General features: G+C 55.6%; 50 protein-coding genes, 1 pseudogene and 2 CRISPR repeat arrays (1 of these 53 running past the window's edge). Of the genes and pseudogenes, 42 read left to right on the top strand and 9 right to left on the bottom strand.

The features are described 5' to 3' along the window. From NW842_RS03415 to ispD, 5 genes are all read left to right on the top strand, one after another. On the top strand, nucleotides 1-437 hold the end of the coding sequence (locus tag NW842_RS03415; RefSeq protein ID WP_414374783.1) for an IctB family putative bicarbonate transporter. The gene continues 979 nt to the left of window position 1, outside the view; 437 of the gene's 1416 nt are visible here — the last part of the coding sequence; its start codon lies beyond the left edge, outside the window; its stop codon occupies nucleotides 435-437. 150 nt (nucleotides 438-587) lie between these two features. Beyond that, a complete protein-coding gene (locus NW842_RS03410; RefSeq protein WP_011430352.1) occupies nucleotides 588-926 on the top strand; it encodes a P-II family nitrogen regulator in 339 nt (112 codons plus the stop codon). A gap of 154 nt (nucleotides 927-1080) precedes the next feature. Next, nucleotides 1081-2493 carry an ammonium transporter gene (locus NW842_RS03405; protein ID WP_414357151.1) on the top strand — a complete coding sequence of 471 codons (1413 nt, stop codon included), beginning with the start codon at nucleotides 1081-1083 and terminating at the stop codon, nucleotides 2491-2493. A 314-nt stretch (nucleotides 2494-2807) separates the two neighbouring features. Then, complete coding sequence (locus NW842_RS03400) at nucleotides 2808-4178, top strand: ammonium transporter (protein WP_240527655.1); 1371 nt, start codon at nucleotides 2808-2810, stop codon at nucleotides 4176-4178. A gap of 45 nt (nucleotides 4179-4223) precedes the next feature. After that, complete coding sequence (ispD, locus tag NW842_RS03395; protein WP_414374794.1) at nucleotides 4224-4931, top strand: 2-C-methyl-D-erythritol 4-phosphate cytidylyltransferase; 708 nt, start codon at nucleotides 4224-4226, stop codon at nucleotides 4929-4931. Nucleotides 4932-4971: 40 nt separating this feature from the next. On the opposite strand, the gene NW842_RS03390 is transcribed toward ispD, so the two are convergent. Next, complete coding sequence (locus tag NW842_RS03390) at nucleotides 4972-5331, bottom strand: DUF559 domain-containing protein (RefSeq protein WP_148202775.1); 360 nt, start codon at nucleotides 5329-5331, stop codon at nucleotides 4972-4974. 780 nt (nucleotides 5332-6111) lie between these two features. Between NW842_RS03390 and cobM the strand changes: the two genes are divergently transcribed. The 9 genes from cobM (at nucleotide 6112) to NW842_RS03345 (ending at nucleotide 13531) form a co-directional block, all read left to right on the top strand. After that, nucleotides 6112-6918, top strand: a complete 807-nt coding sequence (gene cobM, locus NW842_RS03385) for a precorrin-4 C(11)-methyltransferase (RefSeq protein ID WP_414417475.1) — start codon at nucleotides 6112-6114, stop codon at nucleotides 6916-6918. Between the two features lie 183 nt (nucleotides 6919-7101). Beyond that, complete coding sequence (locus NW842_RS03380) at nucleotides 7102-9186, top strand: tetratricopeptide repeat protein (RefSeq protein WP_414417474.1); 2085 nt, start codon at nucleotides 7102-7104, stop codon at nucleotides 9184-9186. Nucleotides 9187-9224: 38 nt separating this feature from the next. Next, nucleotides 9225-10052: a sulfurtransferase gene (locus NW842_RS03375; protein WP_414357164.1), complete on the top strand. Its 828-nt coding sequence runs from the start codon at nucleotides 9225-9227 to the stop codon at nucleotides 10050-10052. Beyond that, complete coding sequence (locus NW842_RS03370) at nucleotides 10049-11227, top strand: NAD(P)/FAD-dependent oxidoreductase (protein WP_414357166.1); 1179 nt, start codon at nucleotides 10049-10051, stop codon at nucleotides 11225-11227. Before NW842_RS03375 ends, NW842_RS03370 begins: the two co-directional genes overlap by 4 nt. 321 nt (nucleotides 11228-11548) lie before the next feature. Further along, nucleotides 11549-12031, top strand: a complete 483-nt coding sequence (gene sufU / locus NW842_RS03365) for a Fe-S cluster assembly sulfur transfer protein SufU (protein ID WP_011434254.1) — start codon at nucleotides 11549-11551, stop codon at nucleotides 12029-12031. A 98-nt stretch (nucleotides 12032-12129) separates the two neighbouring features. Continuing rightward, on the top strand, nucleotides 12130-12507 hold the full coding sequence (locus tag NW842_RS03360) for a response regulator (protein WP_414357168.1): 378 nt from the start codon (nucleotides 12130-12132) through the stop codon (nucleotides 12505-12507). After that, nucleotides 12504-12881 carry a response regulator gene (locus NW842_RS03355; protein WP_414357170.1) on the top strand — a complete coding sequence of 126 codons (378 nt, stop codon included), beginning with the start codon at nucleotides 12504-12506 and terminating at the stop codon, nucleotides 12879-12881. The genes NW842_RS03360 and NW842_RS03355 overlap by 4 nt, the downstream gene beginning before the upstream one ends. Before the next feature lie 168 nt (nucleotides 12882-13049). After that, a complete protein-coding gene (locus tag NW842_RS03350; RefSeq protein WP_414357172.1) occupies nucleotides 13050-13256 on the top strand; it encodes a hypothetical protein in 207 nt (68 codons plus the stop codon). A gap of 41 nt (nucleotides 13257-13297) precedes the next feature. Continuing rightward, nucleotides 13298-13531, top strand: coding sequence for a hypothetical protein (locus NW842_RS03345; protein WP_414374777.1), 234 nt, complete (start codon nucleotides 13298-13300; stop codon nucleotides 13529-13531). Between the two features lie 153 nt (nucleotides 13532-13684). Here NW842_RS03345 and fba read toward each other — a convergent pair whose 3' ends face one another. After that, complete coding sequence (gene fba, locus NW842_RS03340; protein ID WP_011432022.1) at nucleotides 13685-14764, bottom strand: class II fructose-bisphosphate aldolase; 1080 nt, start codon at nucleotides 14762-14764, stop codon at nucleotides 13685-13687. A 390-nt stretch (nucleotides 14765-15154) separates the two neighbouring features. On the opposite strand from fba, the gene NW842_RS03335 reads away from it, so the two are divergent. After that, nucleotides 15155-15751, top strand: coding sequence for a hypothetical protein (locus NW842_RS03335; protein WP_414374776.1), 597 nt, complete (start codon nucleotides 15155-15157; stop codon nucleotides 15749-15751). 36 nt (nucleotides 15752-15787) lie between these two features. Here the strand turns inward: NW842_RS03335 and murI are convergent, their stop codons facing one another. Next, nucleotides 15788-16666 (bottom strand): glutamate racemase, encoded by an 879-nt coding sequence (gene murI / locus NW842_RS03330; RefSeq protein WP_414374774.1) that lies wholly within the window; start codon nucleotides 16664-16666, stop codon nucleotides 15788-15790. Nucleotides 16667-16796: 130 nt separating this feature from the next. After that, nucleotides 16797-18608 carry an N-acetylmuramoyl-L-alanine amidase gene (locus NW842_RS03325; protein ID WP_414417473.1) on the bottom strand — a complete coding sequence of 604 codons (1812 nt, stop codon included), beginning with the start codon at nucleotides 18606-18608 and terminating at the stop codon, nucleotides 16797-16799. A gap of 198 nt (nucleotides 18609-18806) precedes the next feature. Between NW842_RS03325 and NW842_RS03320 the strand changes: the two genes are divergently transcribed. From NW842_RS03320 to NW842_RS03310, 3 genes are all read left to right on the top strand, one after another. Next, nucleotides 18807-19934, top strand: coding sequence for a hypothetical protein (locus NW842_RS03320; protein WP_414417472.1), 1128 nt, complete (start codon nucleotides 18807-18809; stop codon nucleotides 19932-19934). A gap of 351 nt (nucleotides 19935-20285) precedes the next feature. Continuing rightward, entirely contained in the window at nucleotides 20286-20891 is a 606-nt protein-coding gene (cbiT, locus tag NW842_RS03315) for a precorrin-6Y C5,15-methyltransferase subunit CbiT (protein ID WP_414358065.1), read from the top strand. Nucleotides 20892-21088: 197 nt separating this feature from the next. Beyond that, a complete protein-coding gene (locus tag NW842_RS03310; protein WP_011432028.1) occupies nucleotides 21089-21307 on the top strand; it encodes a hypothetical protein in 219 nt (72 codons plus the stop codon). Nucleotides 21308-21797: 490 nt separating this feature from the next. Further along, a CRISPR array of direct repeats spans nucleotides 21798-22995; the repeat unit is 36 nt; unit sequence GTCGCTTCCCTTCGGGGAAGTGGAATTAATGGAAAC. A gap of 107 nt (nucleotides 22996-23102) precedes the next feature. Beyond that, a CRISPR array of direct repeats spans nucleotides 23103-23652; the repeat unit is 36 nt; unit sequence GTCGCTTCCCTTCGGGGAAGTGGAATTAATGGAAAC. A 15-nt stretch (nucleotides 23653-23667) separates the two neighbouring features. Here NW842_RS03310 and menB read toward each other — a convergent pair. Both menB and cobA read right to left on the bottom strand, forming a co-directional pair. After that, nucleotides 23668-24492 (bottom strand): 1,4-dihydroxy-2-naphthoyl-CoA synthase, encoded by an 825-nt coding sequence (gene menB / locus NW842_RS03305; RefSeq protein WP_011432215.1) that lies wholly within the window; start codon nucleotides 24490-24492, stop codon nucleotides 23668-23670. Nucleotides 24493-24609: 117 nt separating this feature from the next. Continuing rightward, complete coding sequence (cobA, locus tag NW842_RS03300) at nucleotides 24610-26112, bottom strand: uroporphyrinogen-III C-methyltransferase (protein ID WP_414417471.1); 1503 nt, start codon at nucleotides 26110-26112, stop codon at nucleotides 24610-24612. 175 nt (nucleotides 26113-26287) lie between these two features. Between cobA and NW842_RS03295 the strand changes: the two genes are divergently transcribed. Beyond that, entirely contained in the window at nucleotides 26288-27298 is a 1011-nt protein-coding gene (locus NW842_RS03295; protein WP_414417470.1) for an ABC transporter substrate-binding protein, read from the top strand. Nucleotides 27299-27310: 12 nt separating this feature from the next. Here NW842_RS03295 and NW842_RS03290 read toward each other — a convergent pair whose 3' ends face one another. Continuing rightward, on the bottom strand, nucleotides 27311-27829 hold the full coding sequence (locus NW842_RS03290) for a phycobilisome rod-core linker polypeptide (RefSeq protein WP_414417469.1): 519 nt from the start codon (nucleotides 27827-27829) through the stop codon (nucleotides 27311-27313). A gap of 588 nt (nucleotides 27830-28417) precedes the next feature. Here NW842_RS03290 and NW842_RS03285 point away from each other — a divergent pair. The 6 genes from NW842_RS03285 (at nucleotide 28418) to NW842_RS03260 (ending at nucleotide 32185) form a co-directional block, all read left to right on the top strand. Next, entirely contained in the window at nucleotides 28418-28903 is a 486-nt protein-coding gene (locus NW842_RS03285; protein ID WP_414331883.1) for a 2Fe-2S iron-sulfur cluster-binding protein, read from the top strand. A 232-nt stretch (nucleotides 28904-29135) separates the two neighbouring features. After that, a complete protein-coding gene (locus NW842_RS03280; protein WP_011432222.1) occupies nucleotides 29136-29816 on the top strand; it encodes a V4R domain-containing protein in 681 nt (226 codons plus the stop codon). Nucleotides 29817-29875: 59 nt separating this feature from the next. Next, entirely contained in the window at nucleotides 29876-30157 is a 282-nt protein-coding gene (locus NW842_RS03275) for a hypothetical protein (RefSeq protein WP_414417468.1), read from the top strand. Between the two features lie 61 nt (nucleotides 30158-30218). Beyond that, nucleotides 30219-30812 (top strand): hypothetical protein, encoded by a 594-nt coding sequence (locus NW842_RS03270; protein WP_414417467.1) that lies wholly within the window; start codon nucleotides 30219-30221, stop codon nucleotides 30810-30812. Between the two features lie 24 nt (nucleotides 30813-30836). Then, nucleotides 30837-31307 carry a phycobilisome protein gene (locus NW842_RS03265; RefSeq protein WP_414344046.1) on the top strand — a complete coding sequence of 157 codons (471 nt, stop codon included), beginning with the start codon at nucleotides 30837-30839 and terminating at the stop codon, nucleotides 31305-31307. 188 nt (nucleotides 31308-31495) lie between these two features. Further along, complete coding sequence (locus NW842_RS03260) at nucleotides 31496-32185, top strand: V4R domain-containing protein (RefSeq protein ID WP_414417466.1); 690 nt, start codon at nucleotides 31496-31498, stop codon at nucleotides 32183-32185. Nucleotides 32186-32210: 25 nt separating this feature from the next. Here the strand turns inward: NW842_RS03260 and NW842_RS03255 are convergent, their stop codons facing one another. Further along, complete coding sequence (locus NW842_RS03255; RefSeq protein WP_414417465.1) at nucleotides 32211-32918, bottom strand: hypothetical protein; 708 nt, start codon at nucleotides 32916-32918, stop codon at nucleotides 32211-32213. Between the two features lie 279 nt (nucleotides 32919-33197). On the opposite strand from NW842_RS03255, the gene NW842_RS03250 reads away from it, so the two are divergent. The 3 genes from NW842_RS03250 to NW842_RS03240 all read left to right on the top strand — a co-directional run bounded on the left by NW842_RS03250 (nucleotide 33198) and on the right by NW842_RS03240 (nucleotide 37358). Next, nucleotides 33198-34442, top strand: a complete 1245-nt coding sequence (locus NW842_RS03250; RefSeq protein WP_414417464.1) for an HhoA/HhoB/HtrA family serine endopeptidase — start codon at nucleotides 33198-33200, stop codon at nucleotides 34440-34442. Nucleotides 34443-35057: 615 nt separating this feature from the next. Further along, on the top strand, nucleotides 35058-36374 hold the full coding sequence (locus tag NW842_RS03245; protein WP_414417463.1) for an MFS transporter: 1317 nt from the start codon (nucleotides 35058-35060) through the stop codon (nucleotides 36372-36374). A gap of 93 nt (nucleotides 36375-36467) precedes the next feature. Further along, nucleotides 36468-37358, top strand: a complete 891-nt coding sequence (locus tag NW842_RS03240; protein ID WP_414417462.1) for a SpoIID/LytB domain-containing protein — start codon at nucleotides 36468-36470, stop codon at nucleotides 37356-37358. 22 nt (nucleotides 37359-37380) lie between these two features. On the opposite strand, the gene NW842_RS03235 is transcribed toward NW842_RS03240, so the two are convergent. Beyond that, the gene (locus NW842_RS03235) at nucleotides 37381-38598 is read right to left on the bottom strand and encodes a helix-turn-helix transcriptional regulator (RefSeq protein ID WP_414398453.1); all 1218 of its coding nucleotides are present in this window, start codon (nucleotides 38596-38598) and stop codon (nucleotides 37381-37383) included. Nucleotides 38599-38779: 181 nt separating this feature from the next. Between NW842_RS03235 and cas1 the strand changes: the two genes are divergently transcribed. The 14 genes and pseudogenes from cas1 to NW842_RS03165 all read left to right on the top strand — a co-directional run bounded on the left by cas1 (nucleotide 38780) and on the right by NW842_RS03165 (nucleotide 57027). Continuing rightward, entirely contained in the window at nucleotides 38780-39517 is a 738-nt protein-coding gene (gene cas1, locus NW842_RS03230; protein ID WP_414417461.1) for a CRISPR-associated endonuclease Cas1, read from the top strand. Continuing rightward, nucleotides 39510-39794: a CRISPR-associated endonuclease Cas1 gene (locus tag NW842_RS03225; RefSeq protein WP_414417460.1), complete on the top strand. Its 285-nt coding sequence runs from the start codon at nucleotides 39510-39512 to the stop codon at nucleotides 39792-39794. The genes cas1 and NW842_RS03225 overlap by 8 nt, the downstream gene beginning before the upstream one ends. Before the next feature lie 11 nt (nucleotides 39795-39805). Then, nucleotides 39806-40084: a CRISPR-associated endonuclease Cas2 gene (gene cas2, locus NW842_RS03220; protein WP_414356002.1), complete on the top strand. Its 279-nt coding sequence runs from the start codon at nucleotides 39806-39808 to the stop codon at nucleotides 40082-40084. A gap of 109 nt (nucleotides 40085-40193) precedes the next feature. Beyond that, on the top strand, nucleotides 40194-43322 hold the full coding sequence (gene cas10 / locus NW842_RS03215) for a type III-B CRISPR-associated protein Cas10/Cmr2 (RefSeq protein ID WP_414417459.1): 3129 nt from the start codon (nucleotides 40194-40196) through the stop codon (nucleotides 43320-43322). A 5-nt stretch (nucleotides 43323-43327) separates the two neighbouring features. After that, on the top strand, nucleotides 43328-44443 hold the full coding sequence (locus NW842_RS03210; protein ID WP_414417458.1) for a type III-B CRISPR module-associated Cmr3 family protein: 1116 nt from the start codon (nucleotides 43328-43330) through the stop codon (nucleotides 44441-44443). Next, nucleotides 44440-45336 carry an RAMP superfamily CRISPR-associated protein gene (locus NW842_RS03205; RefSeq protein ID WP_414417457.1) on the top strand — a complete coding sequence of 299 codons (897 nt, stop codon included), beginning with the start codon at nucleotides 44440-44442 and terminating at the stop codon, nucleotides 45334-45336. The genes NW842_RS03210 and NW842_RS03205 overlap by 4 nt, the downstream gene beginning before the upstream one ends. 2 nt (nucleotides 45337-45338) lie before the next feature. Continuing rightward, entirely contained in the window at nucleotides 45339-45917 is a 579-nt protein-coding gene (locus tag NW842_RS03200; RefSeq protein WP_414407813.1) for a hypothetical protein, read from the top strand. After that, nucleotides 45877-47595: an RAMP superfamily CRISPR-associated protein gene (locus NW842_RS03195; protein WP_414417456.1), complete on the top strand. Its 1719-nt coding sequence runs from the start codon at nucleotides 45877-45879 to the stop codon at nucleotides 47593-47595. The genes NW842_RS03200 and NW842_RS03195 overlap by 41 nt, the downstream gene beginning before the upstream one ends. Nucleotides 47596-47636: 41 nt before the next feature. After that, nucleotides 47637-48284, top strand: coding sequence for a Uma2 family endonuclease (locus NW842_RS03190; RefSeq protein WP_414398464.1), 648 nt, complete (start codon nucleotides 47637-47639; stop codon nucleotides 48282-48284). Between the two features lie 85 nt (nucleotides 48285-48369). Then, complete coding sequence (locus NW842_RS03185) at nucleotides 48370-50073, top strand: hypothetical protein (RefSeq protein WP_414417455.1); 1704 nt, start codon at nucleotides 48370-48372, stop codon at nucleotides 50071-50073. A gap of 14 nt (nucleotides 50074-50087) precedes the next feature. Next, complete coding sequence (locus NW842_RS03180; RefSeq protein WP_414417454.1) at nucleotides 50088-52109, top strand: AAA family ATPase; 2022 nt, start codon at nucleotides 50088-50090, stop codon at nucleotides 52107-52109. Nucleotides 52110-52261: 152 nt separating this feature from the next. After that, nucleotides 52262-53605 carry an RNA polymerase sigma factor RpoD/SigA gene (locus tag NW842_RS03175; RefSeq protein WP_414417453.1) on the top strand — a complete coding sequence of 448 codons (1344 nt, stop codon included), beginning with the start codon at nucleotides 52262-52264 and terminating at the stop codon, nucleotides 53603-53605. A gap of 29 nt (nucleotides 53606-53634) precedes the next feature. After that, nucleotides 53635-54120: pseudogene (locus NW842_RS03170) on the top strand (phospholipase D-like domain-containing protein); the annotation flags it as partial. A gap of 636 nt (nucleotides 54121-54756) precedes the next feature. After that, nucleotides 54757-57027 carry a C-terminal helicase domain-containing protein gene (locus tag NW842_RS03165; RefSeq protein WP_414417484.1) on the top strand — a complete coding sequence of 757 codons (2271 nt, stop codon included), beginning with the start codon at nucleotides 54757-54759 and terminating at the stop codon, nucleotides 57025-57027. Nucleotides 57028-57671: the final 644 nt, after the last annotated feature.

The raw sequence follows: 57671 nt of genomic DNA, 5'->3' as shown, positions 1-57671 counted from the left end.
TGGAGATGATCCGCGACTTTCCCATCTTGGGGATCGGCCCCGGCAATGTCGCCTTTAACCGCGTCTACCCCCTTTACCAACGAGGCAACTTCAGCGCCCTCGGAGCCTATTCGGTGCCTCTGCAGCTCACCGTGGAGACTGGCTTCATCGGCTCCTTAACTTTCGCCTGGTTCCTCTTGGTGCTCTGGGATCACGGCTGGAGATGCTGGAAAACTTTGCTCAACTTGCGGGATCCGCAGGGTCTATGGGTGGCAGCAGGCTTGGCCGCTTGCACCGGCATGATGGCCCACGGCTTGGTGGATACCATCTGGTATCGTCCCCAGGTACAAATGCTGTGGTGGCTTGCGGTAGCGCTTATTACAGCCAGCTTGGCCTCTCTCAGCCCTCAGCCGCTTACAGATGCTGGTGAGACGCCAGTGGGGACTTCCTCCCGTTAAGGTAGCTTAAGCTTGGCCTTCCGGTCTTGACGGGAGCAAATCCAGAGTGGTAAGCATCTTCAGTAGGAGATAAAAATGTATCTGTTTTTACAATTTGCAGGTGTCAGTAGTGTTAGAAATTAGCGGAATTGTCCGGGGTGCAGGAGGCAAATGAAAAAAATCGAGGCCGTAATCCGGCCATTCAAGTTGGATGAGGTCAAAATTGCTTTGGTCAATGCCGGAATTGTCGGCATGACTGTAAGTGAAGTGCGGGGCTTTGGTCGCCAAAAGGGACAAACCGAGCGTTATCGGGGATCCGAGTACACGGTAGAGTTCCTACAAAAGCTGAAAGTGGAGATCGTGGTTGAAGATGACCTGGTGGATACGGTGGTGGAGAAGCTGATTGCAGCGGCTCGCACCGGCGAAATCGGGGATGGCAAGATTTTCATCAGCCCCGTCGAAAAAACCATCCGCATCCGAACTGGCGAGCTCAACCAAGATGCCCTATGAGAAGGGATCACGTTCAGGGTTTGGGTTGCCCGGCCTGAGCCTCGTGTGAGTTTGCTTCATGTCTCTTTTGCTGTATATCTGATGAGGTGTTCTTGCCCTACTTTTCGGGTAATGTGTTGCGAGAAGTACTGTCACTTTAGGTGAGTCGAAAAGCATGAGTACGACAATGATCCAAAAGCTCAAGAGCCAGGTGCCCCAGTGGCTTTGGCGACCGGCCAAGTGGAGTCTGACTGCCGCTCTAATGGCTGCGCTGGTTTTTCTATTCGGCCAGGGAACTGCCTTTGCTCAAGAGGCCGAGGAAGTTCAGAAACACGCTGACGTTGTTTGGACGATCGTGTCGGCGGCCTTGGTGTTCTTCATGCAGGCAGGGTTCGCCATGGTGGAGACGGGCTTTACCCGCGCCAAGAATGCCGCCAACATCATGATGAAGAACTTGATGGACTTCTGCATGGGCTGTTGCGCCTTCTGGTTCATCGGGTTTGGCCTCATGTTCGGCAAAAGTGCTGGCTTCTTCGGCACTGACTGGTTTGCTTTTGGCTGGCAGCAGGCTTACGAGGCAGATGGCTGGCCCTTTACTTTCTTTGTCTTCCAGATGGTGTTTGCCGCTACCGCCGCCACCATTGTTTCCGGAGCGATGGCAGAGCGCACCAAGTTCTTGGCCTACTTGATCTACTCCATCGTTATTTCTGGGCTAATCTACCCCATCTCTGGGGGTTGGGCCTGGAACGGGCTGTTCGGCGACTACAACGGCGGCACAGCCGGCTGGCTGGAAAATCTGGGCTACATCGACTACGCCGGGTCGGGGGTGGTGCATTTGGTAGGGGGCGCTGCGGCCTTGGCAGGTGCGATCGCGCTTGGCCCTCGCATTGGCAAGTACGGCCCCAATGGAGAGCCGCGGGCTATTCCCGGCCACAACCTGCCGCTGGGGATGTTGGGGGTGTTTATCCTCGCCTTGGGCTGGATCGGGTTTAATGCCGGTTCCACCACTGCAGCCTCTGTCGATATTGGCTGGATTGCCATGAATACGCTGCTGGCAGCTTCGGCTGGAGCAATTGGGGCGATGTTCACCTCTTGGGTTCATTTTGGCAAGCCGGATATGACCTTTGCCGCCAACGGTGTCCTGGCCGGCTTGGTGGGGATCACTGCCCCTTGCGATAGCGTCCATCCTTTGGGTGCTCTGATCATCGGCTCGGTGGCCGGGATTCTGGTGGTGATTTCGGTGGTGATCCTGGATACGGTGCTGAAAATTGATGACCCGGTGGGCGCGATTTCGGTACACGGCACCTGTGGTATCTGGGGGGTGTTGGCAGCAGGGATCCCCTTCTTTGCCAATGCCAACTATGCTGAAGAGGTCACCTGGGCCCAATTTGGGGTACAAGTGGTGGGCGCTCTGGCCTACTTCCTCTGGCCCTTTATTACCTGCTTGATCCTGTTCTTTATCCTCAAGGCTGTAACCGGCCTGCGCACCAGCGCCGAGGAAGAGATCGCCGGTTTGGATGTGGGCGAGCATGGCAACGTGGCCTACCCCGACTTCGTTACTGCTGCCACCGATTCGGAGCAATCTTGAGCCGTTGTGCTCGGTCTGACCTGGGGTTGCCGGATCGGAGCATTGCTGAACTGAGCATCAAATGAGCATCAAAAGGGAGGGTCAGGGCTGGCCCTCTCTTTTATGGCTTGCTGATGTATTTGGTGGCATTGGTGTAGGTGGTTACGGGTAGGAGGGGAGAAATAGCTCAAAATCGAGGTGTGGGACTTGGAATCGAGATGAAAAGTCAGATAGGTGAGACTGTTTTCTCTCGTCTTCGGCAGGGGATCCTTTTGGGTTTGAGGACAGAGGGGAAAGTCCTGCTGGGGGTTGGAGCTTTGCTGGGGTTGGGAAGTTTGGTTGCCCCGCCTGCTCTGGCCCAGACGGATCTCACGGCTCTGGAACAGGCTCTCCCACCCGAGGCTTGGGCTGAGCTACAAACCTTACTGAAAACTCAGCAATACCATGCCGACATCGTCTGGACAACGGTGGCCGGGGCGCTGGTGTTTTTCATGCAGGCGGGCTTTGCCATGGTGGAGGCGGGCTTCACGCGGGCTAAAAATGCTACCAACATTGTCCTGAAGAACCTGATGGACTTCTGCTTCGGGGCCTGCGCTTTTTGGTTTTTGGGGTTTGGGCTGATGTTCGGATCCCATGTGGCCGGTTTTTTGGGCACCAACTGGTTTTTTTTCAACTGGCAACAGGGAGCTGAAGCCGGCAGTCAAAACGATGCTTGGCCTTTCACGTTCTTCTGTTTCCAACTGGTGTTTGCCGCCACCGCTGCCACCATTGTCTCCGGGGCAATGGCGGAACGCACCCGCTTTTTGGCTTATTTGATTTACTCCATCGTCATCTCTGGGGCGATCTACCCGATTTCCGGGGGCTGGGCCTGGAATGGCCTGTTTGCCGACTACAACGGTGGTACAGCCGGCTGGCTGGAAAACCTGGGCTACATTGACTTTGCCGGGTCGGGGGTGGTGCACTTGGTGGGTGGGGCTGCAGCTTTTGCGGGAACTTTGGTGTTGGGGCCGCGCTTGGGCAAGTATGGTCCCAATGGGGAGCCGCGGGCTATTCCCGGGCATAGCTTACCCTTGGGCATGTTGGGGGCGTTGATCCTGTGGCTGGGCTGGATTGGCTTTAATGCCGGCTCTACAACGGCAGCGATTCCTGATATTGGCTGGATTGCTTTCAATACCTATTTGGCCGGGGCGGCAGGAGCCATCGGCGCTCTCTGTACTTCCTGGGCCATTTTTACCAAGCCGGACATGACGTTTGCAGCCAATGGGACACTGGCGGGGCTGGTGGGCATTACTGCTCCTTGCAACACTGTTCATCCTTTGGGGGCAATCCTTATCGGCTCGGTGGCCGGGGTGTTGGTGGTGTTGTCGGTGCTGTTTATCGAGGGCACCTTGAAGGTGGATGACCCGGTGGGGGCGGTGTCGGTACATGGGGTGTGCGGCGCTTGGGGGGTCATTGCTGCAGGGATCCCGTGGTTTGCCCATGCGGAAGCGGGGGTGACTTGGGCGGTGTTGCCGGTACAGATTCTGGGGGTTATTGCCCTGGGAGGATGGTCTTTTATCTGTTGTCTGGCTTTGTTTTTGATTTTGAAGGGCACCATCGGTCTGCGCGTCTCGGCAGAAGAAGAGTTGGCCGGCTTGGATATTGGCGAGCACGGCAACATTGCCTACCCTGACTTTGTCACTGCTTCGGGAGAGTTGGAAGGTTGAGTTGAGCAGTACACTGGGATCCGGTTGGATGCACTTTTGGATCCCATGCACCTTCTGATCCCGGCGGCTGGCAGCGGCAAGCGAATGGGAGCTGCGGTCAATAAGCTGTTGCTGCCGCTCTTGGGTCAGCCGATTTTGGCTTGGACGTTGCAGGCTGCGGATCGAGCCAGCTCCATCGAGTGGATCGGCATTCTCTCCCAACCCGGCGATTGGCCGGCCATCGAGCAGATCCTGGCGGCAATGGATCTGTCCACGCCGGTGCAGCTTTTACAAGGGGGGGCGACGCGGCAGGAGTCGGTTTGCAAGGGGGTTGAGTATCTCTATGGGTGGGGGACGGTGGAACGGGTGCTGATTCACGATGGGGCCCGCTGCCTGGCTACCCCTGAGTTGTTCGATCGCTGCAGTGCCGCTCTGCAGCAGGTGGATGGTCTCATCGCAGGGATCCCTGTTAAAGACACGATTAAAGTGACAGAGACCGGCCCCAACGGGATCCAAATCCAATCGACGCCGGAGCGCAGCAGGCTGTGGGCAGCGCAAACCCCGCAAGGATTTCGCCTGTCGTTGCTGTGGCAAGCCCATCAGGAGGCTCTGGCCCAAGGTTGGCAAGTGACCGATGACGCAGCTCTGTTTGAGAAGCTGGGCTGGCCGGTTTACATCGTGGAAGGGGAGGAGACCAATTTGAAGCTAACCACCCCCCTGGATGTGTTGCTGGCCGCACAAATCCTGCAGCAGCGTCTCGGACCAGCGCGTTAGCTCAATTCAATCCCGGTAGGGCCAGTCTCAACCTTGGGAATTAAAAGTAGGAAGGAGGAAATCTAGGTTCACTAAGAGCACTTTGATCACCCCATCTCTTGTGGTCCGTTGGAAATGAAAATGATAAGTCTGGCTGTTTAGAATCTAATGCACCCAAGACACCTGAAACCAAGCAAAAGATGAGATTAATGCACTTTTCACTTTCTTCATAAACTTGCCGTTCTGAGAACCGAACTACAACCCAGCCTCTATCCGCTAGATAAGCATCACGCTTACTTTGCTTAGGATCATTCACAGTATGGGCTGGCCTACACAGATTACCTTCAAGAAACCATGGCTCATCAATTTCAATGTCAATGAGTAAAACGAGTGATCTTTTTCCATCTCTAGATACCTGCATTGCGATATCAGGGGTATAGCACCGGACACTAGACTGCTCTATGCACCAGCACCAGTTGCCCATGCCGATTGCAGCTTGCCCATCAAAGGCTGGGGTAGCTCGGGTAGATTTGGCCTAACAGGGCGTTCCGGCATTCGAGGTAGTTCAGGTTCCGTTGGGCGCTCCGGCATCTGTGGCGGCTCAGGCTCCAGCGGACGGGCAGGCATCTGCGGCGGCTCAGGCTCCGGCGGGCGAGGTGGGAGATCTGGCCCCCTCAGGAGGAGAGCAATCGGCTGGGGTAAAACAACGTAGGGATAATAGTCTTTCCGAACGTACCTTAAGATCGAATACAAATGCCTACCTTGGACTTCCATGTTCTTAGCTTGAGCTTTCAGGTGAGCTTTCTAGAAGTCTCGCATTGCACTTCGTTGCGCTTTACCGAGAGATTTAGGTCTAAAGTCATTTTCTTGACCCTGACAGCTTTCAAGGCTGCCCTAGGGCTTTGCCAGAGGTTCAGAGTGATTAACCGCTTTGCTCGCGTCAGCGGGCTGTGGTCTCCAAACCCAGATGTCGGCATCGCCATTGAAGCGCAGTTCCAAAGTCTGTACTCTAAGCTGATTGATACTCTTCTTATTTGTCAAGACTTGTTTTTTGTCAAGACTTGTTTGTAAAGACTTTAGAAAAGGGATCTTCAAAAAAAGAGACCTTCGAATCCCCTCATGGACGGAGTGATTAGCTCTATCCTCTCTGAAGTGGTTCCCTGCTGCTAGGATGCACGCTGCTGGGGTAGGAAGAGACCGAATGAGCGAACAGACTGTGCCCTATTGGCCCGTCCACATTGTCGGCGCCGGCCCCGGGGATCCGGAGCTGATTACCCTGCGGGGGCAAAGACTGCTGGCGGAAGCCGATGTAGTGTTCTACACAGGTTCTTTGGTGCCAGAGGGAGTGCTGGCCCATTGTCGCCCTGGGGTTGAGGCCATTGACACCCGCTCCTTCACGCTGGAAACGCTGCTGCCGCAAATTGTGGAACGGGTCAAGGCGGGGCTGCGGGTGGTGCGGCTGCAGGATGGGGATCCCTGCCTTTACGGCGCTCTGCACGAGCTGCTGATCCGGCTGGCGGAGGCAGGGATCCCTTTTGAGATCGTGCCGGGAGTAAGCGCCTTTCAATTGGCAGCCGCCCGTTTGCAGGTGGAGTTGACCATACCCAAGTTGGTACAGACGATTATCCTCACCCGCGCCAGCGGTCGCACCCAGGTACCGGAAGCAGAAGCCCTGGCCAGTCTGGCAGCCCACCGCGCCTCTTTGTGTCTATATCTGAGCGCCCGCCACGTAGAACAAGCGCAGGCAGATCTGCTGGCTCACTACCCCGCCGATACCCCGGTTGCCGTTTGTTATCGCTTGGGTTGGCCGGACGAACAGATCTGGCTGGGATCCCTGGCCGAGATGGCCGCCCTCACCCGGCAAGCCGACTTAGAACGCACAGTGCTCTATCTCGTCAGCCCTGCCTTGAAAGGCTTGTCAAGCTCCAGATCTGCCCGCTCGCGGCTCTACAGCCCTGACCACACCCACCTTTTCCGTCGCAAAATGGGCCGGCAGCCCCGTTTGTAACAGGCTCTTTCAGTATATTGACGGACTCCGGCAGATTGAGCACAATGAGGCAGCGAGATGAAGTCAGAGGCCTTGACTTCTGGCCACAAGGTACTCAGCTTTGCCGAGAGAAGTGGAGCCCTTTTGAATTGGAGTTGTTGCAAGACTACTTTTTCACCCTTTAACTTTATGAGCTCTAACCTTATGGCTGACTCATCTGCCGCTCGCAGCGTGGAAACCCTGATCAAGGCTCTGCAGAAGGCCCTTGCCCCCCTGCCAACCCGTTCGGCCCTGAAGCAAGATGTCCTTTACCTCATGGTGGATCTCCCACGGCAGGGGATGTTTAGCCGCTCTATGGTGTTGCATCGAGTTGCCAGCCAATTGGGGGGCTTGCCTGTGCAGGGAGTTAGCCAACTGGTGGTGTACGGTCGGCTTCAGGGGGAAACACAGCCGCAGTGGAAAAAAGTCTTCTACTTGTCCTCTGGGGAAAGCAGTGCCGATGCCACGCAGATTGTATTACCGGGCACCAAGATTTCTGAGATCAAGGTGCTGGAGGCCCAAAAACCTGTTGTGGATCCCGACCACAACTCCGATTTTCGCAAAGTTAAAACTCTGGGGGCACCGGTTCCCAAAATTCAGAAAGAGCGCTGGCCAGAAGCGGCTCCAAGCCAGGCCTCGGTTGGCCATGCCCCTTCCCAAGACGGGATCCCGACCCCTCTGCCTACAACTGCTCGCCCCAGTTCTCCTATCGACGTTCTGGCCAACTTTCCGACACTTGATCAATGGTTGCACAGGCCTGCTCTAAGGCCCTTCTTGGGGGGAGCTCTGGCTTTGTCTCTCCTGCTGGGGGCTGGGTTGGTGGTGCGCTCTTTTGGGCAAGCCGATGTTCCTGCCCGAGCCAGATCGCTGGGGCTGGGGATCCCGCTGTTGATCTTGGCCGCAGGGGGGGGCTGGCTGGGGTGGAAAGGTCGGCGTGTCGATGACACCCTTGAGCGAGAAGAGGGATCCCAGGATCCCTTTACAGAAGGGCTGTCCTTTTTACAGGCCAATCCAATGCCTGAGGCGGTGGAGCGGTTTCGGGAGGCCGTGCGGCAACAGCCGAATCATGTCGAGGCCCACGTTGAGCTGGCCCATCTGTTGGCGAAAACCAACCGACTGCAGGAGGCATTGAGCCACTACCAACAGGCCAAACGCCTGAACCCGAACTTGAGCGGCATCAACACCCACCTGGTGGAAACCCTGAAGGCCCTGGCGCGGCAGTGGTTGGCCCAGCATCAGCCGGATGAAGTCTTGATCCATTTGCCCGAAGCGCTGCCCCTCACCCAGGGATCCGCTCAAGCCGAGATCTTCAGCCTGCTCGGCCAAGCCTGGGCAGAGAAGGGCAACTGGGCAGAAGCGTTAGCTCAGCAACAAAAGGCCCTGGGGCTGGATCCCCACTTCAGCGAGGCCCATCTTTGCGTTGCTCAAATTCGCCTCAAGCTGGGGCAATGGGACGAGGCCATCGATTCCTGTTGGGCTGCTTTGGAGTTGAATGATCGCCTGGGCCTGGGCCACGCCGTGATGGGACAAGCGCTGATGCGCAAAGGTCAGTTAAAAGCGGCAATAGCAGCCTTCCGAACTGCCCTCAGCCTGGATCTCAGTCCTGAGTTGGCAGCCGCTGTGCGGGTGGATCTGGGTTTGGCAATGGTACATGCAGGCCATCTGGCTCAAGCTAGCCAGGAGTTCAGCCAGGTGGTCTTCAATGGCCAGTTCAAAAGACAGCAGGCTCGCGCCTACTACGGCTTGGGCCTGGTGTTGGCAAGCCAAGAGCAATACAGCGAAGCTGTGAAGAACTACCGGCGGGCTTTGGAGCTGGCCCCCGATCTGCACGAAGCGATGGCCGCCATTGGCCTAGCCTACCTGGGCCCCAAACAACGGGATGCCTCTGGGCGCAAGTTCATCCAGCCTCAACAGTTGCAGCAGGCTATGCAGCAGTTTGAACAGGCCCTCGAAGGAGATTCAGAGTTGCCGGAAGCTTACTTTGGCCTGGGCGAAGTGGCGCGCATCAAGGGGGATCTAACCTCGGCGGAGGCCAGCTATCGACGGGCCATTCGCAGCAATGGCAGCTATGGAGCAGCTCACTATCGTCTGGGATCCATCCTTGCCCGCCAAGGCAAGCTGGAGCAGGCCATTGAACACTTTCGCTCGGCTTTGGAAATCGCTCCCAACTTCTCCGAAGCCAGAGTGAGCCTGCAACAGCTTCTCTCCAAACAGATGGAAGAGGCCCATACCGGCCTACTCGTCCCGTAAGGTGGGATAGGATCTTCCAGTTAAGGTTCTCTCAACCCATGACACCAACGCCAGGTTGGGTGGTCAGCCCTGCAACCGCCATCCAGCTCATCCAACAAGGGGCAACGCTTCTGGATGCACGCAGTGCGGAATTGCAAGCCGACGGGATCCTGAAGGGTTCAATTCCGGTGAACTGGACGGAGTTTACTCAACCAGAGGCTGCCAACAGCGGCAAGCTGTTGGCAGATGATGCCCTTCTCACCGAAAAGCTGCAGGGCCTTGGCGTGTTTCAGGGGCGTCCGGTGGTAGTTGCTGCCGATCCGCTACAGGGCTGGGGAGAAGATGGCTGGATCGTTTGGATGTTGCGCAGCTTGGGTCATCCCCAGGCAGTCATGGTGGACGGGGGCTATCCGGCCCTGGTGAAGGAGGGAGTGCTGACCACAACCCGACAAAGCGCCGACGAACCGCAACGGGGCGACTTTGTAGTGCAGCGAACCGACCGGTGGGAGATCGACCGGGACACTCTGCGGGCCAGCCTTGGCTCCGACCGTGTGGCCATCCTCGACAGTCGCGAAGCCCAAGAATACAAGGGAGCCACCCCCTATGGTGAGGCGCGCGGTGGACACATCCCCGGCGCTGTGCATCTCTACTACAAGGAGCTGATGGATGCGGCGGGATCCCTATTGCCGCCCGCTGCAATTCACGCCCGCCTGCAAAAAGCCGGGATCCCTCCAGAAGCCGAGATCATTGCCTACTGCACAGCTGGGGTTCGCTCCGCTTGGGTCACGGTGGTTTTAACCCACGTGGGCCGGCAGGCCAAAAGCTATTCCGGTTCCATCCTGGAATGGGCGGCCGGGGATCCCCAGGAGTTCCCGCTCCAGCCATGAGGGGATCCCTGCCCACCGTAATCTTGGCCGGATGTGGCTATGGGGCCATCGACACCTTGCGGGCCCTCCAAGGGCAGGCACGGGTGATCGCCATCAACCCCTATCCCTACAGTGTCAATTCGGGCATGTCCACACGGCTGCTGAGCGGTCGGTTTTCTCTAGAGCTGGTGCGGATCCCTTTGCTGGAGCATATTCAAGCCAACGGCGCCCAGTTTTTGCCGGGGCGAGTCACCCACATCCAACCCGAAGCTCGAACCCTGACCCTGGAGAGTGAAGCCGGGATCCAAACTCTGGCCTACGACTATCTGTTGGTGAATGTGGGCCGGGAGTTGCGCACCATTGATGGGATCCAACATGCCTTCACCATTCGACCGGCAGAACAATTGGTGGCCGCCCGAACTTGGATCCGGCAGTGCTGGCAACGGGCTGCCCAGGGGGATCCGACGCCGGGTCTGTTGACCTTTGTGGTGGCAGGGGGAGGCTGTACCGGCACAGAGCTGATGGGGGAACTCTACGATCTTTGCCGGGAAATGAGCGCAGAAACAGGGATCCCCTTAGCTCAAGCCCGGCTGATCCTGATCCATCGCCAGGCCCATCTGGTGGAGGGTTTCTCAGAACACTTCCGCCGGGCTGTGGAAAGAGAAATCCGCCGCTTGGGGGTGGAAATCTGGGCCGGATGTCAGGTGAAAGCCTTTGGGCCGGAGCAGGTGTGGCTCTCGGATGGCACCGAGTTGATGGCTCAGACTCGCCTGTGGGCAGGTGGCTTCCAGGCGCCGGCCTGGTTGAGCACCTGCGGCTTGCCGACAGGGCCGACGGGATCCCTGCTTGTGGATCAATACCTGCGGGTGCAAGGCTCAGAGCGCATCCTGGCGGTGGGGGACTGCGCTGACTTTGTTTGGGGATCCCGCCTCTTGCCCAAGATCGGCGTGTACGCGGTGCGCCAGGGGCCGATTGCAGCCCAAAACCTGCTGCGGCTTATCCGCGGCCAACCTCTGATCCCCTACCGACCGCAGGCCACGGTTTTTGTTTGTGTAACGGTGGGGAACCGCGTTGCTGTTGCTGAGAAAGGCGGGCTGGTCTGGCGCGGCTATGCAGCCACGGTGCTGAAGAACTTTTTTGATTGGCTGTACATGTGTAAACTCAAGCCCGTGCGCTGGCAGGAGTTTTTCTACTGACCCAACCCTGCCAAGAACGGGGTTAAGATCAAGACCGGATGGGTCGAGTTGGGCTTGCTTCCCAGAAATTCTGAATGTCTAGGTTATGGCTGTTCCCAGCAGCAAGGGGGCACAACATTCCAAATCGCAGCGAAGCAGTGCTCTAACTCCCCTCTCTCCTTGTAGGGCAAGCAGTAGCGAGGGTTGACGCAGAGCGCCAGAGAGCATGTTTCAAACTTAATTTTTGGAGTGACTGCACTACCCTTCAGCCCGCCCAAAACTCTTGATTCGTTTTACCGACCTTTGCCGACCGGCCAGAGCAGCGACCAATCAGGAGCAACAATGCCTCTCGATAACCTGCGCGGACTCTATCAGCAAGTCATTCTGGAGCGATACAAAAAGCCCCACAACTTCGGCAGAGTGGATCCCGTCCACCGCCACCAGCGCGGCCACAACCCCTCCTGCGGCGACACCATCGACCTCACCTTGCAACTGGATCCCAGCCAGGAGCGGATTGTCGATATCAAATTCGAGGGGGCAGGCTGTGCCATTGCCCTGGCTTCTGCCGATCTCATGGCGGATGCGGTGCGGGGGCGCACCATCCCCGAAGCTCTGCAGTTGGTGGAGCGCTTCCAAGCCATGATGCGCGGTGGCGAAGAGTTCCCGCGGGAGCAACGGGCTTTGAACGCCATGAAAGGGGTAGCCCAATTTCCAGTACGCATCAAATGCGCCAACCTGGCCTGGCATGCGCTCAAATACGCGCTGGAATCGCCCGAACCCCAGGCCAATGGGTCGGCCTTTGTGAGCAACGAAAACACCGACTAACTTTCCCCAGTTTTACCCTTCTCCCTCGCTACCCTGGGCAAAAGCCTTTCAAGGCTTGCGCAGATTGTTGGTTTCCCAGCTCTGCCCAGGAGCAAACGATGTCGCAGCAGGTGTTGATCGTTGAGGATGATCCCAGTCTTGCTTATGTTCTCAGCCTGTTGCTGGAGCGAGAGAATACAGAGTTTGTGGTGGTTGCTTCGGTTCCCGGTGCCATCAGTCACTGCCAAGCCTCACGACCGGATCTCATCATTCTGGATTTGGAACTGGTTGGCGACGAGGGGTTTGCCCTGCTGGATTGGCTGAACAGGAATCCTCCCGCCAAGCCCATTCCCGTCTTGATCTACACGGCCCGCGATGTGGAGCACCCAGAGCGTATCCGCTGGCAATCTCAAGTTACCGAAATCTACGTCAAAGGGCGCATCAGTCCGACAGAACTCCAAGAACGGGTACACCAACTCTTGGCTGAAACAACATGACCCATCGTCTGCTGATCATCGACGACGAACCCGATATTTGGGAAATGACCCAACTGATCCTGGAAAACTTGGTCGGCTGGCAGATCTTAACGGCGGGATCCGGCCCAGAAGGGATCCAAATCGCTATCCGAGAGCAACCCGAGGCCATCCTGCTGGATGTGACGATGCCGGGGATGGATGGCCCCACCACCTTGGCCCATTTACGAGCTTTGCCGGAAACCCAAAGGATCCCCGTGATCCTTCTAACCGCCAAAGTCCGGGATCCCCAGGATGCCTCTCTTGCTCAGCTTGGAGCCAATGGCTTCATCAGCAAACCCTTCAACGCGGCCACCCCGGCTGCGGAAATCTCCGCTCTGCTGGGCTGGGATCCCTGACTCAACCCTGAACCTGCCCCAAAGACCCCTGGGATCCCGCCGATATCCGCCAAATCGCGTAGAAGAAACGTACAAATTGCCTAGGTAAGTCTTCGGTGTTTCTCTGTATTTTCCCTGATCTCCAAGCTATGATGGGCGCGTGAGCGTTAGAAATACGGAGGAACACAGATGCAAGCCGGTGTGGATCCAACGCTGGACTACCGTACTTACCGCATAGCGGCCCTATTGAGCGAGAGCTTCTCTTTGGGAGCGCTGCTGGGAGTTTCCCTCAAGTGGCAGAAGGATGTCTCTTCTGAGAACGAGCCTCAGGCCGGAGTTCCTCCCTTCTTCCTACAGCGCATCGAGCAGTGCTACCTCATCCCTCGGCAAAAGTAATCTCTCCTCTGTCAAAAACCATCTCTCAAACAGAACCAGCCATGAATACAGATCTTGACTCTCTCCTTGTTGCTCCGCCCTCCAGCATCCAAGAAATCGTGGAACAGGTGTTCCGCAGCAGTTTTCTCAGCCTAAGTCAAGAGAACCGCATCAATGAGCTGCTCTTTCAGCGGCGCTACTCTGAGGCTGACCTGGAACTGTTGGACTGCCTAAGCTTGGCGTTGCTGAACCATCAAATTGAGACGGAAAAACGTTCTGCGGCAAAAGCTGCCTGACCCCCAAAACGCATCAAGTTCCTCCAAAGCAAAAGGGGATCCCCGCTGGATCCCCTTATTTGTCCAATCTGAGTCCAGTGACCTAGCTGATCTCCAAGGAAAACCCTGGAAGCGCCCCGGCAAGCATTCCAGAGTTCTTGCAGGATGTGGGGACTAGACCGCAACGGTCTTCTTCACCTGAGCCGCCAAAGCTCCAGAAGCATACTTGGCTGCCATCTCATCCAAGGTAACCACCGGAACTTTGGTGCCATGGCCAGCACAGCCGAAGGCAATGTAGCGCTCAGCACAGACTTTTTGCATTTCCTTGATGGAAGGCTTGAGGAAATGGCGGGGATCAAACTCTTTCGGATTCTCGGCCAGGGCGCGACGCACGGCAGCTGTGATGGCCAGGCGGTTGTCGGTGTCGATGTTTACTTTGCGCACTCCATTTTGGATGCCCCGCTGAATTTCTTCCAGCGGCACACCGTAAGTCTCGGGAATGGAGCCGCCGTATTCGTTGATGATGTCGATCAGCTCCTTGGGCACCGAGGAGGAACCGTGCATCACCAGGTGCGTGTTGGGCAGGCGGCGGTGGATCTCGGCGATGCGCTCCATGTCCAGAATGTCGCCGGTGGGCTTACGGGAGAACTTGTAGGCGCCGTGGCTGGTACCAATGGCTACGGCCAGCGCATCCACCTGAGTTCGCTCCACAAAGTCCACCGCTTGGTCGGGGTCGGTGAGGAGTTGGTCATGGCTGAGCGCCTCTTCCGCGCCGTGGCCATCTTCCGCTTCCCCACGGCCCGTTTCCAGGGATCCCAGGCAGCCCAGTTCCCCTTCCACACTCACCCCGATTGCATGAGCCACTTTCACCACCTCGGAGGTCACGGCCACGTTGTACTCGTAGCTGGCCGGGGTCTTGGCATCTTCCTTGAGGGATCCATCCATCATGACGCTGGTGAAGCCGTTGCGGATGGCGGAATAGCAAGTAGCCGGGCTATTGCCGTGGTCTTGGTGCATGGCGACGGGGATGTGGGGGTAGGTCTCCACTGCCGCCAGGATCAGGTGCCGCAGAAAGTTCTCGCCCGCATACTTGCGTGCCCCTCGAGAGGCTTGCAGGATAACGGGGCTGTTGGTTTCATGGGCTGCCTGCATGATTGCTTGGATCTGCTCCATGTTGTTGACGTTGAAGGCAGGAATGCCGTAGCCATGTTCGGCGGCATGATCCAGCAGCGTCCGCATTGCAACGAGAGCCATCGGTTACCTCCTGAGGTGCTGACCTAGTGCGTATGAGATTTGCTTACCGTTGATCTTAAGATACTTTTTACGTTTTGGCGGATAAGCCGCCGGGGATCTGCGTATCTTGCCGAGGGATCCTTACAGCTATTGGCCGTGATGCTCGCGCTCAGGCGCAACAGGCGCACCGACATCTTCAGATACAGTGGGGAAGGGCAAGACTGTTGGGCGCTTGCATCGAGGATGGATCTGCCCATGCCCGCTCAATTTATCTCTTAGTCTCTCTAATTCTACTGTGGTGTTTTTGTGTTGTTTGCCCGGAGGAATGGGAACGTGCGTTGCGATCGCTGGCCGGTCTTGGGTGCAAAGCCAACAAGGGCTCTGTCCTGCTGGGGCAAAAGGCTGCGCTGGGTGCGAGGAACCGGTTTGGCAATGGCCTGCTGGGCAGTGGCGGGCCTTCGGTCGGCAGCTTGGGGGATCCCCGGGCAATCTCCGGATCAAGCGGCAGCCTGGGTGAGGGACAATCCTGTGCTGCGGCCCCGTCCGGGCGAAACCCTGAACATCAACCGAGTGGAGCCGGATAGATCCCGTTTTACGTTCTTGGCTTCGGTGGCTCCGCCAGGACGGATCATCAACCCGCTGGATCGGGAGACGATTCGCTCGGAGCGGATGACGTTCTTTCGCCCCCAAGGACTGACGGCAGAAGACCTCTTTCAAGCCATTCGCGACGTTTATGGGCCGGAGATCGCCGCCGATCTGGATCAGGCGGTGGAGGTGATTCGCTACCCGTCCCCAGAAGCTCTGGCAAGCAGTCCGGGCTATACCTTGGCCCTTGCCATCCAAGGGGTGGTGCTGCGGGGAAACCAATTCGTGTATTGGCTGGAGCTGACGCAAAACCCCGATGGCCGCGTGCAGCAGGGGCAGGTGTGGGTGTTCCAAGAGGAATGGCTTCCCAAAGTGGAGGGGGAGCTGGCGGAGCGCTTCCCCTTGCAGGTGATGACCCGTTGAGGGGCCCCCAATCTTTATCCCCGAGGAGAAGGGCGCTCAGGGGCGGAGGGAGTTGCTGACATCCAAAGCCGGCAATTCCACCCGTTCTACCTGGGGCCGAAAGCCCAACCAAGGAGTGGCCAACTGGGCAAATCGCTCTGGATCCCCGCTCACACAGAAACGGTGGGGTTCCTCCTGGGCAGCGGTCGAGGGGCGGCGCAAGCCCCATAAGCTCAATTCGCGGGCCAGGGATCCCACCAGCGCCATCCCCGGATCCACTCGTTTGACCGAGGGGGGCAGCAAAGGCTTCAGGATCGGATCCAGCAATGGGTAGTGGGTACAGCCATAGACAAGGGTATCGATCCCTTTTTGCAACAGGGGCTGCAAGTAGTGTTCAGCCGCTTGTCGCAGGGCAGGGCTATCCAGCCATCCGGCTTCAATGAGAGGGACGAACTCAGGGCAGGCTTGCTCCCAACAGTAAACGGGGTGCGGAAAGCGTTTGGGATCCAGAGCGCTGTACTCCTGAATGGCTTTTGAGTAAGCGCGACTCTTGACCGTGGCCACCGTGGCGAGCACCCCAATGCGGGATCCCTGGGCCAGTGCTGCCTGGGCGCCGGGCAGGATTAACCCCAGAATGGGCAGGGCAAACTCCTGCCGCACCTGTTCTAGGGCCAAGGCCGAGCTGGTATTGCAGGCCATCACCACCAGCTTCACCGGCTGCGCCTGCATCCACGTCAGAATTTGCCGCACAAAGGCCAGGATCTCCTCTGGCGAGCGTTCCCCATAGGGTACCCGTGCCGTGTCGCCGAAGTAGATGAGCCGTTCGTGGGGGAGCCGACGGCGCAAAGCTCGCCAAACCGTCAGCCCGCCCAAGCCGCTGTCAAACACCCCAATTGGCCAACTGGGATCCGGATCCGATCCCCACTCCCACCGCATGCTCCATTCTCCTCAACACCTTGGCCTAAGCTGCTGTATCCTACCCTGCTTTCAAGGATCTCGGCGACGCCTTCCCTGTGAGATCAACTGGATTCAGTTGTGATCAACACCAACAAGCTCAGCCGAACGGCTAGCGGCTGCGCAAGAAGGTCTCAATACCATCGGCAATAGCCCGCGCCAAGAGAGCCTGATATTCGGCAGTAGCCAATTTTCGCCCTTCGGTTGGGTTGGTTACGTATCCCAACTCCAGCAGCACGGAGGGCATACCCACAGGTGTTTCCCGCACCACAAAAAAGCGGGCTCGTCTCACCCCCCGGTCAGCAGCACCGGTGGCCCTGACCAAGCTGCGGTGCAAGATGGCGGCCAGCTCGGCGCTATCGGGTCGCAGGTAATAGGTCTCGATGCCGTGAATGCCGGAGCGATCCAGGGCGTTGGCATGAATGCTCACCAGCAGGGCAGCATTGGCCTGAACGGCCATATCCACCCGCGGTTGCAGCAGCACTTCCCGGTCATCGGTGCGGGTCATCACCACTCCATATCCCCGCTCCTGCAACAGTCGTCGTACCTGGTGGGAAATGGAGAGCACGATGTCCTTCTCCTGGATCCCATCCACCCCGATGGCACCGGGATCCCGTCCCCCGTGGCCGGGGTCGATGGCAATGACCGTCCGGTTCAGAGATTGGGGGGTGGAAGGGGAGGCAGGGCCGGGCGTCTGCGGCTGAGGTATTGGTGGAGGAGCATTCAGAGGTCGCAGCTCCAAGGTAATGCGGCGGGATCCCTGGCCGGGGTTGGGCTCGAAGACATTGAACTCCTCGGCGGGCTGCACCAGAATGCTGACCGTGCGGGCATCTTCCTGGACAAAGCGGATCCGCTCCACCGGCCCTCCAACCGGCAAGCCGGGATCCGGCATAGACTGGGGCAGGCGAGCGGGCGCCACGTTGATGCGGTAGCCACCACTCTCGGGATCCCAGCCGGCCCGGTAGAACATGAATCCATCGGCGCTGATGATCAACCGGTTGCCCTGGAGCTGAACCGATTGCAACGTCGCCAGCGGCCCACTGCTGTTGACAGAGCTGACCTCGGGCAAAAGGCTGGCCTGGGCAGCACCCCCGGCAGGCTGGATCCAGATCCCACCTCGCTGTGGGTCGTAGCGGGCTTCCCAATCGCCACCGGAGGAATCTACATCCAGCACTACCCGAGCAACGGTGGGCTCAAACTGCCCGATACGCAGCCGCGAAACCCCCAGACGGTTGATGACATAAGCTCGCTGGGTGAGGGCAGGGCTGAGGGTGGTGTTGAGAAAATCCACCACTACCCGATCCGGATCGAGGATGCGCCGCACCGTAGTGGAGGGGCTGCCTTGGGTACGGATAAAAAAGCCTTCTGCTTGCGGGGATACCTCTAAAATTTGATGGCCGGAGCGAGGAGATGGGGTGGGTGCCGGGCGTCGGGGAGGCAGTGTCGGCAAAGGCGGGGACGGCGGGAAGGGATCCCTGGAACCTCCCAATAAGCCGGCAGATGAAGGGGGAGAAGAAGAGAGAGATCCGGCCTGGGTGAATTGAACAGCCCAGCGGGAGGGGCCGGCAGTGAGCAGTTGCAGGTGGTTAAGGCTGAGGGGCTGATCCGGCTGCAGATACAGCACAAAGCGGGTAATGGTATCCGTAAGCTGGCTAATCTGCAGAGAGGTGACACGGCCTGCAAAGGTCTGGGTCTGGGGCTCCTGTCCGAAGCGGGTGTTGGGAAAATCCAGCACCACTCTGGGGGGGTTTTGCAGAACAAACAGGAAAGGCCGCACCTCTCCCTGTGTATTGACTTCCAGCCGCCCCTGCTGGGGGTCGTAGTACCAACGCTCAATGCGCGATAAACCTGGGGCTGTAATCGCCTGAGCCTGGACAGATTCCGGGGGAAACAGCCCTGCCCCCGCCAAGCTCAACAGCAGCATCGCCCCCCATATCTGCCTTGACCCCGGCTTGCCAAATTCGGGCATGACCTTCCATCCACTCCCCACACCTGCAACTATACCAACCTGCTTTCGGAGCAGCCTGAGAAGGAGCGCAATTCCGCTCTTGCTTGCGGGGCCAGAGGATAATGGGCGTATCTTCTCCATCCCACTGCTTGTTCTCCGACGAGGTATCTTGGGATGCCCAGGCCACCGGATCCCCTAGCCCTGGCCCGAGCTGGACACGCCCAGTCAATTGTGCAGGTTGTGCGGACAGAACTGCTGCGGCGTCGCTGGTGTGCTCAGGTAGACTTTGCCGACGAGACCCTGCACGTCCACCTGCTGGGATCCCTGTACCAGCCTGCGCTCTCCCCCCAAGTTGCCGCCGCCCAACTGTTTCTGATCTTGAAGCAACTGCGGATCCCACGGCTGGAGCAAGTGGAAATTTGCGCTTTCCGCGGCTCACGTTTGCTCTGGCGGCAGAGCCTAAAGCTGGGATCCCGGCGGCGTTGGGATCGGTTTTCCTTCGATAACTGGGCAGTCAACGCTTGGGCTTACCCGGCTGCGTTTGCGGTGGCCCTGATGGTGAACAACATCGGCTTATTGCGGTTGCTGCATTTGCCTTGGCACATTTGGATTCACGAGCTCGGCCATGCCACCATCGCCTGGTGGAGCGGGTATCGGGCTTTGCCTCTGCCCATCGGCTGGACAAGCGTTAGCTCCCAGAGGGATCCCTTTGTGTATTTTGGAATCCTCTTTTTGCTGATTTTGCTGTTCTGGTCGGCCCGCCAGGAGCAGATGAGATGGCTACAGGCGCTGGCCGTTCTTCTTGCCCTATTCCAGTTCTATATGACCTGGCTGATGCCCAATCGCACTCAGGATCTGTTGATTACCTTTGGTGGTGTTGGAGGGGAGTTTTATCTCAGCACCTTTTTGATGGCCAGCTTTTATTTTCCCCTGCCAGATCGTTGGCGATGGGACTCTTTGCGATTTGTCGTGCTGGGGATCGCGAGCAGCAGCCTGTGGAGAAGCTTTTGGGAATGGCACAGCATCAGACTGGGATTGGCCGAGGTTCCCTGGGGAACTTTGTTGGGCGGCCAAGGAGATGCCAGGGGGGATATGAACCGCCTAAACCACGACTTTGGCTGGAGCACCGATCAAATTATCCAAACCTACACTTTTTTAGGGAACCTGTGTGTTTTCGTCGTATTGAGCCTATATGTTCTATTCCTGTTGCGGGCAAATGATGAGATTTGGCTGTATCTGCGAGCAAAGCTTATTCTTTGGATGGATGGTTTGATAGGCTCCAGTTCAAGGAAACGTTCTTAAGATCCTCTTGTACTGAACATTGCCCCAACTACAACTTTTTCCGGCAGCACCAGCTACATCCAGCGCAAAATGAGCTCTTGGGTAAAAGGGATCCCGCTTGTCTCCAGAACTTCCCTAGTGTCCAACTCGATTCCTCAAGGGGGCAGGATCATTTTGGTTTTGGACTGCAGCTTTGCCGGTTGGGAATTGCTCCAACCACTCCGTTAAGCTCAGAGGGCGTTTGTGGTGCCCATCTGGGCAATGATTGGGCGGGAGAAGCGGCACCCCTATCAGGTTGGAGATGGCCTGTTGAGCATTCGCTCTATGCTGAGGGATATGGCAAGCAAACTTCCTCTGCGACGCTACTTTCCCATGTCAACTGCCTTCTCTTGGCCCTACCGCACCCCAGGGATCCCGGACTCTGCCTTTGAACGCATCCCGGGGATCCCGATGAGCCCTCGCGAGGTGCGCGTGTTGGTGCTGAGCCAGTTGCGCCTGGGAGAGAACCACTGCCTATGGGATATCGGCGCCGGAACCGGCACCATTGCCATTGAAGCAGCCATTCTGTGCCCCAAAGCTCGCGTGATCGCCATCGAGCGAGATGCAGAGGTGGTCAGCCTGATCGAGAGCAATTGCCGGAAATTTGGCCTCGCCAACGTGCAGGTGATTCAAGGTACTGCCCCCGATTGTCTGCAACACCTTTCTCCAGCGCCGGATCGCATCTGCATTGAGGGGGGCCATCCTCTACGCGAGATCTTGGAAGCCTGCTGGAGCCATCTCAGCCCCAACGGACGGGTCGTGGCGACGACCAACTCTTTGGATGAGCTCTACGGCCTTTCCGCTGGCCTGGCCGCTGTGCGAGCTCGTCATGTGGAGGTGATTCAATCGGCGGTGAACCGCCTGGAACACCGCGGTCGGACTCAAATGCTGCTGGCACTGGATCCCACCTTTGTTTTGAGCGGAGAAAAAATGGGCTAAGTTTTGTGTAAACTGTTTACATTTTTTGGTAAATCTTTTCCTAAGGTGATGGATAAAAGTGGATTGATTTATCTCGGCTGTCTTAGAACCAGCAGAAAAGATTGGGTCACCCAAACCTTAAGCTATACTGATATTTCTCGATCCCAAACTCAAATCTGCTTTTATACCAGATAAGAGAGCTGGGAAACCCAATAGCTATGGATCAATTCCAACACCCCTTTCAGGAGTCACGGGAAGTCAAACTGCGGCAACTGTTGATTCGGGAGCGCTGGCCGGAAATGCTGAAAGGCTGCCGGGCTTGCATCCATTGGGACGACTTCAAGCGACCGGAATGCTGTGGTGATTGCGGCATCGGGGATCGACGCAGGCAAGCAGTAGCCGAAGAAAGCCCACCCAGCAAGTCCCCAGGCATTTAGGGTTCGCAAGCTTCCCAAATTGGGATCCCAGCTCCTGCAGTAACTTTGGTAGTTTCTATTGAGAACTTTTACTCAGGGAGTTTTACCTAAAAACCGGGTCTCAAGCCCGGTCTTCATACCTGCCTGCGGCGGAAGCAAGCTGGCAAAGTGGGGAGGCAACGAGCGCCTCTCCCAAGATTGCTATGTCGTCGCTCCCTAGCCTCTCATCTTGCCCTCATTGGCCCCCTGCTTCCGCTTCTCAGAGGCAGCTCCCCAGCAACCTCAAGGGGGGCAGGAGGATCCATGTCAATTTCTACACCAACCCAGTTAGCGACAGGGTCGGCGACAAGCCTCAAACCCTGATTCTTCCGTTGACCCGGTCGATCCCGCTCTGGGCAAGGGTTTCAGGCCTCTCGGCAGAGAAAAATAAGGGGAAATTGCAGCCGAAAACGAGACCCTGTCGATCTAGGCCCCTGGATCCCGCTCTGGGTAAGGGTTATAATGGGGGGGGGTCGCTTCCCTTCGGGGAAGTGGAATTAATGGAAACCAGGCTGATCTCAACAACCTGGAACGTAATCTCGTGTCGCTTCCCTTCGGGGAAGTGGAATTAATGGAAACCAAGAACCCGCGCACCACTTGCCGCTCGTCGCCTAGTCGCTTCCCTTCGGGGAAGTGGAATTAATGGAAACTGCAGTCGTCCACGAGGGATTCCTCTACTTTGAGGAGTCGCTTCCCTTCGGGGAAGTGGAATTAATGGAAACTCAAAAACAGGTGGGAAATTAATCAAGCGAACCTGGAGTCGCTTCCCTTCGGGGAAGTGGAATTAATGGAAACACGCCATCATTCTGAGGGCCAACCTGCCACTCCAGCAGTCGCTTCCCTTCGGGGAAGTGGAATTAATGGAAACATTCAAGGAACTTCAATAGACTTCTACTGTTATTTTGTCGCTTCCCTTCGGGGAAGTGGAATTAATGGAAACTCTTCTGAGCTCGGTTCACCCCCACGCGTGTGGGGATAGTCGCTTCCCTTCGGGGAAGTGGAATTAATGGAAACGTAGCTTACGATTTTGGGGCAGTCTGAATTCATCCAGGTCGCTTCCCTTCGGGGAAGTGGAATTAATGGAAACTTCAACTTCTCAGGGGTAGCAGGAATGATAATAATAGTCGCTTCCCTTCGGGGAAGTGGAATTAATGGAAACTTGTTCTGGAGTTAGCCGTCTTGGGCCCGTTACGCCTAGTCGCTTCCCTTCGGGGAAGTGGAATTAATGGAAACTGCGTGATACCATGGGATGTAGCTCAACACTTTTCCTGTCGCTTCCCTTCGGGGAAGTGGAATTAATGGAAACTTGTTCTGGAGTTAGCCGTCTTGGGCCCGTTACGCCTAGTCGCTTCCCTTCGGGGAAGTGGAATTAATGGAAACTGCGTGATACCATGGGATGTAGCTCAACACTTTTCCTGTCGCTTCCCTTCGGGGAAGTGGAATTAATGGAAACCTGTTTAGGTTTGTGAGACTAGGCTTCTAGCTTTTTGTCGCTTCCCTTCGGGGAAGTGGAATTAATGGAAACGAAAGTAAGCAAAGCGTTCATAGTAATTGACCCAAAGTCGCTTCCCTTCGGGGAAGTGGAATTAATGGAAACTCTTGGTAATCGACATACCCATTCAAGATATCGCCCAGTCGCTTCCCTTCGGGGAAGTGGAATTAATGGAAAGTCTGCAGTTGGTCAAGCTGGCCGTGGAGATCGAGAGAGTCGCTTCCTTCGGGGAAGTGGAATTAATGGAAAGATCCAGTTCACTCCGGGCTCGAACCTGAACTCCAGAGTCGCTTCCCTTCGGGGAAGTGGAATTAATGGAAAGGATCATCATGTCCAATTCAGGATCGGGATGCCGATAGTCGCTTCCCTTCGGGGAAGTGGAATTAATGGAAAGTGCTAGTGATCGGAAACCCAAGTGATACAACACTTGGTCGCTTCCCTTCGGGGAAGTGGAATTAATGGAAAGTGCAGTCCTTCCATCAACCTCAGAACCGGTATTAGGGTCGCTTCCCTTCGGGGAAGTGGAATTAATGGAAACCAGTCTGGATCGACATACGTTCAGAGTTGATCCGAAGTCGCTTCCCTTCGGGGAAGTGGAATTAATGGAAACCCGGCTGCAGGGACGGGCCAGGCTCATTCATGACGAGTCGCTTCCCTTCGGGGAAGTGGAATTAATGGAAACGCGACTGTGGGATGGCAGCGATATTGAAACTAGCCGCTATTGTCGCTTCCCTTCGGGGAAGTGGAATTAATGGAAACCGCACTCCTAGGGCCTTGGCATAGTTCACAGTCCCCCAAGGTTGCTTCCCTTCGGGGAAGTGGAATTAATGAAAAAATGAAAACAAACAAACTATGGCAGCCAGGGAAACTGGCGAAAGTTAGGTGGGCGCTTTTCCAAAAAGGCGCGTTTGCCCTCAGCAGCTTCTTCGGTCATGTAGAACAGCAACGTCGCATCTCCGGCCAGCTCCTGCAGCCCCACCTGCCCATCGCAGTCGGCGTTGAAGGCGGCTTTGAGGCAGCGGATGGCTAAGGGGCTGTGCTGGAGAATTTCTTGCGCCCAGCGGATCCCTTCAGCTTCTAGCTCTTCCACTGGCACCACGGCATTGACCAGACCCATCTCTAGGGCTTGGGCTGCGGTGTATTGGCGGCAGAGGAACCAAATCTCGCGGGCTTTTTTTTGCCCCACCACTCGCGCCAGGTAGGCGGCCCCAAAGCCCCCATCGAAGCTGCCCACCCTAGGGCCGGTTTGCCCAAAGATGGCGTTGTCGGCGGCAATGGTCAGGTCGCAGATGAGATGCAAAACATGGCCACCCCCAATGGCGTAGCCTGCCACTAGGGCAATCACCACCTTGGGCAAAGAGCGGATGATGCGCTGCAGATCCAGCACATTGAGACGAGGGATCCCGGCCTCATCCAGGTAACCGGCCTCGCCCCGTACGCTTTGATCCCCGCCGGCGCAGAAGGCATACTTCCCATCGGTATGGGGCCCGGCGCCTGTTAAGAGCACTACTCCAATCCTGGGATCCTCTCGCACATCGGCAAACGCATCAATCAGCTCGGCAATGGTCTTGGGGCGGAAGGCGTTGCGCTTGTGGGGACGGTTGATGGTGATCTTGGCAATGCCATCCGTTTTTTCGTAAAGAATGTCTTCGTAGAGCTTGGCCGTCTGCCACATGGTGTCTGGGTGTATCTATTGGGATGCCGGGCCAGGAGAGTTCCGTTTGGCTGATGGGGGCTCACTATGAGGAGCACCTGGGTACTCTGCACCGCTACCGCGAACGGCCTGAAAAGGCTAGGTAGAACGGTTGGTCGCTTGGATGAGGGCTTCCACCAATCCTTCCAAAGTATACTCCTGGGCTGCGATGTCCACTCGACCAAATGCAGCCTTGCAGGTTGCGGCCGTCTTGGGGCCAATGGCGGCAATCTGCACGGGTGGATCCCAGATCTCAGGGCCTAGCCCTGCCTGCTGGATCAAGTGGGCAAAATGCTGTACTGTCTTGGAGCTGGCAAAGGTGAGGATGTCCACCTGACGGGCCTTCAGAGCCTCCACCACCTGGGGATCCGCTGCTGCTGGACAGGCGGACTGATAGGCGGCCACCTCCACCACCTCTGCTCCTCGCTGCCGCAACCCCTGTACCAGCTCCTCCCGCCCTCCTGACTCAACGCGGGGAAAGAGGATGCGCTGCCCCTGCACTGGCTGCGGCCAAATGGGTAGCAGGGCTTCGGCCACAAACTCGGAGGGCATCAGATCCGGGCGAATGCCGTACTGGGCCAGCACGGAAGCGGTTTTGGATCCCACCACCGCCACTTGCAGGGAGTGGAGTGCTCGGCTATCTCGCCCCTGCCGCTGCAGCCGCTCAAAGAAAGCCTGCACTCCATTGGCAGAGGTCAGCAGCAGCCAGTCGAATTGTTCCAGGTTGGCAATGGCTGTATCCAAGGGATCCCAGCTCGTGGGCGGCTGGATCACCAGGGTCGGCATCTCCAGCACCCGCGCTCCCTGGGCCTGTAGCAACTCACAAAAAGCTGGTGATTGCCCCTCGGAACGGGTGACGAGAACCGTCTTGCCTGCCAAAGGAGCCGGTGGCGGCAAGGGTGGGATCCCCGGCAAAAAGTCCTGCCGCAACCGGATCACCTCCCCGACCACCAGCAGACCCGGCAACTTTGCCTGACTCTCCCCCTGCTGCAGCTCGGCCAAGGTGCCTACCCACACCTGTTGCTCTGCTTGCCCCGCCCCCCAGATCAAGGCCACCGGTCGGTCTGCCGGGATCCCAGACTCCATCAGCCGTGCGCCAATGTGCTGTCGCTGCCGGGATCCCATCAAAATCACCAAAGTATCCAACTGGGCCAGGGCGCTCCAGGGCAAGGCCTCTAGATCGTGGGCAGTCAGCACGGCAAAAACGCGGCTTAAGTGCTTATCGGTCAGGGGGATCCCTGCCCAGAGGGGGCCAGCCAGGGCCGACGACAACCCCGGCCAAATCTCAAAGGGACAGCCCGCCTCCCTAAGGGCTTGGATCTCCTCGCGAGCGCGGCCAAAGATCAAGGGATCCCCTGACTTGAGGTGAACCACCTGTTTGCCTTCTCGGCAGCGCTGGATAAGCCAATGGATGCCCTCCTGGAGGCTTCCTGGCCCAGAGCGTCGCCACACCTGCGCCTGCGGCGGCAACTCTGCCAACAAGCGCTCATCCACCAGCTCGTCGATCCAGATAGCCTCAGCCTGCCGTAGGATCTCCAGTGCTCCCTGCGTCAGGCCCGCCCGCCCGCCCAGCCCTGCCCCCACTAGATACACCTTGCCCATGCCCTACCCCTTGGAATGTCGATCTTGCCCCTTGTAAGAAGGGGATCCCGCTTGCTTTGCAAATATAAATCGAAGACGCCTCCCAACAGCTCCTCTTCCAAGGGGTGGCCAGCCTGAGGAAAAACTGGTCTACTTGCGAGATACTGAAAGCGTGGCCGCCTGAGGATCCCTGCCTATGTCCGGTGTAACTCCAGAGCCTTGGCCGCGGCGGCGTTTTTTGGCCAGTGGAGCTGCTCTGCTAGCAGTAGGAGCGGGCTCCCGCCCCTCTTCGGCCAGATCCCGGCCCTTGCGACTGGTCACCAACTGGTACGCCCAGGCCGAACACGGCGGCTTTTACCAAGCCCTGGCCACCGGCATCTACGCCGACTACGGTCTGCAGGTGGAAATCCGCATGGGGGGAACGGCGGTTAACGTGCTGCAACTGCTAGCCGGGGGAGCGGCAGATTTTGTGCTCGGCGGCAGCCCCGACGCTCTGGCGGCTCTGCAAGCTGGGATCCCTGTTCTCACCGTGGCCGCCTTTTTCCAGAAGGATCCCCAGTGTCTCTTGGCCCATCCAGGGGTGGGCATCGAGCGCCTGGAAGACCTGCGGGGCAAGCCCATCTGGGTGTCACCGGGGGCCAACCTCACCTACTGGCCTTTTTTGCGGGCCAAATTTGGCTTTACCGACGAGCAGAAGCGCCCCTACAACCTCAGCCTCACGCCCTTCTTGCTGGACAAGTCTTCTGCCCAGCAGGGCTATGTGACCTCCGAGCCCTTCCGCGTGCGCCAGGAGGGGGGCTTTGATCCCGTCGTTTTTCTGCTGGCCGACTACGGCTATTCCCCCTACGCCACCACCCTGGAGACCACCCGCCCCTTTGCCGAACAGCACCCGGAGCAGGTGCGAAAATTTGTAGCTGCCTCCATCCAGGGCTGGCAGAGCTACCTAGAGGATCCCCGCCCCGGCAATCGCCTCATCCGCCAAGACAACCCCAACATGAGCGAGGCCCTCCTGGCCTACGCCCACCAAGCCCTAAAAGACTACGGCCTTCTCACCAGTGGAGATGCCGCCACGCTGGGGATCGGCGCCATGACCCACCAGCGCTGGCAAACCTACTTCCGGGAGATGGTTGCCCTGGGAACGGTGGAAGCCAACTTGGATGTGGGCCAAGCCTACACCCTCGACTTCCTCCCCGGCCCCACTGCCTAAGGGATCCCCGACTCACATCACCGCCAGGCTGTGCAAAAGTGGGGATCCCTGTATCCCCAGCCCGTGGCGCCGGTTCATCCGATCCGTCAATAAGTAGGCCAAGGGGGGGTGGCCGCTTAGCCGTTGACGGGGTTGCGGCAGATGGTTGTTGCCGAAATGGTGGCGGTATTCCTCAGAGTCGATAAAGGCATTGACCATGGCCTGAAAGCCGTGATGCACCAGAATATCGTGGTAGGTGGCCACCTCAGCTTTGCTGGCCGGGGCCCGCCCCAAAAAGTGCTTGAAACCCTGCTCCACACAGCGGGTGTTGCAGCCGGCACTGAAAAACAGCCGCTGATAAAGACGGGATCCCCCAATCTGGCGAACCAAGCGCTTAATCCCGATCCGCCCGCGGAGAAAGTCCTGCTCGATTTTCTCCAGTTCTCCCGCTTTCTCGTGCTGGTAGGGCTGGCGTTCCAAAAGCTGCTGATAGGCGGCCCGCAACAGGTTTTGCAACGTTTGCGGATCCTGCCGGCGCTGGCGCGATTCCATAACCCTAGCTCCCAATCGACGAAGCCAACAAAAACAGAAAAGATCGATTTACAGACAAAATGGGGGACTACTTTAAAGAAATTATGAAGGGAATAGCAAATGGCTCGATACGCTTTTACGGCGGACTTCAGCACATCCCTCTGCAACAAAACTGCCAACAAAAGACTATGAAGAGCCTACTTGAGATTTACCTTGACGATAGAACAACCGACGTAGATCCGCGATAAATATTTACAAAAGGATTGTCGTTGGCTCTGATTTACGTGATTTCACTTTGTGGCTTTCTGGGCGATAAAAAGATTCCGTGTTTATCCGTAGTTAAGGATTATGACATTTTCATCCAAGATGACCTCATCCAAATCCAAAATAAAGTAAAGAATATAGCCTTCCCCAGAGTTGCTTGTGCGGGACTCATCATCTGAGGTGACCTACATTTAACTTTAATCGACTGGGAAATCAGGTGTTGCCGTAGACCTGCAGAAGGACTGCAGGGAAGGGAGTTAATTGTTGTGATTTGTTTGCGTTGCTTTTGCAGTAGATCTTGCCCGCCGGGGTTTCTTGCCTGCCCTTAGTGTTTGGATCCCATCTATGGTTAAACAAATCCGGCTAGAGCCTTTATCTCGTGTCTCGGAGGTCGATACCTACAGCAATCTGCTGTCGGCCATTTTGTCGGAGGAGCTGCAGGTTTCGCGGGAATGTAACGGTCGCGGCCTCTGCGCCACCTGTCATGTTTACGTCAAAGAGGGAATGGAAAGCCTCACTCCCATCACCCCCCGCGAGGCCAAGACTCTGGAGACCATTACCAGCGCCCGCAGCAATTCCCGGCTGGCCTGTCAGGCGCGGGTGGTTTCCGATGGCGTGGTGGTGGAGCTGCCGCCGGGGATGTACGTGAACTCGCTGAGGGATATCGAAGTGCTCATCGGTCGGCGGGCCGAACAAGACCTGCTGCACCCACGGACGGGGAAGGTTTTGGTGGAGCAGGGCAAGATCATCACTCGCTCTACTGTTAAGCAGCTAGAAAATGAGGACTTCCGCATCATTGGCAATACGCTGGCCCAAACTCGGGAAGTTTGATGGATTGTCGATGTTCAGGGATCCCTTGGGCTCAGCGGGCATTGTCTTATAGACAATCAACCAAGGATTGAACAATGTTGGATCCCTCAGATAGCTGACCAAGTTTATCGAATGCTTAGCCATTCATTTTGTTGACTCATTGGCATTGTCTGGCCCAGTTGATCCCTACAAATCCCACCAAATCCTGTTGCTTTGCAATCTAGAATTATCCATTTTTTATCAGGAGAGCGCCATGGCCACCACATCTCGACCGGATCCCCGTCCTGCAGTCACCATGCCTGTGGGCCGCGACAAGCATGCCCACTACAGTTACCGCGATTTCTTCCGCTTCAACCGAGATCAGGGCACGATCATCGACTGGAACAACACGCAAAATCTCCTGCTCAGCGAAGACTTTATTGTGGGCTTGCAAACAGGCTTGGAACGGGAGGTGGGGGATGCTTCGGCGGCGGTGATGTACACCATTGGCAGAGATTGGGGCATCCGCGATGCCAAGCACTTCTCCGAGTGGTACGAGCGGGAGTATGGGATTGGCGTAAAACAGTCCAACCTTTTGTTTTTGCTGGAGACTTGGTGGTGGCCTTTTACGGCTCAGGGCTGGGGCAAGTGGGAGGTGGAAACCGAATCCAAACAAAAAGGCTTCCTGTTTATCAACTTGTTTGACTCGATGGTGGCTCGCACCCTTGGGGATGTGGGCAAGCCGGTTTGTCATCTCTATGCCGGGCTATTTGCCGGGTTTTTCACCGCTATGACTTCCCGCGAGCTGGCCTGCATCGAGATCCAGTGCTACGCCATGGGGGAAACCTACTGCAAGTTCCTGTTGGGCGGGCAAGAACGCATTGATGCCGCCAATTTTTGGATCACCGAAGGGGCCAGCGCCCGCGAGATCGAGCAGCGTTTGCACCAGTTGTGAGGCTTGCTTGTGGCTTTTGAAGGCTCTCTGGGATCCCTCGACACTTTGGAGAAACGCCCATGGTCACCTTCAACTTAGACACCGATCTGGACTTAACCCAGCCGCTGGCGGTCTTTTTGCAGGGGTTGAACTGGGATAACCGACCCCCGGCCAAGGCTTCCTCCGCTCAAGAACTGCCGCCGCAGTCCCCCGTGCTCTTTGCCCAGTCGGTGGGACAGTTTTTTGCCGGCTTCAATTGGTCGGGCATCTGCCCACGCTCAGAGCCGCTGCCGGAATTGCCGGCAGAGGATCCCTTTACCCTTGAGGATTTTGCCGCCTTGTTTGGCGGAGCTTTGCTCTAGCTCTGGTTTGTTCAGGGATCTCGGTTTTGTTTTGCCCTCTGTTTTTAAGGAGACTTCACCCATGGATGACCTTCACTCTTGGCCAGAACGCATTGCCGAGCGAGAAGGGGATTACTTAACACCCGACGATCTGCAAGACCTGATTCGCTACTCTCTCTCTTTTCAAGAACGGCTGGAGCTTTACCAGGTCTTACAACAGCAGGAGCTGACCTGGATCCAAAGGGTCTTGCAACAGCAGGGGCCAACCCCCGTCGCGACAGCGTTGCCCAGCAGCAATCCCGCCAGAGAGGGGGCAGAACCTTCTCTAACCCCGGCTCAGCGCCTCTTGGCTCGTCAATTGGCCTTTTGTTTGCGCTCCCTGGGCCTGAGTCTGTTGCTGGGGGATCCCACCCCTGTGCAGCAGGTAACTCTTGGTGCGATGGAACAGTACCTAGGGTTGCCGCAAGCGCTCGCTCAGCTACGGGCAGTGGTTCAGGGATCCCTGCCGGCGGATCAGCAGGGTTTGCTTGCCACCTACTGGCAAGAGCTACAAGCTGTCTGCGCCACTTCTCAGGCCCAGTTCCCTTCCCCCTCTTCTTCTAGGTCTGAGGCCGAGGTTGACCTGCCCACAGTTCCGCCGGAGCGGGCTCTCACCTTGGCGGAAATGTTTGTGTGAAGCCCACTGAAGGAGGCTCTATCTATGAATTCAAGGGTTGCCGAGCTGATGCAACAAAGCGAAGGCCGCTATCTGCGCCCGGACGAGTTGAAAACTCTACACGCCTACGTGGAAGGGATCCCGAAGCGGGTCCGCCTTTACCAGGTTCTGCAGGCCAAAGAACAAGAGCTGCTGGATCGGGTGATGGAGAAGTTTCAGCCGATGATGCCGAATTTAATCCGCCAGCATGGTCACCTGGCCTGGGAGCGCTGCCGCCGGGATCTGAGCATGGTGTGGCGCTACTGCTGCATGGCCATGCTGCTCAACGACGAAGACTACCTGAGGGATAAATTGCTCTACTGGCTGGAGACGATCCTGAAATCGTTCAAGATGCGCGACCAATGCCAGCCTGCCTACAAGTTAATGCTCGACTCCCTGACCTACATCTTTGGGGCAGAAGAGAGCGAGATGATCCGTCCTTATCTGCTTTTGGCCAAATCCATGCTGGTTAACTGAGTCCATTCGCCCTCAATCTATTCACCAAAGTTCCCTGCGCCCTCCGATAGCGACCTCCTTCTCCCGATTTACTGTATACAGCTTATACAGCTCACTCCTTAATCATTCATTCCCTCACGCCAAAAATTCCAGCCGCTCCCCAATCTATCCATCCCCGCCCTCTTGTCCACCTGACTGCGAGAATAGCCATGATCTCCCTGCAAGAGATTCTGCAAGACCAGATCTTGCCTGGGCACTGCTTTAGCCCTGCCTACTACATCCGCCCTGACATCCACACCGGACTGCTCTACAGCCGCGGAGGATACCGCTTGGCGGCCTTTCCCATGCCCCTGCTGGAAGCTCTCTACTCCGGCCTGCGCTACGAAACCGGCCAAGCCACCCGCGTCATTCTCTACAACTGTGGCCGCGATTGGGGAGAGGCGTTTTTCCGCCGTATTGAAGACGAGCTTTCCGGCTACTACCAGCAGCCGCCGCAGGAATTGCCGATGGGGATCTTCCTGGATGCCCTCAGCGATCTCTGGGCTACCCACGGCTGGGGACGCCTGGAGCTGGATTTTTCCGCCGCCGACCACGGCTTGGTTCAGGCCGGGATCCGCCATTCCAGGTTTGCCCTTGCCGCTCGCGCCAGCTTCAACCCGGAGGAACCTTCTGCACGGCGAGAGCCTGCCGGATATTTGGAGGCGGGAATGCTGGCCAGCCTCTTCTCCTTGCTTTCGGGGCGGGATCTCATCTGCGTACAGACCACCTGCGAATCCCTGGGGGCCGATCTCAACCGCTTCCTCATCGGCACGGCTCAGCGGCTGCACCACTGCGAGGAATGGGTGCGCAAGGGCCTCTCCCACGACGAGATTTTGGATCGGCTCACGGCCAGTCCCTAGGGCCAGAGCTGTTTTCAGAAGCTCGCTAGGGCAGGTAGGGCTGAAAATCTTGGGTGACCGTCAGAGTCAAGTTGGCATTGGCGTCGATCACCGCCACTTCCGGCGCCGTTACATTGCCGATGACAGCCCCTGCCGCCGCTCCGCCCAGCACTTTCTCCGTCGAGATCACGCGGTCGCCGAACAAGCCTCCCAAGATGGCCCCCGCAGCTGCCCCAATCAAGGCATCTTGCACAATCGCTTCCCCGGAAGTGTGGCGGGGATCCTTGCGCAGCGGGATAACCTGGCTCTGAGCGTAGAGGGGGTAGGATTGGCCGTTGAAAATCAAAGCCCGCGAAACAAACTGGGTGCCGCCGCTCACCGGCTGAAATTGGCCTTCCAAAACAGCCCCCGCCGGGACGACCATGTTGCCGTAGATATCCCGCAGAGGGGTATCCAAGCTAAGGCTGACGGCGCGGGTTTCCCCAGGGGCAATCAAGAGGGTTTCTGGGGAGCGATGCACCGCCTGGATCAGATCCCCAGAGCGCAATAGCAACGTGGTTTGCAGTTGAAAGGGCTGGCCAGGTTGCAGGGGTTGAGGGCCAGGGGGAAGGGGGCGAGGATTCACAGGACGCCATCCTTCTCCAGGAGGCGGTGGTGGCAAGGGCCCCATTTGCGCCAAAACTGGGGCGGCCATCTGTGCCGAGAGCAATCCACCAAGCAGAGGAGCCAACAGGCGGCTGGCTGGGTTGGTCATGGTCTTACCCCCATTCATTATTCCTACGTTAGCTGCAAACCGGCCAAAGTCGGGAACAAAAGCTTTCCTGGCCTCACTATCGTGATCAAAGCCAACTGAATGGGAGATGGGCTACCTTGGGTGAGCAGATTCCGCTGCTCTTCGCTCCAGATAGAAGTACGGAAAAACGCTAGGGTTGCCCACTCTGGGATCCCTGCTGTCCATGTTAGATTAGGCTCTAGGTTTCTTCCCCTGCGTGGGGCCGAAGTCTTGCAGCATCCCAACCCTCTTCTTGTAGCTATGAAGCGCAGCACATCCATGCCGGGCCAGCCCTCTCCCAGGTCAGAAGCTTCTGCCCAACCTGCCCAATCCTTGTTCAAGCCTTCTGCCGTTTCCACTTGGAAGTCTCTTCTCTCGTCGGTGCTGCTGGTGCTGCTGGGCATTGGGCTGGGAGCAGCTCTGGTGGGGGGCAAGGGGGTATCTGCCCAAACGACGACAACCCCGCCCCAACTGAACCTGAATTTCATCGCCGATGTGGCGCAAAAGGTGGGGCCGGCGGTGGTTCGCATCGATGCTGAGCGGACGGTGCGCGCCCCTGCCCCTTTTCCGGAGGAGTTTTTCAGCGATCCCTTTTTCCGAGATTTCTTCGGCCAAGCGATCCCTTCCATCCCTCGGCAGCGGCGACAGCAGGGAACCGGCTCTGGGTTCATCATCAGCCCAGACGGCCAGATCATCACCAATGCCCATGTGGTCGAGGGATCCGACAAGGTAACGGTGACGCTCAAGGATACCCGCAGCTTTGATGGGCAGGTAATCGGTTCGGATCCGGTTACGGACATCGCCGTGGTGAAGATCAACGCCCAGAACCTGCCGACCGTGAAGCTGGGGCGCTCGGAAACCCTGGAGCCGGGCCAGTGGGCCATTGCCATCGGCAACCCCCTGGGTTTGGATAACACCGTTACGGCTGGGATCATCAGCGCTTTGGGCCGTTCCAGCGGGGAGATTCGGGTGCCTGACAAGCGGGTATCTTTTATCCAAACGGATGCGGCCATTAACCCCGGCAACTCCGGCGGCCCGCTGCTCAACGCTCAAGGGGAGGTGATAGGGGTGAACACCGCCATCATCCAGGGAGCGCAAGGGTTGGGCTTCGCCATCCCCATTGAGACGGCCCAGCGGGTGGCCAATCAGTTGATCACTCGCGGCAAGGTGGATCACCCCTACCTGGGCATCCGCATGCTGACGCTGACTCCAGAGCTGAAGGAGCGCCTCAACCAGGATCCCAATAGCCGCATTTTGATAACGGTGGATCAGGGTGTACTGATTGGCGAAGTCATCCAGGGATCCCCAGCGGAACGGGCAGGGCTGCGGTCTGGGGATGTCATTCTCTCCATCAATGGTCGTGCCGTAACCACAGCCGATCAGGTGCAACAGGAGGTGGAGCGCACTGAGGTGGGCAGCACCCTGGAGCTGGAGATCGAGCGAGCCGGGCGGCGACAGAAGATCCGCGCGGTAACAGGCTCTTTCCCGGCCCCCAGCGGAGGCTGATTGGACGTTGTTCACCACTCCTCCGAGACCCCAGCGACACAGCAGGGTTGTTGTCAATGGGGGTAAACCTCTCAACCTAGGTTGCGAACTCCCCTTTTCCCCTGGGAGAGGGGCTGGGGCGGTGCTGATCGCGCCAGCGGGACGGAGTCCTTACACTTGGGCTGTTTCAAACCAATTTGCAGTGACCAAGAAAACTGGGTTGCAAGCCCCGCCCTCAAGGGCGGCTTTTGCTTTATCGCTACGCGACGCTTTCGCGAACGCCTGCGGCGGTGCGGAGCGCTTTGGCGTCTCCCATTGGGTTGCGGTACTAACCTCACGCCCGATGTAGCTCAGTCAGTGGGGGTTGTTCTGCTGGCTGAGAAAGAATCCCCCGGCTACTGCTTCGCAGAAGCAAGCTATAGCTGTGGGGAGAATGTCAATTGGGTTCGCTGTTGTCCCAAACCGGAAGCACCTTCAAAGCTGAGCAGGGCCGGTTCACAGCCTCAGGCCATACGGTTACAATCAGAAAGGTTAGCACCTAAATATTTTGGACTGAGGGATCCAGCGAAGGTGGCTCTATCCCAGGGCGCGGTTCTGGGAGCACGCTTTGAGTCCCATTTTGCACAAGGAGTTGGCGTGAGGGTATTCGAGCAGCTACAGCCGGCACAGCGGCGCAACTTGGGCATTTTGTTTGTGGCTGGGCTGCTCTTTTGGGCCAGTTTATCCTCGCTGCTGCCCACGTTGCCTCTCTACGTCAGAGATGCCGGTGGCACCAGCCAGCAAGTGGGCTGGGTAATGGGGGCCTTTTCGATTGGGTTGCTGGCCTTTCGCCCTGCGTTGGGTCGTCTGGCGGATGGCCACAGCCGGCAGATCGTGCTGCTTATCGGCATGGGGGTGGTGGGGATGGCCCCCATAGGATACTGGCTCTCCGATTGGATCCCATGGGTAGCGCTGGTGCGAGCCTTTCATGGGGTTAGCATCGCCGCTTTTGCCACGGCCTATGTGACTTTGGTGGTGGATTTTGCCCCAGAAGAAAAACGGGGCGAGATCCTGGGCTACATGAGTTTGGTCAATCCGATCGGCGCAGCCATTGGCCCTGCTTTGGGCGGCTTTTTGCAGGAGTTTGCCGGCTATGGCCCTTCGTTTCTCTTCTCTGCTCTGCTGGGGTTGGTGGGCTTTCTTTGTACCCAACTGGTTCGAGAACAGCGGCGTGAGCATTGGGGATCCCTGCCGATGGATGGGGCCTTCTGGAGCTTTCTGGGCAGCCCGAAGGTGCGCTCCCTCGCTTGGGTGATGTTTTTGGTGGGGTTGGCCTTCGGCACCCAGACCACCTTTGTGGCCTTGTTAATCCAAGAAGCCGGAGCTCCCCTGAATCCAGGTCTTTTTTATACGGCAGTGGCCTTTGCCAGCTTTGGAGTGCGCCTGCTCACCGGTCGCGCTTCCGATCGCTATGGGCGGGGGCCATTTATCTCCCTCAGCTTGGCCACCTATGCCTTGGCAATGGGGATCCTGATTGTTGCCAACAGCACCGGCGCTTTTCTGGCTGCTGGGATCGTGGTGGGTTGCGGTTTTGGGACTTTGATCCCTCTCATCTCTGCCCTCGTGGCCGATCGCTCGGAGCCGGCGGAGCGGGGTCGCCTGTTTAGCTTGGTGATGTGTGGGTTCGATTTGGGCATCGGCCTGGCGGGGCCCCTCTTGGGCACCTTGGCGGCGGGAACCGGCTATCGAGCCATGTTTGGCTATGCGGCTCTTCTTTCCCTGGCTTCCTTAGGTTCTTTTCTCTTCTTCTCCAATGGACGACCGGGGGACTCGCTGCGCTTTGCCTTGGGCCTGGGGCCGGATAGCTCTTCGGTCCATCTAGAGGGCGGCCGCAATCGGCTTGGGTCGCAAGAACCCGACCCTCTGGAGCCGCCGGATCGGCCCGCTCCGCTGGAAACGGGATCCCGTTCATAGATAGTTCCATACTCAGATCCCCCACACCCCGTCAAGAACTGAGGCTCAAGCCCTCTGCAGTTGCTGCCAACCAACCGGCCCATTTCTGGAAACTTGCCTTATCCTAAGCTGGAGTTGGTGTACAAAAAGCAACTCTGGATACGGATTATGGAAGCGCGGCATTGGCTGGCCCTGCTGGGATCCCTGGTGGTCAGTGCCTTCTGGGGATGGGTGGAAGCCGTCTGGGGGGTGACGGTGCGAGTGCAATTGGCCCATACTACTGCCCCTCTGGTGGTGGGAGTTTCTCTCCCTGCCCACCTGATCAACGGTCGGGGAGAGGTGCTGGCGGAGTTGCCCCCTATGCAGGGGTTTTTGGCTCAGCCCGGCCCTCGAGGGGTGCATCTGCATGGAGTGGTTGACCCGGCGTTGTTCATCGAACCTCAGGAGGGTGGCCTGGTAGCGGTGAATGGCCGCTGGTATTCCGGCAAGGTGCTCTTGACCGGGTACAACCTGGTGATGGCCATCAACTACGTGGATCTGGAAGACTATGTGGCCAGTGTGGTGGATGCAGAAATGGGATCCCGTTTTCTCCCAGAGGCCCTAAAGGCCCAGGCGGTGGCGGCCCGCAGCTACGTTCTCTACCATCGCAACTCCCGCGGTTGGTTTGATGTGTTTAGCGATACTCGCTCCCAGGTGTATCGAGGGCTTTCCCAGCGGTCGGCAGCCGCCCTGGAAGCAACGCAAGCCACCCGTGGCGTGGTCATGGTGTATGGGGGACAGTTTGTCAATGCCATGTACAGCGCCAGCAGCGGCGGCCAAACCGTCGGGGTGAGTGGGATCCCTTATTTGATGAGCTTGCCGGATGTCAGCCTCTACCCCAAGTTTGGGCATGGCATTGGCATGAGCCAGCGGGGCGCTCAAGAATTGGCCCGCCGAGGCTGGACTTACCGCCAAATTTTGGCCTACTACTACCGAGGGGTCAGCTTTGCTCGTCTGCCGGAGTGAGACCTTCAGTGTCCTGGGTGTCTCATCCCATTCGCTCTGTCTTGTCTGCGTCGAGTTCCCTCTGGGCCGCCTCTTGCTGGTTGCTTCTGTATCGCTGCAACTGTTCCTCGGCCAGTTTGGCGTGCTGCTCAGCCAATTCTGGGGGAGTCAGGATCTGAACGTTGCCCATGAACCGGTTGACCCAGCGCATGAATTCCCCATGAGAACGGGGGGGAAGCCGGACTTGGTAGTCCAAGTACTGACCCTGTCTAGAGGGGGTCAAGATCTTCTGGCTGGGGTGACGGTAGCCTCCCTCGCGGATGAACGGAATGGTGTCGCCGTAGAAGCGGACGGTAATCTCCGTGAAGGGAAGTTGACCAGATAGCTCCTGGCGTTGTTCTTCTGGTTCGCCCAGGAAAAGACCCCAGCCCTGATTCAGGAGCTCATGGACTTGTTTAAGTCGTTTCAGTTGTTGAGAGCGGCTGCGGGGCGGGTGAGAGAGAACCTGGCACTGATCATCGAAGCGATCCAAGCGGCCGATCACCAAATGCTGGGTATCAGATTGCTCGTAGGCTAGATACCAGGCAATGTCGTAGTGAATCAATTGCAGAGGCCAGATGGATTTGGATCCCTGTTGACCCTGCTGGTAAGGATCTGAGGAACGGCAAATCTGAATCGCCTGCCCCTGGAGAATGGCAGCTTCTAGGGTGTCGAGGGCGCTGTAGAGGGTGCGGACAGCCGATCCCTTGCGGCTGACCCGGGTGGGATCTGTGGGGATGATGGAGCGGTTGAGCTGGGCTCTGACCGGGTAAAAACTCTCTGAACTGTGGCTTTTGCCCCAGCGGCGGCGGACAATAGCCTGAAAGGCCTCTTGGGCTTTGGGATCCCGTTGGTAGGTGGCCTGGGAGTGGAGGGCGCTAAGGGCGGTGTTGAACTCCAGTTCGGTCATGGCGCTGGAGCCGAGATAGTAGCCCCAACGATACGTCTGATCTCCGAGAATGCCGTAGTATCTCAGGGTTTGCAGATCTTTGTGCAGAGTGTGGGGAGAACAAGGAGGAAGAGCGATCTGTTGCTGGGCAGCGACAGCGTGCAGGTACGAGAGAAGTTCTTGCAGGCGGGGGGGAGCCTGCTCATCGCGACCTGGAAGATTTGACGCGTTGAGATGGCCGACGCCGGGATATTGAGCCAGGGTGGCGATCAGGCAGAGCAGACGATCAAAGCTTTGGGGATGGGCGTAGGCTTGCGAGGGGTGGAAAGTCATGGGGAGGGATCCTTTCGTCAGGAGCACACCGTCACGAACGGATCCCGTACCAGAAGCCTTGCTCTGCTTTTTCGCCATTCGCATCTTTCCTTACAGCATTCTTGGGCCTGACTTTTAACTTGAAGAAGGCTCCATCCTGCTTCCACTTCAGCTTCAATTTTAGGCTTCTGGGAGTGGCCTTATGGGCAGAACACTTTATGTGTCCCAACAAGATTGCTACCTCAGCCTCGACCAGGAACGACTGGTTGTCAAACGAGCTGGAGTTGTTCTTCAACAGGCTCAATTGCCCCACCTGGATCAGATCTTGATCTTCGGCCACGCCCAAGTCACAACCCAACTGATCCAGAGTTGCCTAGAGCGCAACATCCCCATCGCCTACCTTTCCCAGATGGGGTACTGTTATGGTCGCCTGCAGCCCGTTCAGCGGGGGAGTCGTTTTCTTCAGGAAAAACAGATTCTGCTGACCCCTTTTCAAAAATTGGAGGCCGCCAGACAGATCCTCAAAGCCAAGCTGCACAACTGCCGCGTACTTCTTCTGCGGCAACGCCGCCGCAAATCTCAGGTCAGCAGCGAGAAAATTGCTCAGCTCCAGCAACTCATTCAGGCTATGGATGAAGCTACAACTCCAGAGCAGCTCATGGGCCTTGAAGGAGCTGCCGCTGCCGTCTACTACCCAGCGCTGGGGGAGTGCCTCACCTCTCCTGGCTTTGAACTGGTGACGCGCACTCGTCGTCCCCCCCGGGATCCTGTCAATGCCATGCTCAGCTTTGGCTACCAGCTCTTGTGGAACCACATTCTGCTCCTGATTGAGCTGCAGGGCTTGGATCCCTACCAGGGATGTCTGTCTGCACACCGGTCACCACAATCACCCCTGCCTGGCCTCGGATTTGGTGGAAGAGTTTCGTGCCCCAGTGATTGATTCTCTCGTGCTGTGGCTGATCAACAGCGGCGTCATGGATCCGATTGAAGACTTCACAGATGAAATCGAGGGGTGCATGCTCACCCAAGAGGGCCGAACCAAAGTTCTGCGGGCCTTTATCCAGCGGATGGAGGACACGGTGCAGCCGGAAGATCCCGTCAAGGGTGCGCGGGAAGAAGAGATCCCTCGCTGGGCCGTCATCAACCGGCAGGTGCAGATCTACAAGCAGTTTGTAAATGATCAGATCCCTGTTTACTTGCCGTTCCTCATCCGCTGAAGAGATCTCACATGCAGCTCTACGTCATCACCTACGACATCCCCGACAACAAACGACGCAAGAAAGTCTCTGACTTGCTTGAAGGCTATGGCCGGCGGGTTCAGTACAGCGTCTTTGAATGCCGGCTGGAGCAGCATCAGTACCAAGACTTGAAACGCCGACTTCAACCTCGTCTCTATTTGCCGGAAGACCATATTCGTTTCTATCCCCTCACCGACCACACCCTGGCCAAGGCGGAAAGTTGGGGTGGGCCAGAGGTGCTCTCCCCGCCAGGATCCCTTGTTGTTTAGCAATATGAACTATTTTGCCGTTCGCATTACCGGTGGCAGCAGGATATAGGTATCTGTTTATGCTGTTGTTCAAGTGTGCAGATTGCTTCTTTTGGAGGGAGTGGAACTCATGGAAAAAATGTTTTTCCGCCGCAAACTGTTTGCTCTGCTACATGATCCCCAGCTCAAGTCTTTGTATCAGTACAAAAACGGCAAAGGCCCTTGGCAGCAGGTGGCGGAGTTGTATCATCACGGGGCAGAGCTGGAGGAGTGGTGGCAGTCTCATCAGGGGGTGATTTCAGATCACATCGCTGCCGCCTCAGATCGATTAACCATCAGAAACGTCTATAAAGATGCGGAGCAACTGGGCGGGCTTACCCAAGTGGAAGTGCGTCACCCTCTGTCGGGAGAAAAGCAGGATATCCAGATTTGGAGTCAGCTAGCGGAAGCGCAACTGGAGGAGATCCAAAATCGGATCATCCCCTATGAGCAGGTGCGCCATGCGGATCCGGAAAAAGCCTTCTGGTGGTTCTGGCGGTTTTATCCCCAATTGGTGGTTCAAGAAACTGGGATCAGCACTCCTGCTGCTCTTTTGTTGCCTGCCGACACCCGCATCCCAGACTGTCCCATCCACGATCACAACAGTATTGTCTCGGCGCTGGCCGGAGCCCTATTCCCGCGCGGGTGGAAACCCTCAAATTCGGTTTCTCATGCCGATCTCTTGTTGTTCACCTTCTCGCCGGTGCAGGAGTTCATCAAATCCTCTAGGAAGCTGTTGGATTTTTGGTCGGGATCCTATCTGCTGCACTACCTGAGTGCCCGCCTCTGCTGGTTCATTGCTGAGCGCTATGGGCCGGATGCGGTGATCACACCTTCTCTGTGGGGCCAGGAGATCATCGATGCCTGGATCCTGAAGAAGTTTCCGGAGTTTGAGTGCTATTTCCGAGAGATCGACCGGCTTGATACCCGCAATGGAGATGCCCAGGGATCCACTCCTATAAGTCGATTCAACGATTGCGTGTCCACCAGCCTGAGCACTGCCGGGTTTCCCAATGTGATCACAGCTCTGTTGCCCAGAAAAGAATCCAAAGCCTTTGCAGAGGAACTGGCCCAGGAGATGCGCAAGATCTGGAAAGAGATCGGAACTAAAGTCCGGGATCATATCCGCGAGAGATGTATCCAAACCCTCAATGATAGAGGCTCGGAGATCTGGAAAAAGATTGCCCCAATGATGGGTACGACTGAAGGCTCCCACATCAACTACCAGAGAGAATTCGAGAAGTGGAAGCACCCATCCAATTGGGAATGGAACAAGCTCTGGAATGCTCAACTGGATCACACTTGGGAAAGCTACTGGACTTCGGTCCCCCTAGGGGATCCCGACAAGCCGTTGCAGGCAAATACCAAAGATCCCGGCTACACGTTATGGAAAGAATCTCAGCAAACCCTAGCTCAAAGCCGATTTGAATTGCCGACCAACCCTGAAGAAAAAGCCTACGGAAATTTGAATGTGGGCACCTGGTGGGGCAGCTTGCAGGCGCGTCTGGGCCAGTCGATTCAGGCCATCAAAAATACCCGTACCTGGCAGGTCCCAGTGGCCCCTGGGGAGCGGTCTACCCTCTCAGGCATGTACAGTGCAGTTCACCCCAATCTGCTCTATCGGGATCGATTCTGTGAAGGGGCAGGGCTACCGGCGGGATCCCTGCGCATGTTCTGGAAACTGATGGCCGAAGTTTATCCGGGGCTTTTCAATGGCTCGGAGATGTTGAACGCGGTGGAACTGACCAAACGCATGGCCTGGAAGTACGGGGGCATTGCCGAGTCTCTGGGGGTGGCCAAAGAAGAGGACGATCTGGAGAACTTGATCCGGTTTCCCAACCTCAGCTCCATCGCAGCAGCCCGCTTTGCCCATGATGCTCCTGAAAAGGTGAAACTGTACTGGCAGGTGCTGGAGCAGCAGATCAGGTGGGATCTCCCTGAATATCGAGATCGGTTTGGATCCCTGACGCGCCGCCCCTTTCAGGTGCCGAAGACGGATGAGCGAATGATCCCTAATCCCCAACCCCTTTCCCAGAAGACGAGGGGAGAAGCACCCTACAACGGAGTGATGTTTTCCAGCAGGTGGCTGGTGGACGATCTGGGCCTTCAGGATCCTGAAGATATTGCCCTATTGCGAGAAGCCGTGGATCAAGCCCATCGACAGGTGGGGCTATCCGGGGGCAGTCCCTCTGACTGGTGGGCAATTGTGTTGGCCGATGGAGATAGCATGAGCAAGTATGTCAGCGGCTCCAGGCTGCACCCCTACGAAACCTACCTGGCCGAAGGAGTTGCCGATCAATTGAAGAAAAATGGCTTGGAGTGGCAGCAGCTTTTGAAGAATGTCAAAAAGCGCATGGGTCCGGCCACCCACGTGGGCCTCAACCGAGCCTTGTTGGATTTCTCCAATCGGCTGGTTCCTTACTTAACGGAAAAACGCTTCTGCGGTCGGGTGGTCTACAGTGGCGGGGATGATGTCATGGCTTTGCTGCCCCTAGAAGATTTGCCCGAATATCTCCTCTCCCTGCGTGCAGCTTGGTGTGGGAAAGCGGATCCCAAAGGCGAGTTCAGATCGCAAGGAGGATTTTGGCATCCCCAGCCGGGTCGAGATCTCTCCGGCCTACCCAATCGTCCCCTTTTCACCATGGGCGAAGGAGCCACCATGAGCATCGGCGTGGTGATCGCCAACAAAGGGATCCCTCTTCCCACCGTTTTGGAAAACCTCTGGGAGGCTGAGAAGCATCGGGCCAAAAAGATCCCTGGCAAGGATGGTCTTTGCTTCCGAGTCATTTACCAATCCGGGAATACCTTGGAGGCCCTGATGAAAGGGGAACTGCTGGAGAAATGGTGGGCCTGGTTGCAGCAGGGGCCGGAACTGGATCTGGGGCCTGTACTGTATCGTTTGGCCGAAGAATTGCCGCTGCGCTGTGTGATCTCTGCAAATAACAAGCTGTTTGAGCTGGCCACCACCACCATTTTGGCGCGACGAGACCGAGCTGAGGAGCTGAAGTCCGTTCAGGATCCCTTGGTGAACTGGATCAATGCCTGGGAAAGCTGGGCATTCGAGTTGCAAAGCGAGTCAGAGGCTCTGGGCGCCACTCCGGTAGATTTGGCTAATCTCTTGAGATTCTCAGCCTTTTGGATAGACAAGAAAAAACAACGGGACGATTGGATCAAAAAGCCTCAGGAAATTGTTGAAGATTTATTTCCACAAGGCAGGTAATTCTCATGTCTGAAACCCAACTGCACTGGTATGCCCTAGAGCCTATCGATGTGCTGCTCTTTCGCGAGAGCAAACCTTTTTCTCCTGGCGAGGGATCCTGGGCGAAAGGGTTATTTCCCCCTATGCCCATCACAATCTTTCAGGCCCTGCGCTCTGCCCTACCCTACGCTTCAGACAAGGCTCGAAATCTCAAGTTTCTGGGGCCGTTTCTCCTGGATGAGCGAGATACGCTCTGGCTACCGACTCCCAAAGATCTGTTGGCTACGGGTCAATCGGATCCCCATGCCGATCCAGACACGACCCCAGAAGACAACTTCGAAGAGAAAGTCCGGGGAGACCAATACTCTCGCCTACAGCCGGCTGAGGGGGATCCTTGGAAACCTATCGGCTGGGATGATCAAAAACTCCCGCCCCTGGTGCCCCCCTCTCTCAAAAAAGGGGAGTACATCAAAGGCCGTCCCCACCCCTGGATGCGGGCCTCGGCACTGAGTGCTTATCTCCAAGGATCCCTACCCCAGGCCGGCGACTTTCATGAGGATCCCTGGGATACCCAGGTGTTACCTCACATCGACATCAAACCCGATACCCGCCAGGTGAAAGATGAAGCTGGCTACTTCACCGAGGTGGCAACCCGACTGCGGTGGGGATGGCGATTGGCGGCAGCCATCAGTGCTCGGATCCCGACCACCACCGTTCGCCTGGGGGGAGAGGGGCATCGCGCCTTGGTCACGCCTCTGGAAGATTGGGATCCTGGCATCGATTGGGAGCGATTTCGGCAGGGGACGGGTCGGGTGGCTTATCTCCTCACTCCGGGCCTAGCGCAGCCTGAAGCGGATCCCCGTATCTATCAGGCTTACCCTTCCCAGTGGCAGCCTTATCTGGCAGGATGCGCTACGGATCGGGCCTTGCTTTGGGGTGGAATTTCTGCGGTTCGGCGGCAGGGCAGTGAGCGATTGGACTTTGCGCTGCTACCCCAACGGGCCTTCATTCCCGCCGGTACGGTGTATCACTTTAAGGGGGATCCGCCACCGCCAAGGCAGCTTGTGGGTAACCCATGCGCCCAGTTGCAGACTTTTGCATCGTTGAATTACGGCACACTTTTGTGGGGGATTGTGAAATGATTCAACCTGACTTTCGCGTTGGCTATCTTTACAGCCTTGCCCCCATCCATTGCGGTGGAGAAGGCGACCTAGGCAACATCCTGGAAATTGCCCGTGAATCTCACACCAACTTTCCTTACATCCCAGGTTCTTCTTTGCGAGGAAGCCTGCGGAACGAGGTAACACTTCAAGATCCGACAATTGCCGATACTCTCTTTGGACGAGAACTCCAAAAAGATGGCCAAATGGGGGTTCACCAAGTCTGGTTTGGAGATGCCCGTTTATTGTGGGTGCCGATGCGCACCATGTCTCTAAAAGGATCCGATTCCGTTTTCTGTTGGGTAAGTTGTCATTCTCTACTGCGAGATCACGCCTTGCTGTGCCGTCAGCCTCTTCCAGTTCTGCCCAAAGCCCCTGTAGGAACAAAACCTGGCGTTTATGTTGTGGCAGACGCAGAAGTGCGTGTTGAGAAACTCCCTGAAGGGCAGACCTTCTCACTGGCCGGGGAATGGCCCGCTGTTTTACAGGGGGATACCCAAGCAACCTGGAAAAATAATCGGATCATTCTTCCCGATAGCGACTTCCAGATCCTCATGGAGCACTCCCTTTGGACACAGATCCGCAACAAGATCCAGGAAGATTCGGAAGGAGCCAACCAGGTAGGCTCAGCAGAGGTGTTCTGGACAGATGTGTGCATTCCTCGTGACACCATTCTCTACTTCGCCTGGGGATATAGCCCCCTGCCCAACCAGGAAAACCTCACCCAAGAGCATGAGATTTTGATCAATGTTCTCCAAGGTTTGTTCCAGGTGGGGGGGCAAGCCAATGTTGGGCGAGGCTGGGTTCAAGGATGGGTCTCCAATGCCTCTGATCCCACCCCACAAGCTAAATCTGAGAACACTGTTAGGAGTTAAGAATGTCGAAGAACAAGCACATGAAGAGCTTTTCTAAGCCTGTTACTCCAAACTCCAAATTGGAAAACAAAGCTGTGCCTTCTCACCAGCGGAGGGAGATCAACAGCTCTTCCGACTCTGCACCATCTGAGCAGCGATCAGCAAGCGTACGCCCAGAGCATACCAGCTTACTGGCCTATAAACACATTCAACAGTACATGAGATCCCAAGGGAAAGAGTTTCTTTCTCAGGAGGATCTTAATGCGGTACTCCGACTTTCTCAACACCTGAGAGTTTTCGGCCTGCTCTCGGCCATAGGATACGTTAACCAGTCCAATGCTCAAGAAGGTAAGGTGAGACAGAGAACAGTTCCTGTCTGGACTTCTTTATTGGGGCAACTGGTTACCGAAGATAATTCTCTGGAGCCCAAAGCATTAATGCAGAGGATCCAAGCTCTGGCAAGCGACCAACCTGTAGAATACCTCGCCCTTTGGAGACGATCTTTAATCTTGGCGAATCACTGGAACTTTTGGGCTAGAGCTTATCTTTCAGGAGATACAAATGGAGAAAACACTGATGTACACCGGGCCGCGTCTAATTAAGCTATTGGCTGAGCAACATCAAAAGCGATCCTCAAACCTTTTCCGTCAGGGAACTTTCACTTTGCGTTGGCGAGCAAAAGTGGGATCCTATCCTCATCCCGATGTGGAAACGCTTGTTTCAGCAGGGGAACCCTGTGGGCCATGGCAGCCCAAAAGAGGTCGGCCAGAGGATAAGCGCAATGTTGGTGAAAACTGGGAACTTATGCCTGACTTGCCTCTCAACGGGTACATTCCAGGTTCTTCAATCCGAGGGATCGTCCGGGCCTGGGCAAAACAACAACCGGAGCGGATCCCCAAGATGGAAGCCCTCCTTGGATTTCAAAAAGGGACTGTCATCTCGGCAGGAAAAATTCAATTTCTCGACGCTTGGCCCCTAGAGCCTACCCGTTTAAGCCTGGATATCGTCAATCCTCAACAGAACTTCCAGGTGTTTCACCAAGGTCAGGGCACTCCTTTATCGCTCTACACACTGGGTGATGGTCAGAGACCTGTTGATTTTCTCGTGGCCATCCAAGGCGTTCCCGGCACAACTGAAGAAGAAGTTGATGAAGTTTGGTCGTGGGTTCAGCAAGCCCTAAAAGTCCTGGGGATAGGCGGGCGCACTGCTTCTGGATATGGTCGGATTCTGGTTCCTGATCACAAGGGATCCAGACAGTCAAATGAAAGCATATCAAGTGTGCTCTTTAGATTCCGTCTCTCCAGCCAGGGTAATGCAGGCCCTGACATGAAAACCCTGGAGCTGCGACCTTCTCACTGGCGAGGCTGGCTCCGCTCCTGGGCACTGCGATTTTTCTTGGGAGTTATGAGCCAAGAGAATGCAGAGAAGACAGCAAGCGAGCTTTTTGGAACCCTAGAACCTAAGTCTCAAAAAGGGTGCATAAGGCTGGAAATGATCCAAGGGGATCCCTGGGCACGCAAGTCAAAAAACTTCCCAACCTTCTACTCATGGCAGGGAGAACTTAGAATTGAAGCTCCCAAAGAGATCCTCATGGGAATCCTTCTCCCCATTGTGCGAGTTGCAGTGATGACCGGAGGAGTAGGGCGAGGTTGGAGAAGACCACTTCACATTTTCATGATGGAAAGAAGAGACAACTCTCCGGTTCCTGCAGCCCGAGGCAGTCACCTGACGCTTGATATCAAAATTAAGGGTGAGTACAGGGTGTTTGGAATACCTCTTGAACCAGAAAAATGGAGGCAAGTATACGAAGAGTGGTATCAAAAAGTTGGACAAATCTGGCCGGAACGTTTGCTCAGTGGATCCCAGAATCCCAACTGTGAGGCATTTTCACCCAGCAGTTGTGCCGTATTCGCCGTCCCTGGCCCTGAACAGGATCCGGTTAATGCTTCAGATTTAAGTTGGGTTGATCCCAATGATGCAGAAAGTACGCGAGGAGATGGTATGGGGCTGGTTTATCAACAAGATCAACGCAGAAACTACAAGCGAAACCCCGATCTTGGCGGAGATGCTGCGCGAGGCAGTGCCCATTGCTCTTGGGTGACGATTAGGAGACACAAGATTAAGCACAAACAAGCTGGTACTCAATGCCAGGAAGTGGTCTGCTTATTCATGGGAGGTGTCCAAGCTGGCTGCCAGCATGTCCGTTCCCAGTTTCTCGATGACTTATCTCGAATACAAGGCAGTCTCTATCTCTTTGGTCTGAAGCCTGAACAGCCTTGAAAAGATGATCTTTTTGCTCCTTCTAGACTGATCTCGAGGAGATGAAGTCTGATATGCTCATCATTCCCACTCGCTCACATCTTCCCGAACAACGGGTCATTTTCCATCACCTTACCTGGGATCGCTACCAGCAGATCCTTCAGGCACTAGGAGAGCACCGTTCTTCTCGCTTGATCTACGACCGGGGTACTCTGGAAATCACCATGCCACTCGAAGATCACGAGTTTTTGGTCAGGATGATTGATCTCTTCGTACGCATCCTGGCTACTGCATACTTAGGACAGATTAAAACTATGGGCTCTACAACTCTTAATTATCCCCATATAGAGCGAGGAGCAGAACCTGACAATGCCTACTACTTACAGAATCAACCTAAAGTCAAGGGACGCACTGTAGATTTTAGCCAAGATCCGCCTCCAGATCTGGTGGTGGAAGTTGACATAACCCACAGTACTATCAACAAGTTAGCCCTCTATGCTGCCATAGGGATCCCTGAGTTGTGGCGGTTCAATGGTGAGGAACTGCGAATCTATCAACTTACTGCGCAAGGCTACCAAGAGTTAGAAATCAGTCCTAGTTTTCCAGGGGTTCCCAAAGACAGACTCTACCAATTCTTATCAGAGGCTCGAGAGAATGAGATTCAGGCTGAACAGAATCTACGCAACTGGATCCAGGAGCAAAAGCTATGATTGCCCATTCTCGCTCCGAAGCTTCTGTCAACTTGCCCTGAAAGACATCTATGAGAAGGTGAACTTTGATCCTAAGTGAGGAACTATGGCTACTCTGATTGCTAACATTGGCACCTCTGATCTGACAGTAAAAATTCAAGGCTTTGAGTACTACATTCCTGTGGGCTTTGACCGAGATGAACCAAACGAAGTTGCCGAGGATCTAACAGAAGACGAAAAAGTGATATGGGAAAGAAGTAGTCGAGAAGACTTTGTTGCCAATGGGCTCTGCAAAGAGCTGGGTGTAGAGGTTAGAGGTCAAGGCAGGAATGCCTACAGCTTCCGCGAACTAACAGAGAAACTTCTTGCCGCCTATCAACGGGAGCCCGATTTTTGGCAGGAGCGCATTCGACCTGGAAGAATCTGGGGGGTAATCCATACCGCCATTGAGGAGTTTTCAGTTAAAAAAATCAACATTTTTGTTACCAATCAAAATCCCCCTCAGCATCAGGATACTTGCTTCTTGTTCGAGATCATTAAAAGGTGGATTGAGAGACATTTACAGCGGGAGGATATTCTCTTTCTAAAGCGAGTGATCCCTCAGAACGTCAAACCTAACCAACAGGATCTTGTCCTCAACGAGTATTATCGCTTCTTTGTTGACGAGATTGATTCAAACGAGGTGGTTCTTGTCAGTACTAAAGGTGGAACCCCTCAAATGCAGACAGCCCTTCGTCTGCAATCAATCACTGCTGACATCCCCAAGCTGCTGTTTCTGGATCCGGTTCTTTCAAAGCAGAAGGTGCTTCGAGGGGAGCCCTCGCCTTGCACTCGGACTTCATATTGGCAATACCAGCGGACACAGAAATATCGCGTTGTCATGCAACTGCTAGAACGTTTTGACTTTGCGGGAGCTTGTCAAGTTCTCAAGAGCTGGCAATCCATTCTGTCTTTTCAAATTGAGCAGGGCGTAGTAAGCAAATCCCAGCTACATTCCAGCAGGAAACTGGTTGATGATGCAATCAGAGGGTTACAAGTGGCAGACTCACTCATGAACTTAGATATCGAGGCTGCCAGAGCTTCCAAGAAAGAGATGAATCTGGATATAAGTTTGGATCTAGACACTCGAATCAATCAGGCCATTGGAAACCACAGTATTTTGCTTAACTTATATTCCCAATGCAAGATATACAAACAGAATCAGCAGATCTCCCATTTTCTTTCAAGAATGTCTTCACTTTGTGAGGAAATTCTCGATGAAGTTATCGAAAAGCTTGGCGGTCGTCAGTACCTGAAGTCAGCTACTGTGGGATCCCGAGTTGAGATTCGTGAAATTAAGCGACTGCTGCCTCAAGATCAGCTTGGCTTGCTGGACTCTTTAGATTATTTCAAAGATGGAGAATATGCAAAGATTCTCTATCGCGCGAGTAAGCTTAGTTTTTTGGCCATCCTTCTTGCCATCCGCAAGAATGTAGGAAAGAATGGAGCCTGTGAGGATAAATCCTTGTCAGATCTAAAAGAAAAAATTGATAGCCTAGAATTTTGGATCCGCAAGCGCAATGAGATGATCCATGACAGTCAGGGATTCTCTAGCAACCGCATCTCTGAATTAAATAAAGAGGCGAAACAGAAAGGAGCCTGTCCTTACGAAGATATCTTGAAAGTTTTGGCTGATATTCTTATATCTCCTCTTTTGAAGCTGCCCAATATCGATAAGCAGCGCCTTATTACAGATGATGATCTCTACCTCTATACCGACCTAAAGACCTGGGCGAGGGAGAGACTTCTTCGAGACTTGCGTTCTTTCTGAAGGAGAACAAACTGATGACTGTAAGCTCTTCCTACTACAACCACATTCTTATCGGGATTCCCGCTAGCGGCAAGTCAACACTGGCAAAAGTCTTAGCCGCAACTTGGCAAGGTTCTCAAGTTGTTAGCACCGATAATATTCGTCAAGAGTTGTACGGGGATCCCTTAATCCAGGGCAACTGGTCGGAAATTGAGGATTTGGCTCTTGCTCGGATTCACAAGGCTTATCAGCACGGCCAAGTCATTATCTACGATGCTACCAATGCCTACCGTTCCTGGCGGCTGGATCTGCTGCAAAAGTTGCCCGGCGCAAATTGGATTGGGTGGCATCTGACCACTCCCCTAGAGGTCTGTAAGCAGAGAAATCAGCAGCGGGATCGTCAAGTGCCAGTCTCTTCGATAGAAGCAATGGCTCAGGCATTAAAGACTTTTCCGCCCATACCCGCAGAGGGATTCCTGGATGTACTGACCTTAGATTTATCTGGATCCCTGCCTACCCAAGAACAAATTCTCGAGAAAGTCAGTGGTATTCCTCGCACCTTGATTAACCGTCAGAACGCCACTCGAAAGGCGACGCTACACGGCTACTCTCGGCTGCTTGACTTTGAGCGCTTGCTCCATCTTCTGGCTATTTTGATCCATCATCCCGGCAGTACTCTGGAGGAAATCACCCACCGAATAGCCTCTGAAAAGGGATCCGTGTACGCCGATCCTGAACTGCTGTCTGAAGATCTCATCTGGCTGAAGCAGAGTGGTTTGCTCTGTCACGCCGGCGAGAACAGTGCAGGGGAGCAGCACCAGCTCTTGGTTCAACCCGAAAACCGGCAGCCTCTGACCTTTGCCACCCACGCTTATTCTGACTGGGATAGCTTCAGCCGCTTGATTTATACCATTCGCCTGATTTTGACCCAACCCTTCCACTTTGATCCCGAGCTGGGCAGCTTGGAAAGCTTGAACCGTGAGCTCCAGCAACAGGGTTGGGTGAAAGGGCAAAACAGAGATGCCATCCGTAAGGACATCGAAAAGGTCTTGAAGCCCTACCAGATTTTGCCGTCTTTTCCCATGAAGCGAGGCTACTTCACTCACTCTGGGATCTTCAGTCGCCATGAACTCAAGCAGATCTACCGGCTTTTGCAGGTGAGCACTCGCGCTCTAGAAAACCCTTGGGAGCAGGCGGTTTATGAAATGGTGGAGCAGCGTATGCGCCTCAGCCACATCGATACTTCTGAGATCTACCCCACTCGTCGGCTGGGCAATCAACCCATTGTGGATCCCGCCTTGGCTCCTTCCGGTACCTTGGCGGATCGCCGTGGCTTGCAGGTGGTCGAGGAAGCGATGGAGACGGGGGAGCTGCTAGAGGTAAAGCGTTTGCCGGGAGCCACCTTCCCCGGAGAGGCTGTGGAGAGCTTTCGCATCTGGCCCCTGCAACTGGTCTTTCATCAAATCGCGTGGTACCTGGGCTGCGAGTATCACAGCCCGAAGAGGCAGGGACTGATGCGGTTTGAGCGGATGGATCGGCTCTTTCTCAACCGGCGACATTGTGCAACGCGCTCCCGCCAAGAGCAGTTGGCTGCTCTGGAACGCCTGCACAAGCTCTACGATGTCAGTGCTGGGATCTTTTTGGGCAATGACCCGCATCTGCAGAAGCAGATCCTCAGTCGGGATCCCAATGAGCGCCGCCAAGCAGAAGTAACTCTGGAACTTTGGTTTAGCGACCGGATCTTCCCCTTCGTGAGCGAGGGCACCCGACGCTTTAAGCACCAGCGTATGTCCCCCCGTATTTCCGGATCTTCGCGGCCTAGATCTATCTTCAACTTGCCCCCCACGGGAGACAGTCGGTTTCCCCACCGGCTCAAGGTGGTCTTGCCCCTTTGGTCCCTAGAGGATGTCGACCTCAAGCGCTGGATCTTGGGCTTTGGGGGAGAGGTGTTGGTGGTCAGCCCAGAGCCCCTTCGGCAAATGATTCAGGACGCGGGGCAGGCGATCTCGGTTTTGTACAGGGATCCCTTAGCCGATCAGGAGCAAGAAAGCTCGTAAAAGAAAGTATTGGCCACTTTCTTCTCTAACGCCCAAAACATTTGTCCGGCAAAGGTTTTCCAGGTTTTAAGCAGAACTCTCCAATACTTTGTGTGGTTAGGGCTGAGCACGGGAGCCCAACTAAAGTAACAACAGGTCACCGGAGTAGGGTAGTGGTTGCTCAACTGGATGTGGAAGACATTCGAGGGATCCGATCGGTCGCCGAGGTGGCCGATCTCTTTGCATCCTTGGGGTACGCTCTGGTGGGGCAACCGTTGGATATAACGGTGCTGGAGCTGCCGGCTTATTTTGACAGACTTCGGGCTGGATATGTCCTGGCGGAATATCGGCAGGGATATTTCCGGCAGGTGGTGCTGCTGTTTGAAGTGAGGCCCGGCTCTCCAGAGTTGGGTGTGCTGATGCACAAGCTGGCCCGACGTCTGGCCCAACGCCCAGAATCCTACCTGTTGCTGGCCACAGCCGATGGTTACCACTGTCTGCACATCACCAGCAGCAGCCAAGCTGGGAAGGTCTACAGCTTCCAGGTCAACTGCCAGGATCCTTCTTACCAAGAGCGCAACTGGATCCGCAACTTGGTCTTGCAGGGTCGGTCGCTACGGGCCGCCCAACAGCACCAGCAGCAGGTAATACGTCATGCCGCAGTCCAACAAGAAGAGGCGACACAGATCAAAAGGCGGGATTTGCAGGACAGCGTAAAGTCTTACCTGCGCGAGATTGGCCGCTACCCCCTCCTGAATCGGGCAGAGGAAACGACTCTATTTCGCCAGATGGCCACCTTCCCCGGCACCGAGCAGGCGACGCGGGCACGGGAGAAGTTGATTGCGCACAACTTACGCCTTGTGGTGTTCATTGCCAAGCGCTATCAAGAGCAGGGGCTTGATCTATTGGATCTGATCCAGCAGGGCAACTTAGGTTTGATTCAGGCCATCGAGAAGTTTGACTATACCCGTGGAACTCGTCTGTCTACCTATGCCACCTGGTGGATCCGACAGTCCATCACTCGAGCAATAGACACTCAAGCTCGTCTGATCCGGCTGCCCAGTCATGTCTGGGAAAAGATCCGGCGCCTGAAGAAAGTGGCTTGCCAGTTGTCGCAAGATTTGGGGCGGACTCCCACTGTGGCGGATCTGGCTTCGGTCTGCGACTTTTCTCCTGAAGAAATCCGACAATTACTGGATTGGAATCAGGGGATCGGCTTTCTGGATGCACCTCTATTTGGGGATGTTTTGCTGGTGGATAGCCTCGCGGATCGGTCTCGGATCCCAGAACCTAGTTGGGAGGAGATGGAGCATCAGGAAATGCTTGAGAGAGTCTTCGCCTTGCTTAAGCTAAGAGAGCAACAGGTGCTTACCCTTCGCTTTGGGTTAAACGGCCATAAACCTCATTCCCTGGCCGAGATTGGTCGGCTTTGGAACCTCAGTCGCGAGCGGGTGCGCCAGATTGAGGAAAAAGCGCTTCGGTCTCTGCGTGCTCGTTGCAGAAGTTGGCCTAAATAAGCATTAACAAATAAGCATTAAAAGGAAGGATGGTAATCCATATGTCGCTACCGACATATATTGATAATCAGAGACATAAATTAACGAATGTTATCCAGAGGCTGATCTTTCTGGAAAAGCAGACTGAGCTAGATATTGCTACCGGCTTCTTCCGTATCGAGGCTTGGATCAAACTGGAGCGAGCTTTTAATAAGCTCGCCCGTCTGCGCTTGCTGATTGGCCGGGATCCCACCATCAAACCGGCAGAGCCCCATCGAATTGATCTCCAAGATTATCTTCGCCGCGAGCTTCAGAGGCAGTTGGAAACTTCCACCTTTGAGTTGGAGTACAAGCAGTGTATCGATCGTCTGATTGCCTTTCTCAAGCAAGATCATGTGGATGTTCGGTTGTATGGGGCCATCGGGGAACGTACACCCTTTCTACATGCCAAAGCTTATCTATTTCCCAGCTACAGCATTGTGGGATCCAGCAATTTTACTGTTCCCGGTTTGGAAGGCAACACCGAGTTAAATGTATTGCTTGATAATGCCCAGGCAGCCCAGGAGATGCGCAACACCTGGTTTACAGAGTTTTGGGAGCATCCCAGTGTGGACAAAGACTATAAATCGAAACTTATTGCTGAGCTGGATCGATCCAAATTTGGCAGCCGTGCCTACACTCCTCATCAAATCTTGATGCGCTGCCTCTACACCCTGTTCCAGCCGAAGCAGGATCCAGTGGTCAAGGGGCAGGCCACAACCCTAGAATTGGCTGATTTCCAGCAGGAAGGGTTTGAACGAGCCCTAGAATTGCTGGAGCGCCATGGGGGGGTCATCGTTGCAGATGCGGTAGGCTTGGGCAAAACCTATATCGGACTGCGGCTGATCGACCATCTTCTAGCGGAGCGACGAAAACCGGGGTACCTGCCTCGGGCCTTGGTGATCAGCCCGGCTCAAGTTCGCAATCTCGTCTGGGAGCCGAAGCTGAGAGAGTTCGGTTTGGTGGCCGATTTGTTGTCTCAAGAGGAGCTAGGGCGATCTGACTTCAACAGCCGACGCTACAGCCACTGCGACATTGTCCTTGTGGACGAATCCCACAATTTCCGGAATAACTTAACCGCTCGATATGCCAACTTGCAACGCCTGATCTGTGGGGGACGCCGCAACAAATGGGTGGTGCTGCTCACGGCTACTCCCATCAACAACACAATTTTTGACCTCTATCATCAGGTGCTGCTGCTCACCCGCAACGATGATCACTACTACAGTAGCTGGGGGATCCCTAATCTATCCGCGCTGTTTAAGAAGCTGGACAAAGGTGAGGGGCAGATCACCGAGTTGTTGTTTCAGACCATGGTGCGTCGATCCCGCCTGGATGTGCTGAAACGTCAACAGGCAGGAGAGAAGATTATCATCGGTGGCCAAGAGATCCGCTTTCCGCGCAGGATTTTGAAGCAATTTACCTATAACTTCGAGAGTAGCTTCCAAGGTCTCTATAGCCGTTGGGTTGCCTACATTGAGAATCTGAACCTGGCTCCCTATAACCTGGAAAACTATGTGCGCCAGAAGAATGATAAGCTAACCGACCGTCAGTTACGCAATGAAGTGATCGGCAGCTTGATGAAAACCCTCTATCTCAAGCGGCTAGAGAGTTCAATCAAGGCTTTTGAGGTCAGCATCTGCTGGCAATCTGACTTCCAGGGACGATTTTTGGACTTGCTGCAGCAGGGTCACTTGTTAGATGGATCCAGCTATCGACGCCTGATGGCTCTGGAAGCTGAGGAGCAAGAGGATTCAGTGGAGCAGGTGCTGGTATCTCTGCCTGAGGTCAACCCTGAAGACTATGATTTGGACAAGCTGACCCAGGCAATCCAGGCCGATCAAAAAACACTGGCTCAGATTATTCAAGATCTCACCCGTATCCAGGCAAGGGTGCAGGCAGGAGAAGACTCTGATCTTAAGCTGATGGCTTTTAAACGAATGATGCTCAGCTTGGAACAGGACAAGGTGCTTGTCTTCACCTACTTTAAAGACACAGCCGAATACTTATACCAGCAGTTGCTGGAAGATAAACAATGGCTTGAGGCAATGGCTGAGAAGCGGAGCAGATATCGCAATTTCTCCTCAGGTTTGCGGGTGGGGTTATTAACCGGAAAAACCCCAAGCCGGGAACGGGAAATGCTGGTGAGAAGATTCGCGCCACGGGTCAATCGGCCATTTAGTAATCCTTCGGGTTGTGGAGAGGATTATCAGGAAGTCGGGTGTTCGCCTGAAGAGCAAATCGATCTGCTTATCTGCACCGATGTGTTGTCTGAAGGACAAAATCTTCAAGAAGCAGCAGTCCTTGTGAATTACGATCTGCATTGGAATCCGGTGCGAATGATCCAACGGGCAGGCCGCATCGATCGACTGGGATCCCCATTCGAGGAGTTGACGATCGTTAATGGCTTTCCCGAGCAAGGACTGGAACTGCTGTTGGGATTGGTGCGCAAGTTGCAACAGCGGATTGCCCTGATCGATCAGCAGGTGGGTCTGGATGCCAGTGTGCTGGGAGAGGTGATCTCGGAGCGTTCATTAGAGGAGATCCGACTCCTGAAGGAAGCTCAAACTCCCAGTGCTCAGAGTGAGATACTGCAAGCTCTGGAGAAGAAAGTTGACTTAGTCTCTATGGATGAAATGCGGTTTCCGTTGTTGGAGTTTATCCAGCAATCGGGGTTGCAAGCTGTCGAGGAGATCCCACTTGGGATCCACAGCACACGCTACCAAGCTCCGCAGGATGGACTATTTTTAGCTTTTCAAGTCAAAGATCGGCACTTCTGGCATTTCTACCCTCGAATAGAAGGTCGAATCTCTGTAAGTATCGACCATCTCCAGAGTGATTGGGGATCAATCTTTCAGCTTCTCTATTGCCGACCAGAAGATTTTCCAAAGCCCGATGATCTACCGCCTGCGCCTTTTGATGGTGAGATCTTCGAGGTGTTACAACCTGCGATCCAAAATCTGTTGAATCTGCTGAATCGAAGCCAGGGTAGCTCTTTATTGCAACCTAGTTTGCCTCAATGGTTGAGACGAATCTATCTCGTCCTCACTGAGGTAGAGGATGCTATTGAACTTGATGCGGTGACTGAAGAGGCCCGACAACGGGTTCTTGATTTGGTTATACATACTAAAAGCATTCGCACTTACGAGAGAGACTGTAAGGAATTCTGGAAAAACTATCAGAAGAATCGGGATGTTGCCAATCTAATTCACTCGTTGGATGAGTTGTTCATCGATGAGGGATTGTATAAGGGGTCCTCTTCCCGCCACCGGAGCCCGACATTTTTCACCCAAGAGGATGTGCAGCTCATCTGCTACCAGTGGTTTAGGTCAGACCCAGAGCCCCCGGCGGATCCCTACCTGTTCAGGCGGAGGCGAAAGGATCCCTACGAGGCCCTACATTGACGGTTGCTTCCTTTCGGGGCAGTGGAATTAATGAAAACTCAATGGAAAATTAATCGAGCCAAGCGAATAACTATTAAAATGAAGATTATCAAATAGCAAACAAATGTAGCGATACTCGTGGTTAAAAATAGAACTCCGCCCCATTTCCGGAGGAGAGGCTCCAGAAAGTTCGTGCATGGGAGGAGACGAATAGTCCACTTTACACTGGTATCATCGCCATCGAATTGAAATAACCAGGCCCAAAGATAGAAAAAATGAGTCGCGAGGTAGAGCGCAATATCGCTCTTTCTTGATTCAAAAACGCTAATGAATGTGATCATCAAAGCTATATGCACAAATGCCCATAAAGTAAGCAGCAAAATAAGCAGCGCTCCAAACATCATTAGAAGCCAACCGGCGACTCCAAGACGCATGAGAAACAGGGCACAGACAAAAAGGATCTCCACTCCAACTAGGAGAAGTTTGGTTGGTGTATTCAGGCTTTCATGTTCTACCATATTACTTCCTTTTTTCGCGTTGTTCGTAATATGTGTCTCAGACAAGCTTAATAACTGCAGACGTGATGATCTAGGTCGTGTTGATCTTATGTTAGGATAGAGAGAATAATTTATAGAGGAAAGAGGATGAAGTTGGTTTTCTTAGAT

It is taken from the genome of Synechococcus sp. R55.4 (assembly GCF_047461935.1).
Lineage (GTDB): Bacteria > Cyanobacteriota > Cyanobacteriia > Thermostichales > Thermostichaceae > Thermostichus.
Note: the sequence above shows the minus strand (reverse complement) of the source record. Positions and strands in the feature narration are given on the sequence as shown.

Bases quoted from the DNA above. Each gene is read 5' to 3' on its own strand.
- NW842_RS03410 (WP_011430352.1), top strand. From the start codon at position 588: ATGAAAAAAATCGAGGCCGTAATCCGGCCATTCAAGTTGGATGAGGTC.
- NW842_RS03405 (WP_414357151.1), top strand. From the start codon at position 1,081: ATGAGTACGACAATGATCCAAAAGCTCAAGAGCCAGGTGCCCCAGTGG.
- ispD (WP_414374794.1), top strand. From the start codon at position 4,224: ATGCACCTTCTGATCCCGGCGGCTGGCAGCGGCAAGCGAATGGGAGCT.
- NW842_RS03390 (WP_148202775.1), bottom strand. From the start codon at position 5,331: ATGCAGGTATCTAGAGATGGAAAAAGATCACTCGTTTTACTCATTGAC.
- cobM (WP_414417475.1), top strand. From the start codon at position 6,112: ATGAGCGAACAGACTGTGCCCTATTGGCCCGTCCACATTGTCGGCGCC.
- NW842_RS03380 (WP_414417474.1), top strand. From the start codon at position 7,102: ATGGCTGACTCATCTGCCGCTCGCAGCGTGGAAACCCTGATCAAGGCT.
- NW842_RS03375 (WP_414357164.1), top strand. From the start codon at position 9,225: ATGACACCAACGCCAGGTTGGGTGGTCAGCCCTGCAACCGCCATCCAG.
- NW842_RS03370 (WP_414357166.1), top strand. From the start codon at position 10,049: ATGAGGGGATCCCTGCCCACCGTAATCTTGGCCGGATGTGGCTATGGG.
- sufU (WP_011434254.1), top strand. From the start codon at position 11,549: ATGCCTCTCGATAACCTGCGCGGACTCTATCAGCAAGTCATTCTGGAG.
- NW842_RS03360 (WP_414357168.1), top strand. From the start codon at position 12,130: ATGTCGCAGCAGGTGTTGATCGTTGAGGATGATCCCAGTCTTGCTTAT.
- NW842_RS03355 (WP_414357170.1), top strand. From the start codon at position 12,504: ATGACCCATCGTCTGCTGATCATCGACGACGAACCCGATATTTGGGAA.
- NW842_RS03350 (WP_414357172.1), top strand. From the start codon at position 13,050: ATGCAAGCCGGTGTGGATCCAACGCTGGACTACCGTACTTACCGCATA.
- NW842_RS03345 (WP_414374777.1), top strand. From the start codon at position 13,298: ATGAATACAGATCTTGACTCTCTCCTTGTTGCTCCGCCCTCCAGCATC.
- fba (WP_011432022.1), bottom strand. From the start codon at position 14,764: ATGGCTCTCGTTGCAATGCGGACGCTGCTGGATCATGCCGCCGAACAT.
- murI (WP_414374774.1), bottom strand. From the start codon at position 16,666: ATGCGGTGGGAGTGGGGATCGGATCCGGATCCCAGTTGGCCAATTGGG.
- NW842_RS03325 (WP_414417473.1), bottom strand. From the start codon at position 18,608: ATGCTGCTGTTGAGCTTGGCGGGGGCAGGGCTGTTTCCCCCGGAATCT.
- NW842_RS03320 (WP_414417472.1), top strand. From the start codon at position 18,807: ATGCCCAGGCCACCGGATCCCCTAGCCCTGGCCCGAGCTGGACACGCC.
- cbiT (WP_414358065.1), top strand. From the start codon at position 20,286: ATGTCAACTGCCTTCTCTTGGCCCTACCGCACCCCAGGGATCCCGGAC.
- NW842_RS03310 (WP_011432028.1), top strand. From the start codon at position 21,089: ATGGATCAATTCCAACACCCCTTTCAGGAGTCACGGGAAGTCAAACTG.
- menB (WP_011432215.1), bottom strand. From the start codon at position 24,492: ATGTGGCAGACGGCCAAGCTCTACGAAGACATTCTTTACGAAAAAACG.
- cobA (WP_414417471.1), bottom strand. From the start codon at position 26,112: ATGGGCAAGGTGTATCTAGTGGGGGCAGGGCTGGGCGGGCGGGCGGGC.
- NW842_RS03295 (WP_414417470.1), top strand. From the start codon at position 26,288: ATGTCCGGTGTAACTCCAGAGCCTTGGCCGCGGCGGCGTTTTTTGGCC.
- NW842_RS03290 (WP_414417469.1), bottom strand. From the start codon at position 27,829: ATGGAATCGCGCCAGCGCCGGCAGGATCCGCAAACGTTGCAAAACCTG.
- NW842_RS03285 (WP_414331883.1), top strand. From the start codon at position 28,418: ATGGTTAAACAAATCCGGCTAGAGCCTTTATCTCGTGTCTCGGAGGTC.
- NW842_RS03280 (WP_011432222.1), top strand. From the start codon at position 29,136: ATGGCCACCACATCTCGACCGGATCCCCGTCCTGCAGTCACCATGCCT.
- NW842_RS03275 (WP_414417468.1), top strand. From the start codon at position 29,876: ATGGTCACCTTCAACTTAGACACCGATCTGGACTTAACCCAGCCGCTG.
- NW842_RS03270 (WP_414417467.1), top strand. From the start codon at position 30,219: ATGGATGACCTTCACTCTTGGCCAGAACGCATTGCCGAGCGAGAAGGG.
- NW842_RS03265 (WP_414344046.1), top strand. From the start codon at position 30,837: ATGAATTCAAGGGTTGCCGAGCTGATGCAACAAAGCGAAGGCCGCTAT.
- NW842_RS03260 (WP_414417466.1), top strand. From the start codon at position 31,496: ATGATCTCCCTGCAAGAGATTCTGCAAGACCAGATCTTGCCTGGGCAC.
- NW842_RS03255 (WP_414417465.1), bottom strand. From the start codon at position 32,918: ATGACCAACCCAGCCAGCCGCCTGTTGGCTCCTCTGCTTGGTGGATTG.
- NW842_RS03250 (WP_414417464.1), top strand. From the start codon at position 33,198: ATGAAGCGCAGCACATCCATGCCGGGCCAGCCCTCTCCCAGGTCAGAA.
- NW842_RS03235 (WP_414398453.1), bottom strand. From the start codon at position 38,598: ATGACTTTCCACCCCTCGCAAGCCTACGCCCATCCCCAAAGCTTTGAT.
- cas1 (WP_414417461.1), top strand. From the start codon at position 38,780: ATGGGCAGAACACTTTATGTGTCCCAACAAGATTGCTACCTCAGCCTC.
- cas2 (WP_414356002.1), top strand. From the start codon at position 39,806: ATGCAGCTCTACGTCATCACCTACGACATCCCCGACAACAAACGACGC.
- cas10 (WP_414417459.1), top strand. From the start codon at position 40,194: ATGGAAAAAATGTTTTTCCGCCGCAAACTGTTTGCTCTGCTACATGAT.
- NW842_RS03210 (WP_414417458.1), top strand. From the start codon at position 43,328: ATGTCTGAAACCCAACTGCACTGGTATGCCCTAGAGCCTATCGATGTG.
- NW842_RS03205 (WP_414417457.1), top strand. From the start codon at position 44,440: ATGATTCAACCTGACTTTCGCGTTGGCTATCTTTACAGCCTTGCCCCC.
- NW842_RS03200 (WP_414407813.1), top strand. From the start codon at position 45,339: ATGTCGAAGAACAAGCACATGAAGAGCTTTTCTAAGCCTGTTACTCCA.
- NW842_RS03195 (WP_414417456.1), top strand. From the start codon at position 45,877: ATGGAGAAAACACTGATGTACACCGGGCCGCGTCTAATTAAGCTATTG.
- NW842_RS03190 (WP_414398464.1), top strand. From the start codon at position 47,637: ATGAAGTCTGATATGCTCATCATTCCCACTCGCTCACATCTTCCCGAA.
- NW842_RS03185 (WP_414417455.1), top strand. From the start codon at position 48,370: ATGGCTACTCTGATTGCTAACATTGGCACCTCTGATCTGACAGTAAAA.
- NW842_RS03180 (WP_414417454.1), top strand. From the start codon at position 50,088: ATGACTGTAAGCTCTTCCTACTACAACCACATTCTTATCGGGATTCCC.